Below are 57,671 nucleotides of genomic sequence, written 5' to 3'. Positions count from 1 at the left end.
CCCTCCGGCGTAGAACTCCTCGGCGGATCCGCGGCGGTTGCGGCTGACCCAGGTGGTGATGCCGAGCGTGACCGCGATGAAGGCGCTGAACAGCAGCAGCGCGAGGGTCTGGTGGTTTCCGGTCACTGCCGCGCCCCTCTGGTCATCTCCTGGGTGTCCCAGCGCAGTTCGAGGGCGGCGCGGTCCCGCCGCAGCCGGGCGTGCCGGGCATAGGCCCAGGTCAGCAGGAAGGTGGTGGCGAACTGGCCGAGTCCGGCGACCATGGCGACGTTCACGGCTCCGGCGACGGGCCGGGCCATCAGACCGGGAACGACAGTGGCGGCGACGACGTACGCCAGGTACCAGAGGAGGAAGGCGAGCGCGGCGGGGAAGACGAACCGGCGGTAGCGGCCGCGCACCTCCTGGAAGGCGGGGCTGCGCTGCACCTCCAGATAGATGTCGGCGGCGCTGGGAGCGGCCTGCTGCCGGGGAACGGTGCCCGGCGCGGCCCCGGCGGCGGCGTCGGTCGGATCGTGCTCGCCCCAGCCGGCGGCCAGCTCGTCGTACCAGGGGTCGTCGAACCGTACCGTCGCGGGGTCGTGCCCTTCCTGCTTCTCCACGGGTGAACTCTCCTTGTCAGCGAACCGTTTCGGCCGCGTGCCCAAGGATGGACAGAGCGGGAAGATCCCGGACTCTTCTCCCGCCCCTTTTCACCCCATGGTGTGAAGACGCCCCCGACGCGCGCGTGGCGTCGGGGGCGGTGGTCTTCCGGGTGGTCGTCAGGCGTCGATGCGCGAGCGGTCCAGGGTCGCCGCGGAGCTGGTGATGAACTCCTTGCGGGGCGCCACGTCGTTGCCCATGAGCAGGTCGAAGACCTGCTCGGCCGCCTCCAGGTCGCCGATGTTGATCCGGCGCAGGGTGCGGTGGCGCGGGTCCATGGTGGTCTCCGCCAGCTGGTCGGCGTCCATCTCGCCGAGGCCCTTGTAGCGCTGGATGGAGTCCTTGTAGCGGACGCCCTTGCGCTGGAACTCGAGCAGGGTCTGGCGCAGCTCGTTGTCCGAGTACGTGTAGACGTACTTGTCCTGGCCCTTCTTGGGCTGGACCAGCTCGATGCGGTGCAGCGGCGGCACCGCGGCGAAGACACGGCCCTGTTCGACCATCGGGCGCATGTAGCGCTGGAACAGGGTCAGCAGCAGCGTGCGGATGTGGGAGCCGTCGACATCGGCGTCGGTCATCATGATGACCTTCCCGTACCGTGCGGCGTCGATGTCGAAGGTGCGGCCCGAGCCCGCCCCTATGACCTGGATGATCGCTCCGCACTCGGCGTTCTTGAGCATGTCCGAGACGGAGGACTTCTGGACGTTGAGGATCTTGCCGCGGATCGGCAGCAGGGCCTGGAACTCGCTGTTGCGGGCGAGCTTGGCGGTGCCGAGCGCGGAGTCTCCCTCGACGATGAAGAGCTCACTGCGCTCGACGTCGTCGCTGCGGCAGTCGGCGAGCTTGGCGGGCAGCGAGGAGGACTCCAGGGCGGTCTTCCTGCGCTGCGCCTCCTTGTGCTGGCGGGCCGCGATGCGGGTGCGGGCGGCGGCCACCGTCTTCTCCAGGACGGCGCGGGCCTGGGCCTTGGCGTCGCGCTTGGTGGAGGTCAGGAAGGCCTTGAGCTCCTTGCCCACGACGTTGGCGACGATCCGGCGGGCCGCGGAGGTGCCGAGCACCTCCTTGGTCTGGCCCTCGAACTGCGGCTCGGCGAGGCGCACGGTGACGACGGCGGTGAGGCCTTCGAGGGCGTCGTCCTTGACGATGTCGTCCTCGGCGACGCGCAACAGCTTGGCGGAGCGCAGCACCTCGTTGACCGTCTTGGTGATCGCCTGCTCGAAGCCGGAGACGTGGGTGCCGCCCTTGGGCGTGGCGATGATGTTGACGAAGGACCGGACGGTGGTGTCGTAGCCGGTGCCCCAGCGCAGGGCGACGTCGACGCCGAGCTCGCGGGTGACCTCGGTCGGGGTCATGTGGCCGCGGTCGTCGAGGACCGGGACGGTCTCCTTGAAGGTGCCCTGGCCGGTGAGGCGGAGCACGTCGCAGACGGCCTTGTCCTGGGCGAGGAACTCGCAGAACTCGCTGATGCCGCCGTCGAAGCGGAACGTCTCCTCGCTCTTGCCGATCCCGTCCAGGTCGCGCTCGTCGCGGACGACGATGGTGAGGCCGGGGACGAGGAAGGCGGTCTGGCGGGCGCGCTGGTGCAGCGTCTCCAGGGAGAGCTTGGCGTCCTTGAGGAAGATCTGGCGGTCCGCCCAGTAGCGCACGCGGGTGCCGGTGCGGGTCTTCGGGACGCGCTTGCCCTTGAGGAGGCCGCCGGACGGGTCGAAGGGGCTGTCGGGCCCCTGCTCCGTGAACATGCCGGGGACACCGCGGCGGAAGCTGATCGCGTGCGTGGCCCCGTTGCGGTCGACCTCGACGTCGAGACGGGCGGAGAGCGCGTTCACCACGGAGGCGCCCACACCGTGCAGACCGCCGGAAGCCGCGTACGAGCCGCCGCCGAACTTTCCGCCGGCGTGCAGCTTGGTCATGACGACCTCGACGCCGGAAAGGCCGGTCTTGGGCTCGACGTCGACGGGGATGCCGCGGCCGTTGTCCCGGACCTCGACCGAGCCGTCGTCGTGGAGGATGACGTCGATGTGGTCGCAGTAGCCGCCGAGGGCCTCGTCGACGGAGTTGTCGATGATCTCCCAGAGGCAGTGCATCAGGCCACGGCTGTCCGTCGACCCGATGTACATGCCCGGTCGCTTGCGGACGGCTTCGAGCCCTTCGAGGACGAGCAGGTGCCGCGCGGTGTAGTTGGAACCGTCACGGTCTGCGGTCAGCAGCGCACTGGACGGCACGGACGTCTCGGCGGTCACGCGGTTCGCTCCTCGCTGAATTTGAAATCTGGCCCGGTGGGGTAAGGCCCGGCGTCGGTCACCGGTCAGAGGGTACCGATGCCTGGTAGAGCCGTTGTCACGCCACCCTCCTGATTCCTCATGCTAGTCCAGTGTCGTATGGATGTTCGATCCCTCGATGGGGTGACGCGAACATCACGTTCCCTTCCAGGCATGAACCATTTAGGGTTCGGGCACGTCCTCATGAACAACCGGCAACCCGCCGGAGGGACACGACCACACACAGCAATGCGAAACCCGTAGAGCGAAGCAATACGGCTCATTCGCCGCCAACCGGCAGCAGACAGCCACCTTGCGAAGAAGTTTCGAGGAAAAGCCACGAGCGGGAACGTTTTCGGCCTGGTTGGATGTTGACCCTGGTACGACAGCTCGTCGAGCTAGAGAAGAGGCGACGTGACTACTGTTCTGACCCCCGCGAGCCCCCTGACGGCCGCTGACCGCTGCGACCGCTGCGGCGCCCAGGCATACCTGCGTGTCGTTCTGACCAGCGGCGGTGACTTGCTCTTCTGCGCCCACCACGGACGCAAGTTCGAGCCGGAACTCAAGAAGATCGCCGCTGAGATACAGGACGAGACGGACCGGCTCACCGACGTGCCGGCCCGAACGATGGGTGACGAGCACTGACGCTTCGCAGCCACGACGAGCCAGGAGCCGGTTCCTGACGACCGGCCGACGGGCGGCCACTCCCGCAGCACCAGGGGGGTGGCCGCCCGTTCTCGTACCGTGACGGTCCGCTGACGGACCGTCACGGCGAGGGTGGTCGCGAGGCGGCCTCAGACGCGGCCGGGCGGCAGCACCGCCGGAACCCGGGTGTAGACCCCGGGGCTGTCGGCCTGCCCACAGCCGCTCCCCCACGACACCAGACCGATCAGCCGCCCCCCGGCCACCAGCGGCCCGCCACTGTCCCCCTGGCAGGCGTCCCGGCCGCCGTTCGGGTCTCCCGCGCAGAGCATGGTGTCACCGCGGTACGAGGCCCCTGAGCCGCCCGGATAGGCCCGCTCACAGGAGGCGTCGGGCAGTACCTGCACCCGCGCCGACCGCAGCGACGTCGCGTACGTCCCGTTGCCGGTCGTGTCGCCCCAGCCGTACACGGCAGCCGCCGTCCCCGGCGAGAGCGCCGGGTCGTCCGGGCGGGCCACCTCGATCACGTACGAGGCCGGCAGCGCCTTCTCCAGCGTGAGCACCGCCAGATCGCCCGAGTTGGTCCACGGGTCGTAGTCCGGGTTGGTCCAGGTCCCGGAGACCCGGACCTCCTGGCCGCCGTGCCCGCGCAGCGAGGTGCGTCCCGCGATCACCTTGAAGTCGGAGAGCTGCCACGGCTGGCCCCCCAGTACCTCGCGGCCCAGGCAGTGCGCCGCGGTGAGCACCTTGGTCGGAGCCACGACGACTCCTCCGCAGAACTGCCCCGCCCGCGTACCTCCGAACCGGTCACGGCTGGAGAGGGCCACGACCCACGGCGCCTCGGTGATCCGGGTCGGCTGCCCGCCGACCACGACGCTGTCGGCGGACGCTGGTACCGCGGCGGCGAGCGGTCCTGCCGCGGCCGCGATCAGGCCCAGGGCACCGGTCAATGCTCGGGCGATGGGACGACGCATGGAGCCTCCTGACTCTGCGGTGATGTCGGTTCACCCAGCGTCGTCCAGTCGCGCCGTCCGTGCACCCGCGCACACGCCGAAGGGCCCGGCTCCCCACGGGGAGTCCGGGCCCTTCGTGCGTCATGCGCGTCCCTCGTCCGGGTCTGCCGACGGGGCAGGCTCAGTCGAGGTAGTCGCGAAGCACCTGCGAGCGCGACGGGTGACGCAGCTTCGACATGGTCTTCGACTCGATCTGACGGATGCGCTCACGCGTCACGCCGTAGACCTTGCCGATCTCGTCGAGGGTCTTCGGCTGGCCGTCGGTCAGGCCGAAGCGCATGGAGACCACGCCGGCCTCACGCTCGGAGAGCGTGTCGAGCACCGAGTGCAGCTGCTCCTGCAGCAGCGTGAAGCTGACCGCGTCGGCCGGGACGACCGCCTCGGAGTCCTCGATGAGGTCACCGAACTCGCTGTCGCCGTCCTCGCCCAGCGGGGTGTGCAGCGAGATCGGCTCGCGCCCGTACTTCTGGACCTCGATGACCTTCTCCGGGGTCATGTCGAGTTCCTTGGCCAGCTCCTCCGGAGTGGGCTCGCGGCCCAGGTCCTGGAGCATCTGGCGCTGCACGCGGGCGAGCTTGTTGATGACCTCGACCATGTGCACCGGGATACGGATGGTGCGGGCCTGGTCGGCCATGGCGCGGGTGATCGCCTGACGGATCCACCAGGTGGCGTACGTGGAGAACTTGTAGCCCTTGGTGTAGTCGAACTTCTCGACGGCGCGGATCAGACCCAGGTTGCCCTCCTGGATCAGGTCCAGGAAGAGCATGCCGCGGCCGGTGTAGCGCTTGGCCAGCGAGACCACCAGACGGAGGTTGGCCTCCAGGAGGTGGTTCTTGGCGCGGCGGCCGTCCTCGGCGATGATCTCCAGCTCGCGCTTGAGCTTCGGAGCGATCTTGTCGGAGTTCGCCAGCTTGTCCTCGGCGAACAGACCGGCCTCGATGCGCTTGGCGAGTTCGACCTCCTGCTCGGCGTTGAGCAGCGGGACCTTGCCGATCTGCTTGAGGTAGTCCTTCACCGGGTCCGCGGTGGCACCGGCGACGGCGACCTGCTGCGCGGGCGCGTCGTCCTCGTCCTCGTCGGACAGGACGAAGCCCTTGCTCTCGCCCTCGGTCTCTTCCTCGTCCTTGCCGGGCGCGACGTCCTCGAGCAGATCCTCGCCCTCGAGGAGCTCGTCCTCGTCCTTCTTCGCGCTGGTCTTCTTGGCCGCCGTCTTCTTGGCGACGGTCTTCTTCGCCGTCGCCTTCTTGGCGACGGTCTTCTTGGCGGCCGCCTTCTTGGCCGGCGCCGCGGCCTCTTCGGCCGGGTCCGCGCTCTCGGCCGCCGGGGCCGCACCGGCGGCCGAGACGGTCTTCGTCACGGTCGTCCTGGCGGTGACGGTCTTGGTGGCGGTGCGCTTTGCCGGGCTCTTCGCTGCGACGCTCTTGCGGGCGCGCTTCGGCGACTCCGCTGCACTGACCATCAGCGTCACACCCTCTTCCTCGAGGATCTGATTGAGGCTGCGCAGAACATTCTTCCACTGGGTTGGCGGAATCTGGTCAGCCTCGAAGGCCCGACGCACGTCATCGCCGGCGATCTGCCCATCAGCCTTTCCCCGCTCGATGAGCGCCATCACAGACTCGGACTCGGCGATCTCCGGCGGGAGCGTACGGGATGTGCTGGCCGACACGAACAACCTCTCGGAACGATGGAAAACGGCTTCCGGCCCCGCCCTGGATCAGGCTGGAGCCGACGACCGTCGGCCGGGAATGTGCCGACGGCGCGGGCTGGACCGGGGAACTGCACAGCGCCCTGAGCGGCTGCTGTATTCCTTCCTCGGCTGTCACCTCTTAGGTCATCGCGCGGCTTCGAGGAGTGTTACGCCCAATCCGCGTGGCCCGAGTCACACCTCATTTGCGGCGAAACCGCCACGAACCATCCGGAACGCCCCACGATCCTACCGCCGGGCCCGGGCGCACCCGGGGACGATGGCCGCCCCCGGGCTCCGCTCGGGTCCGGCGGCACGCGATGCGTGCGTCACGGCGCTGCTGGCCACGGTGCGCGGATCAGTTCCCGCGGGGAGCCGGCACGACGCGCTCCACTTCGGGGTGGACGGTCAGCAGCTGGCGCATGGCCGTCTCGGCGCCGAGGGCGTCGCCGGCGGCGAGCGCGTCGACGATCCGGGCGTGGTGCGCGATGCAGGTCTCGCTCGGGCGGTCACAGCCGGTGGCGGGGGCTCCGGAGACCTGGAGGGCGGCGGCGACGATGCCGGAGAGGTGCTCGAGCATCCGGTTGCCGGCGAGCTGGATGAGGAGAGCGTGGAACTCGGCGTCGGCGCGGGAGAAGGTGATGCCGTCGCCCTGGGCGTACGCGTGGCTCATGATCTCGACCATGTCGGAGAGGCGCTGCTGGACGTCCTCCCGGCCGTGACCTGCGGCGAGGCGTGCGGCGAGGGGCTCGATGGTCCAGCGCAGCTCGTGCAGCTCGCGGCGCTGGTCGTCGCGCTGCGGGCCGAAGGCGCGCCACTCGATGATGTCGGGGTCGAGCAGGTTCCAGTCACTGACCGGCCGGACCCGGGTGCCGACGTTGGGACGGGCGCTGACGAGGCCCTTGGCCTCGAGCACGCGCAGCGACTCGCGGACCACGGTGCGCGACACCTCGAAGCGCTGGCCGATCTCCTCGGGGACGAGGGGGCGGTCGGCGCCGAGGTCGCCGGAGACGATCATCTGGCCGAGCTGCTGGACGAGCTGTCCGTGGAGCCCGCGGCCGCGGCTGCCGGCGGCCCTGCGGCCGACCCGGCCGAGGTCCTCCGTCGCGTCCCAGGCGGGCGGACCGACGCGGTCGGCTCCGGGCGCCTCCGCGTAGGGGTAGCGGTCGAGGTCGCCCGGGGCGCCGAGGCCGGACTCGACGGGGCGGGCGGGGGTCATCATGGTGTGCGCAAGGGTACTCACGCATCCTTTGTCGGCGTGGCCCCCGTGCCCCTTGAGGTCTTTGGTGAAAAGCACACGAAAGGGTGATCGGCACCCCGTGCGCAATTGACGATTTATCGGACATAAGCGGCAATTTCCAAGGGAGTTGCCGCTCAAACGGAATCTTTCGATCCGTATGTGATCACCAACGGGCGCGGCTGTGGCGGCCGGTGAGCACATAGGCGCAGAGCAGGACCGTCAACGTCAGGGCCAGGGCCACTCCCACGGGCTGCCCCACGACCCGGAGCGCCCCCATCACCCATCGGTCGGCGGCCGACGACCACTCGACGCTGGCGAACTCCCTCAGGCGGGCCGGGAGTCCGGAGACGGTACGGCGCGGCACTCCCGCGAGCACCCGCTGCAGCGGCGGGGCGAAGACCACCGGCACGGCGAGCACGGCGGCGACACCGGCGGCCGCGGCCCGGAAGACACCCGCTCCGAGCAGCCCGGCCCAGGCACAGCCGACCACCAGTCCCAACCAATTCGCGCACAGAGTGGGCCAGTTCGGCGGTACGGGGATCAAGTCTCCGCCGTAGACGAACCGCAGCGCCTCCAGGTCGGCCAGGACCACGAGCACCGCGAGGACCGCACCGACGGCCGCCGAGACCGCCAGTTTGGCGAGGAGGAGGCCGAGCCTGCGCGGGACGGTGCCGCGCCCGGTGGTGAGCGCCGGGTAGCGGTACTCCTCACCGAAGGAGAAGGCGCCGAGGAGCCCCGCCCCGAGCGCCGCGGGCGGCAGCGGGGAGATCCCCGGCCAGCCGGCCAGGAGCGCCGGCAGCGCGGTCCGCCCGCTGCGCGCGAGCAGGACGGCCAGGGTCACGGACACCAGCAGAACGCCCACGGCGACGAGCGGCGTGGACGGCACACCGAGGAGGCGGCGGATCTCGTAGCGCAGCGGGCGGAGCGGGGAGCGGCGGGGCGTCCGGTGCGAGCGGGAGGTCCGGAGCGCCGGGGCGGACTGGGCCTGCGGGGCCTTCCGGTCGGCCGGCGAGGATTCCGCGGCCGCGGTGTTCGGGGCCGGAGAGGCGGCCGAGGCAGGGGGATCCGAGGCAGGGGTTGCCGCGGTGGAGGCGTCCGCGGCGGGCGGGGCGGGTGCCGGCGGCTGCGCGGAGGGGCGGGTGTCGCCGGTCTCGTCGGCGAGTTGATGGATGAGGACGCCGTTGCGGAAGGCGCTCTCACCGACGCTCGCGCAGTCGCTGCCGTAGACGGAGAGGCGGTTGCCGCCCTCGGCCACCACCTCCACGGGGCGCCGGGCGGCCCGGGACTCCTGGGTGAGGACGGCGGCGAGCCGGGCGGCGTGCGGGGTGCGGACGGCGACCCGGGGGCGCAGCCGGGTACGGGCGAAGTCCGTCGCGTCCTGGTCTGCGGCGAGCCGCCCGCCGACGAGGGTGACGACCCGGTCCGCGTTGCGGGCGGCGTCCTTGGGGTCGGTGGTCGTGTAGAGGACGGTGCCGCCTTCGTCGGCATGGGTGCGCAGGATGTCGTACAGCCAGGCGCTCTCGCGTACGGAGAGCCCGGCGGCGGGCTCGTCCAGCAGCAGGGTGTGCGGGTCGCCCAACAGGGCCGAGGCCAGGCCCAGTCGGCGGTCCATGCCGAGCGGCAGGGTGCCGATGCGCTGGTCGTGGACGCCGGTGAGCCCCACGACCTGCAGCATGTCGTCCGCGCGGGCGCCGGGGACGCCGGCGGCCGCACAGAGCATGCGGAGCTGGCCGCGCAGGGTGCGCGAGGGGTGGCCGGGGACGTCGCCGAGCAGCACTCCGATTTCCCGGGCGGGATGGGCGACTCGGTGCAGCGGGCGGCCCCGGAAGTAGGTGATGCCACGGCCCGGTTCGAGCTGGAGCATGAGGCGCAGGGCCGTCGTCTTGCCGGCGCCGGCCGGCCCGAGCAGGGCGGTGACGGTGCCGGGACGGGCCTCGAAGGTGAGGTCCTCCACGGCGGGCGGGCGGTCCCGGCGGGGGGTGCTGGTGAGTCCGATGGCCTGGAGCATCGCTTCTCTCGCGGGGTAGGTGAGACCGCTCCGCGGCAGGGCGGCTGTTCCCAGCAAGATAACGCCACATTTCGGACTTTTGGCGCAGGGTTGGCGCCTCGGAGCGGCCCCGCGCTCGCCCCTCAGACCTCCGGGCGGAGCATCGGCGGGTTCAGCAGCGTCGCCCCACCAGCACGGAACAGCTGGGCGGGCCGGCCGCCCTGACGGGTCGTGGTGCCGCCCGCCGGAACCAGGAAGCCGGGCGTGCCGGTCACCTTGCGGTGGAAGTTGCGCGGATCGAGGGCCACGCCCCAGACCGCCTCGTAGACGCGGCGGAGCTCGCCGACCGTGAACTCCGGCGGGCAGAAGGCCGTGGCCAGGGACGAGTACTCGATCTTGGAACGGGCGCGCTCCACGCCGTCGGCGAGGATCCGCGCGTGGTCGAAGGCGAGCGGCACCGGCAACTCACCCTCCCGCTCGGCCGCGCCGTCCTGACCGATCAGCTCCTCGACCGGAGCCCAGCGGGCACTGTTGGCGTCCCCGCCCGCGCGGGGCGCGGGCAGGTCGGGGGCGAGCGCGAGATGCGCGACGCTCACCACGCGCATCCGCGGATCACGGTCCGGCGCCCCGTACGTCGCCAGCTGCTCCAGGTGGGCGCCGTTGCCCGGCACGGGCTGCGGGGTACCCGGGTCGTGAACGCACAGCCCGGTCTCCTCGACCAGCTCGCGCGCCGCGGCGGCGTCGAGATCCTCGTCGTCCCGCACGAACCCGCCCGGCAGCGCCCAGCGCCCCTGGAAGGGCGGCTCCCCCCGTTTCACGATCAGGGCGCACAGCGAGTGGCGCCGCACGGTGAGCACGACCAGATCGACGGTGACAGCGAAGGGCGGAAAGGCCGACGGGTCGTAGGGAGACATGCCCGTGATCATAGTCGTCTTCCTGACGATAAACACGTCCGCCGGAAGGATCCGCCCCCACTTCTTCGCCGCTCCGGTCACACCCCCAGCTGGAGGCCCGGGGCCGCCTCCTCGACCATGCCGAGGCCGAGCCGGCCGACACGCGCCGCGAACGGGGCACCGGCCACCACCAGGCCCGACAGACACACCTCGCCGAGCGGGGCCGAGCGCACGGGATGCAGGGCGACCGTGCGGCCGGGGGCGTCGGGACGGATCCCGAGAGCGGCGGTCAGAAGGAGCACACCCGACGCGGCGGCCACCGCGGCGGGACGGCACGCGGCCGGGTGGGGAACCGGTGGGGCGCCGGACGAACGCCGCTCCCCCGCGTACATCTCGGGCAGCCGGAACTCGAAGGCCTCCGCGGCGTCCAGGGCGCCGCGCAGCAGCGTGGCGGCCTCGCTCTCGTACCCGGCCGCGGCGAGCCCCGCGACGGCGACCGCCGTCTCGTGCGTCCGCACCGCTCCCGACCGGTGCCCGAACGGCTGGTAGCCGGGCTCCTTCTCGCCGAGCCCGCGCAGCCCCCAGCCCGAGTCGAGAGCCGGCGAGGCGAGCAGCCGCGCCAGCCGCTCCGTCCGGACCTTGTCGAGCAGCCCCGGCGCGGGACGGCCGGAAGCCGTGAGCCCCGTGTCGAGGAGATGCGCGGCCCAGCCGCCGAGCTGCGGCACCGGCCGCCCGTCGGGCAGACGCGCGAGCAGCGGCCGACCGCCTGCCGGGTCGTCGAGCCAGAACCGGTCGTGGAACCGCTCGCGCAGCGCCCGGGCCCACTCCCGCCACCCGTCCGCGCCGGGCCGCCCGCACGCGTCGAGCAGATCGGCACCGAGCACGGCCGCGCGGTGCGCGTGGGCCTGGGTCTCGGCCCGCGCGGGCCCGGCGGGCCACGGGTCGGGGACGAACCCGCTGTCGTCGACGGCGCCGCGCAGCCAGTCGAGGCAGCGCTCCGCGGCGGGCAGCAGTTCCGCCAGGTCCTGCTCCGGCAGCCCCCAGCGCCGGGCCTCGGCCAGCACGGCGGGGAAGGCGAGGGTGGCCTCGACCCCGGTGCACCGGGCCGGCAGGAGGGGGCCCGCGTCCCGGAGCGGCCCGGGGATGCGCCCGGCGCCGGGCCCCGTCCCACCGAGCTGCGTACGGGCGAGGGCCCGCAGGGTGGTCGCGGCGAGCCGGGTGCCCAGCGGCAGCACCATGCGCGCGGCCCACAGGGCCTCGGCGGTGACGGGTCCGCAGCGCCACGGGATCCCGGCCGCGAGATGCACCTCGGCGGGATGCGCGGGATCACGCTGGAGGAGCGCGCGCAGATCGGCGACGCAGGCGCGCAGCAGCGGCCCGAGGCGAGGATCGTCGCCTTCGGCGACGGCGTCGGCGAGGACGTGCCCACCGGGGCGCCCCGCGCCGGGTGGCTGCTGCCGCCCGGCGCGCTCGCAGCGGGCACGGAGAGTGAGGACGAAGGGGGCACCGGGAGCCGGTTCGGCATCCCAGCGGAGCAGTCCGGCCGCCGCCAGCGCGTCGCTGGGCGGCGGGTCGGCCGAGACGGTGACGGCGGTGCCGTCCGCGGCCGCCCAGCGGAGTCCCGTGCCATGGACGCTGGCGGAGAGCTCGGGCCCCGGCCGGCCGGCCGCCACCGCGCCCAGGTCCGCGAGATCCGTGCCCAGAGCAAGCTCCACGGGGAGCCGCACCGGCCGGAGGCCGGAGCTGCGCAGGGTGATCCGCTCGGTCCCGTCCGCGTCGCGGCTGCGCTCGACGACGAGGCCCGGGTCGGGCCCGAGGTCGCCGGGCGCGCGCAGGACGCCCAGGAAGTCGGCTCGCTCCGCGCCGGACGAGCGGCTCTGGAGCGGGACGGGTTCGCGTCCGGCGACGCGCAGGACGCAGCGGGAGAGGAGCCGGCGCCCGGCGAGGAACACTCCCTCGAGGCCGGAGCCGGTGAGCTGACCGTGCCGGGGGCTGACGGCGAGGGCGGGCAGGGCGACCCCGACGAGGGCGTCGTGCACGGCGGGCAACTCGCCGTGCCGGGCCGCCGTGGCGCCCGGTCCGTGTGGTGTCGCCCCCGGGTGGGGCGGGCGTCCGGCGGAGGATCCGGGGGCCTGGGCGGGGCTGGGGGCCATGACGGGTGCGCGGCGCTCTCTGTGCGGTCCTGACGGCCCGGCAGGGCCCGGGCGGGTCCGTGACCGGACCCGTGTGGCCGGTCCCGGCGGTCCGCCGGTCCGGCCGAGGGTCGGCGGCACGGCTCCTGCGGGACCGCCACAGAGGTGAACGCCGCTGTGGCCCGACGGGTCACGGCCCTCATGTCCCGCTCCTCCCGCCGCGCCGCCCGGTCCGCCGCACCACGGCCCGCCGGGGCGACCGGAGTTCGGCGGTCCGCGGCCCCGCCTGTCGCGCCGCCCGCCGGGCCGTCTGCCGCGCCCGCTGCCGCTGCCGGGCCCGCCCCGCCGCGGAAACCGCCGGACGCTCCCGGCCGGCGCCATCTTGGCCGGAGGGCTCGCCCTGCTCGGCAACGGCACCGGAATCGGAACCGGTGCTGGTGCCGGGGGCGGGGGCGGTGGGGGTGCCGGTGGGAGTGGGGGTGGGGGTGATAGCGCCGGAGCCGGGGGCTGAATCGGAGTCGGAGTCGGGAGCGGTGCCGAGGTGGGTCCTGGCGCCCGGGTCCCCGCCCGCGCCAAGGTCGGTGCCAATGACGGAGCCCGTGCCGAGGTCGGTGCCAGTGCCGGGGCCCGTGCCGAGGTCGAAGTCGGTGTCAGAAGCACGACCAAAGCCAAGATCATGGCCAAGATCACGGCTGAGGTCCCGACCGGGGTCCCGGCTGAGGTCCCGGCTGGGGTCCCGGCTGGGGTCCCGGCTGGGGTCAGAGCCAGGATCGAGGCCAAGCTCCGTGCCGCCCTCTCCTCGCCGCCGTTCTGCGGCGATGCGCGCGTCGCGCTCCTTGCGCAGGCACTCGCGCAGCGCTTCGGGGTCGAGGCCCTCGTTGCAGGCCTGGTGAAGCAGCCGGGCGAAGAGGTAGTCGGGGTCGGCCTCGAGAGCGAGCCCGAGGGCGACCCGGGCGGAAGGCTCGTCGCCGGTGGACCAGGCGACCCAGCCGGCCAGGGCCAGCGGGGCCGCCGCGTACTCCTGGTAGGGCGGCACGCAGCGACGGGACAGGGCGCGCCAGAGCCGTAGCGCCGGCGCGGCCTCCGGGCCCTCCATCCATTCGGCGGCCTGGTCGCGGGTGTCACGGTCCTGCAGTCCGAGGATCAGCGTGGCCGCCTCGTCGGGCGTGAGAAGTCCGTCGTCCCTGGCGTCCGACGTCGCCGTGCCCGCTGGAGGGACCGTGAGCAGATGCCCGGTGAGCCCCGGCCGAATGGCGCCCGGGCCTCCCGTGGGCCGGGGCATCGGAATCTCGGGCGAGCCGGTGAACCGCTCGATGAGGCGCCGGGCCAGGCCGAGGGTGGTCTCGCGCGTCTCCCGTCGGCCGAAGCCGCTCGCGGACCCGTCGAGGATCCTCGGCACGATGACCGTCGCGGCCTCGTTCAGCGCGGCTCGTTGCGCCGCCTCGCCCGCGGTCCCGGTCGGCTTCAGCCGCGCCTCCATGTCCTTGAGGGTGCCGCGCACCTGGATGCCCGCGTAGGCGGCGGACGCCGCCATCACCGACGTACCGGAAAGGGCCAGGGGCATACCGTCGGGCGGGCAGCACCGGGTATCCGGGCAGCAGTAGGAGAAGTAGAGGCCGTCGGAGATGCAGAGGGCTTCGAGGACCGGGATGTCGAGCTCGCCGCAGGCGGTGCGCAGGCGCTGGGCGAACGGGCGCAGCCGCTCCATCACCCGTCGGCCGGTCTCGCCGGGCCCGGGTTCCTGACAGAGGAAGACGACGATGGCGTCCGGCCGGTCGCCGCGCCGGCCGGCGCCTTCGACGAGGCACTCGGCCAAATACTCGGCGATGGCGGGCCATTCGCGCGGCGAACCGGGAATGCCGACCCTGACCCGGCCGCCGAAGCGTCCGCTCTCGCCGTGGAGCGCGACGAGGACGACGGAGTCGCTGGGGTGGAAGCCGAGCATGAACGGCAGCGCGTCGGCCAGTTCGGCCGGGCCGCGCAGAGTGATCTGCTCGGCCGCGGACGGTCCGTGGGATCCGTGGGAATCGTGGTGGTTCGTGTTCATGGTCACGACGGTCCCGCGATCGCCGCGATCGCGAAACCCCTGTGGATAACTACCGATTGAGGCGTTCATGCCAGTAGTGCGAGTTATCCACAGGGGTAGCGGATCGGTCGCGCGCTGTCGGACGATGAGGCCCTCGCGCTAGGCGTGCCCGTCACTCCACGCGCCCTGGACCCACCACTCCGCCCACCACTTCACTCATCACGTCACCCACCACTACGCGCACCCTGCGCTCGTCGCTCCGCGCGCTACCCCGCCCTCACTCCACGCGTTCCTCCGCGCGTTCTCCGCGCGTCAGCCCGCCGCCGCGAGAACCAGCGGCAGGACCGGGCCGCTGCCCGCGCGGCGCAGGAGGCGGGCGGCGACCGCGAGGGTCCAGCCGGAGTCGGTGGAGTCGTCCACCAGCAGGACCGGGCCGGGCGCGTCACGCAGGGCTGCGGCCAGCTCATCGGGGACGGCCAGGGCTCCGGAGAGTGCCCGCAGCCGCTGGGCGGAGTTGCTGCGGCGTGCCGCGTACGCGCCGTGCTCGGTGGTGTACGTCAGCGCGCCCAGGAACGGGAGGCGTCCGACGGTCGCGATGCCGTGCGCGAGCGAACCCACCAGTTGCGGCCGGGACATCGACGGCAGGGCCACCACACCCACCGGCCGGTCCTGGGCGTCTGCCGTGCCCGACGCCCAGCCGCCGGGCGACCTGGCCCAGTCGGCGAGCACCGCCACCGCCGCCCGCAGCACGTCGTCGGGTACCGGACCGTCGGCCGCGTGCTCGGCGAGCAGCGGGCGCAGCCGGTTGCCCCAGCCGATGTCGGAGAGCCGCCCCAGCGCGCGGCCGGTGGCGCACTGCTCGCCCGCCGGAATCCGGCCCTTGAGGTCCACGCCCAGGGCCGGCATGCCGGTCGGCCACATGCGGCGCGGCTCGATCTCGACTCCGGGACGGTCCAGTTCCTTCTCCGCCGCCGTCAGGGTCTCGGCGGAGACGGCGGAATCCGCCCAGGCGCCCGCGCAGTTGTCGCAGCGGCCGCAGGGCTCCGCGCCCTCGTCGTCCAGCTGCCGGCGCAGGAACTCCATCCGGCATTCGGTCGTGTCCACGTAGTCGCGCATGGCCTGCTGCTCGGCCGCCCGCTGGCGGGCCACCCAGGCGTAGCGCTCGGTGTCGTACGTCCAAGGGGCTCCGGTCGAGATCCAGCCGCCCTTCACCCGCTTCACGGCGCCGTCCACGTCCAGGACCTTCAGCATGGTCTCCAGACGGCTGCGGCGCAGGTCGACGGCCGCTTCCAGGGCCGGCACGGACAGCGGCCTGCCGGCCTCGGCGAGGGCCGCGAGGGTCTGGCGTACCTGTGCCTCGGGCGGGAAGGCGGTGTCGGCGAAGTAGCGCCAGATGGCCTCGTCCTCCTTGCCTGGCAGCAGCAGCACGTCGGCGTGGTCGACGCCGCGGCCCGCGCGGCCGACCTGCTGGTAGTACGCGATCGGGGAGGACGGCGAGCCGAGGTGCAGCACGAAGCCGAGGTCCGGCTTGTCGAAGCCCATGCCCAGAGCCGAGGTCGCGACCAGCGCCTTGACCCGGTTGCCCAGGAGATCGGCCTCGGCCTGCAGCCGGTCCGCGTTCTCCGTGCGGCCGGTGTAGGAGGCCACGGCGAAGCCGCGCTGCCGCAGGTAGGCGGTCGCCTCCTCGGCCGCCGCCACGGTCAGCGTGTAGATGATCCCGGAGCCCGGCAGCTCGTCCAGGTGCTCGGCGAGCCACGCGAGGCGGTGCGCGGCGTCCGGCAGCCTGACCACCCCGAGGCGCAGGCTCTCCCGCTCCAGCGGGCCGCGCAGCACGAGCGCCTCGCCGGCTCCGGTGCCGAGCTGCTCGGCCACGTCGGCGGTGACCCGCGCGTTCGCGGTCGCCGTCGTCGCGAGCACCGGCACTCCGGGCGCGAGGTCGGCGAGCATCGCCCTCAACCGCCGGTAGTCGGGTCGGAAGTCGTGCCCCCAGTCGGAGATGCAGTGGGCCTCGTCGACGACGAGCAGACCGGTCGTGGCCGCGAGCTTGGGCAGCAGCTGCTCGCGGAAGTCCACGGAGTTGAGCCGCTCGGGGCTGACCAGGAGAACGTCGGTCCCGCCCCGCTCGACCTCCTCGTGGATGGCGTCCCACTCCTCCGGATTGGCCGAGTTGATGGTGCGGGCCCGGATGCCTGCCCGCTCCGCGGCCTCCACCTGATTGCGCATCAGGGCGAGGAGCGGTGAGACGATCACGGTGGGGCCCGCGCCGCGGCGGCGCAGCAGCGCGGTGGCGACGAAGTACACCGCGGACTTGCCCCAGCCGGTGCGCTGCACCACGAGCGCGCGCCGCCGCTCCCGTACCAGCGCCGCGACCGCCTGCCACTGGTCCTCGCGCAGTCGCGCCGAGCCTCCCGGGTCGCCGACCAGCTCGGCGAGGACGGTGTCGGCCTCGGTGCGCAGATCGGGGTCGTTCGGGTGGTCCAGACGGTCCAGGTTCTCCATGCATCCCATGCAACCCGATGGCACCGACAGTCGGCCACTTCACCCCCTGTGACCACCTGTAACGGCGCACACGGCGCACGCCACCCGGCGTACGCCGGCGCTTCCTGTCCGTATACGGAACAGAGCGTGAACAATGGGTAACTGGGCAGGGATATGAGAGTCATACCGGTCCATTCCAGTCAGCGGCCTCAATTGCTCGTTGCCGCCCATGCACGGGCCAGGGAAGAATTGGAAATCCACCCCGCACGCCCAACGCGGTCCGTTGACCGTGCCGTGGTGCGCCCTCATCCGACCCTGCCCGCGGAGCGGGCGCGTATCCGAAGGGAGGATCGTGACCCTCGGATTCGCTCCGCCCTCGACCGCTCCGGTCAACTCGTCGTCCGGGTCGGCCAGCCGCCTCGCTCGGATGCTCGAACCTGCCGAGTGGGCCTCGGCCGGGATCCCGCTGCTGCGCAACCCCCGTGAGGTCGTCAGCGGTCTGCACTCGCGCCACCGTCCCACGCCCTCGATGGCCGTGGTCGCCGTGCTCGACCACGAGGAACGGCTCGCGGCCAGCGCCTCGTTCACCCGCCGGCCCGCCCCCGCGGACGGCTGGGAGTTCCGCAACGCGCTCCTCGCGAACCTGCGCCGGGTCATCCCGCACGACCTGCGCAGGCGCACGCCGGTGCGCACGGCCGTGCTGCTCTACTGCCGTGACGGCGACGAGCGGTGGACCGAGGAGGACGGTGCCTGGATGTGGGGACTACGGGACGCCTGCACCCTCCACGGGCTGCGCTGCGGCGCGTACATCACGCTGACCGGCGGCGGTTGGCAGGTGCTCGGCGAAGGCCGGGGCGGACGCAGCCCGAGTTCCGACTCGCGGCCCACTCCGCTGGGCGAGGACCCCACGCTCGACCGGCTGGTCCCGCGGATCGCGAGCGGCGCCCCCGAGCCACTGCGCCGGGCAGCCGCCCGGTGAACGAACGGCCGTAACGGAGGACATGACCGGAGGGCGTGACCGGGCGCCGTCCGGTCGGACACCGTCCGCTTGATGCCATCCGCTCGGACGCCGTCCGCACGGACGTCTTCTGCTCGGATGTCTCCCGCCCGGCCGCCGTCCGCTCGAACGTCACCGCTCGGATGTCACCGTTCGGACGTCTCCAGCCCCGACGCCACCCGCCCGGCCGCTGCGAGAGCGGCCGGGACCCGGACGCCTTTGTCAGGACGACAGTCATCGTCCTGACAGTTGCATTCTCGACAGCTGCCATGACGACCGACTGCCGTCACAGCCGCCTGCCGTGACGACCGGTCACGACGACGGCCGGTGGCCCGGACGGCTCAGACGCCGGCGCCGAGTGCGGCGTTGACGCGCTCGGCGTCGCCGCAGACGATCAGCAGGGCGGTCGCCCGCCGCATCGCCTCGGGCAGCCGGAGGGCGACGTCCTCGTCGGTGCCGCCGTTCACGGCGACGACCACCACGGGCCGGGCGGCGGCCCGGGAGACGGCGGCCGCGTCCGCGAAGAACACGTCCTCGCGGGCGTCCTGCTGCGCCCAGTAGGCATCCTCGCCGAAGGACAGCTCGTGCGCGGCCCACGGGTGCTGGTCGCCCGTGGTGAGCACCAGGACGTCGCCGGGTGCGCGGCCGGACTCGAGGAGCAGGTCCACCGCTTCCTCGGCCGCGTCGACGGCACCGTCGAGGGGCGCGGGGATCAGCTGGATCTGCGGCTCGGTCCGCTGGTCGGAACGATTCTCCGTACGGTCGGCGGGCACCGGTCCGGCAGCGGGCGGGCGGGGCACCGGCGGTGCGGGCCTGGCCGGACCGGGGCCGGGACGGCCAGGGCGCGGGGAGGCCGCGGAACGCGGGCCGGGTACGGGTCGGGGGGTCGGCACGGGGCGGTCTACGGCCGCGGTCGCGCGGGGACCCTGGGCGCTCTCGTGAATCTGAGGCTCCTCGGGATTGAGAGGCATGGGTGGATGTCTATCAAACGCCGTCGCACCGGGCTCCGGCGGGTGGGCGCACAAGGGCGCCCCGACTGCTGGAAGGGCTCTGCCGGAGCGGTCCGCGAGAGGGCCGCACCGGAGGGTCAGGAACCGGGATCCAGAAGCCGGAAGTCAGAAGTCGAAGCCGAGTTGACCCCCGCTTTCGAGTGCGGCGGCCTCGGCCGAGAGGCGCACCTTCTTGAGGTGCCGCCAGCGGGGCAACGCGTCGAGGTAAGCCCAGGAGAGCCGGTGGTACGAGGTGGGTCCCAGCTCTTCCAGCGCCGCCTTGTGGACCGGCGAGGGGTAGCCCGCGTTGTCGCAGAAGGCGTACGCGGCGCAGTCCTCCGTCTCGCTCCCGAGCGTGGCCATCAGCGTGTCCCGGCGGACCTTGGCGATCACGGAGGCGGCGGCGACGGCCACACAGGACTGGTCGCCCTTGATCACCGTACGGACCTGCCAGGGGCTGCCCAGGTAGTCGTGCTTGCCGTCGAGGATCACCGCGTCGGGACGGACCGGCAGGCCCTCCAGCGCGCGGATCGCGGCAAGCCGGAGTGCGGCGGTCATGCCGAGCTCGTCGATCTCGGTGGGCGAGGCGTCGCCCAGCGCGTACGCCGTGACCCACTGTTCGAGTTCGACGGCGAGTTCGTTGCGGCGCTTGGGGGTGAGCAGCTTGGAGTCGGTGAGCCCGGCGGGCGGGCGGCGCAGGCCGGTGACGGCGGCGCACACGGTGACGGGACCGGCCCACGCCCCGCGTCCGACCTCGTCGATCCCGGCAACGATCTTGGCGCCGGTGGTGGCTCGGATCGATCGCTCGACGCTGTGGGTGGGTGGTTCGTACGGCATGGCGTTGTCAGGTTACGCCGGTGGCCGCCTCTCTCGGTACCCGGATACCCCTCCACCGCCGGGACCCGGCCGGAAGACGCCCGGCCCCGGCCGGAAGGCACCCTGAAGACGTCCAGGAAAGGAACGTTCGAAAGCCGTCCGAAAGACGTCGGGGAAGACGTCGGGGAAGACGGCCGAAAGGCGTCCGGAAGACGCCCGGAACCCGACCCTTCGCGGACCGGGCCCCGCCGCCCGGCCCCCACCGCACAGCCCTGGTCTGGGGCGCACCTGCCGGATCCTGCCGACGTCGCGATGCCCGGCCTGATCCGAAAGACACGCCTAGCGCCGCAGCAGGGGCATCATCACCAGGTCGACCATCTCGGTGATCTCGGCGTCGCTCCATTCGCTGGCGCATACCTTCGACCGGTACATCATCAGCGCCGGGATCACGTCGAAGACGATCTCGTGCGCCGCGTCCTCGCGCACCTCGCCCCGCTCGATGCCTCGCTCGATCACCTCGCGCAGCAGCCGCTGCGAGGGTTCGGTCACGGAGGTCGTGATCAGTTCGTGGAACCGGTCGGCGGCCTCGTGGTCGCATTCGTGAAGCACGGCACGCAGGGCGAAGCCGGGCTTGGAGTACATGACGGCCCGCACCCGGCCGCACAGCTGGTACAGGTCCTCGCGCACACCGCCGTGGTCCGGCGCGTCGTCGAGGGCGGGGAGCCCGGCCCTGAGCGCGTCCGCGACCAGGTCCTCCTTGGACGGCCAGCGGCGGTAGACGGCGGCCTTGCCCGTCTGGGCACCGGAGGCGACGGCCTCCATCGTCAGACCGTTCCAGCCGACCGTGCTCAGCTGTTCGAGGGCAGCGTCCAGAATGGCGCGTTCCAGTACCGCGCCGCGCCGTCGCGGAGCCGCCCCCTGCGGCCGAGCGGCGGCCTCGGAGTGCGAAGTAACCATCAGAACCTCTCTGTTGGGGACGGAACGGCTCGCCCGGCAGCACTCAGTGAACGCTTGCGTTCCCTGAGGGGGAGTCACTACCGTGGGCGACAGTGAACGAGTGCGTTCACTAAATTCTTCCGTGGGGGATACATAGTGACAACATCTCCGGTGGACACCCAGACCGATCCCGGCCGCAGTCCGGCTCCCGGCTCCGCCCGGTATCCGAACCGGCCGGGGATCGCGCTCACCGTCATCGCCGCCTGTCAGCTGATGGTCGTCCTGGACGCCACCATCGTGAACATCGCGCTTCCGCACATCCAGGAGGCGCTCTCCTTCTCCACCACCGACCTGTCGTGGGTGCTCAGCGCCTACACCCTCACCTTCGGCGGTCTGCTGCTGCTCGGCGGCCGGGCCGGCGACATCCTCGGCCGCCGCCGGGTCTTCCTGACCGGCATCCTGGTCTTCACCGCCGCCTCCCTGCTCGGCGGTTTCGCCCAGGAGCCGTGGCAGCTCCTCGCCGCGCGCGCCCTGCAGGGCGTCGGCGGCGCGATCGCCTCGCCCACCTCGCTGGCCCTGATCACCACGACGTTCCCCGAAGGCCCCGAACGCAACCGGGCGTTCGGCGTCTTCGCGGCCGTGTCGGCGGGCGGCGGCGCGATCGGGCTGCTGGCCGGCGGCATGCTGACCGAGTGGCTCGACTGGCGCTGGGTGCTGTTCGTGAACGTCCCGATCGGCCTGCTCATCGCCTTCCTGACACCGCGCTTCATCAACGAGTCCGAGCGGCACCCGGGCCGCTTCGACCTGGCCGGGGCGTTCTCCTCCACCCTCGGCATGGCCGCGCTCGTCTACGGCTTCATCCGGGCCTCGGAAGCCGGCTGGAAGGACTCGCTGACCATCGGGTCGTTCGTCTCCGCGGTGGTCCTGCTCGCGGCCTTCGCGGTGGTCGAGTCGCGCGCCCGTGAACCCATCACGCCGCTGCGGATGTTCGCCGACCGCAACCGCTCCGGTACGTACGTGATCATGCTCAGCCTGGCCGCCGCCATGTTCGGCATGTTCTTCTTCATCGTCCTGTTCGTGCAGAACGTGCTCGGCTACACGCCGATCCGCGCCGGGTTCGCCTTCCTCCCGGTGACGCTCGCCATCGGTGTGGGCGCCGGTCTCGCCCAGCGGCTGCTTCCCGTGCTCGGGCCGAAGCCGTTCATGGTGACCGGTGCGGCGATCACCGGCATCGGCCTGTTCTGGCTGACCTTCATCACGCCGGACAGCTCCTACGCGAGCGGGGTCCTCGGGCCAATGGTCACCTTCGGCTTCGGCATGGGGCTCAACTTCGTGACCCTCACGCTGACCGCGGTGTCGGGCGTCGCCCAGCACGAGGCCGGTGCGGCCTCGGGCCTGCTCAACGCGACACAGCAGGTGGGCGGTTCGCTCGGCCTGTCCATCCTGGTCACGGTCTTCGGTACCGCGAGCAAGGACGAGGGCGAGCGGCAGGTGCCGGACTTCCTGGCGCACGCGACCGACGCACAGAAGGCGGAGTTCCTCAAGGAGCAGCAGCTCCCGGCACCGTGGTCGCACGAGGTGCTGACGGCAGGCATCTCGACCGCGTTCGTCGCGGCCGTCGCGATGGTGCTGATCGCGTTCGTCACTGCGGTGGCGGTGATCCGGGTGCGCAAGAGCGACCTGGAGGCCCTCAGCGGCAAGGCGGAGGCCGCCGGCCCGGTCGCATGACACCGCCGGCGTGCCCCCTCCCGCACGAGGGGGCACGCCGTCCGCACGGTACGGACCGCCTCTTCGGTACGCCTTAGGCACGTCCGCGATACGCGTACGAGCACGAGTACGCGTACGCGTACGCGTACGCGTACGCGTACGGCGCGGGCCTACGGCTGGTACGGGTCGTACGGGTCGTCGGGGTCGGCATCCGGGTCGTACTGCTCGTCCCGGGTGGGCCCGCCGCAGGAGGCCGAGCCGCTCACGGGGCGCTCGGCCAGGATGTCCCGGGCCCGGGCCTCGGAGAGGCTGGTGGCGTACCAGCTCGCGTCGCCCTCCTCGTCCAGCCGCTCGGCGATGTCCCGCAGGGCACAGTCGCGCAGGGTACCGCGAAGCCGGTCGAGGGCGGGCACGGCGTCGGTCGAGAGCCCCGAGAGATAGCGCACGTCGATCTTGCCGAGCCGTTCGTAACGGTCGACGTTCTGCTGGGCGATGACGGCGTCCGGCTGGATCATCCCGAAGGCGAGGACGAAGCCGGCGGCGCTCGCGGCCAGGGCGCGGGGCAACAGCCGGGCGCCCCAGATCCCGGACGCCATGATCAGGAGGATCGCGACGCCGAGCCAGATCTCCATCGTGGCCACCGAGATGCGCAGCCGGGTGAGCCCGTACGCGTCCACGTAGAGGTCCATCCTGCGCAGGGCGGAGGCGACCACGACAAGGGTGAGGACGCACAGGGTGCCGAGGACGGCCCGGACGAGCCGGGTGTCGCCTGCGCCGCCGCGGGGCGCCCAGCGCAGCGCCAGGCCGATCACCACGAGCGTGAGGAGGGTGGCCATGAGCAGCTGCCAGAAGCCCTGGCGGGCGTACTCGGCGTAGGTCAGACCGGTCTCGCTGAGAACCTTGTCGTAGCCGCCGAAGAGCACGGCGAGCTGGATGGCGTTGAAGGCCGCGAAGAGCAGGTTCAGGACGACGAGCGGCAGCGCCCACTCCAGCCGGCCGCGCGCCCGGCCCGGGCGGAAGGTCAGCCGGTCCCAGCGCAGCGGGGCGGCGGCGGTACGCGCGACGGCCATGGCGCCGAACAGCCCGAGCACGAAGCACAGGAACCGCCAGGGCGCCTGGTCCAGCGAGATGTCGGGCATGAGGGAGCCGAGCAGATCGGCGAAGGCCGCGTCCGCCCCGGCGAACAGCGCGCCGAAGACGACCAGCAGGCCCGCGGCGACGAGCACCGTACGCAGCACCGGACCCCAGCGGCCCTGCGAGCCGCCGGCGCGCTCGCGAACGCCGCGCCAGGTCCATGCCATGCCGGAGCCGAGGGAATCGAACAGCCCCACCGGCGCGAACAGCATGCTGGGCCAGCCCCGGCCGCCGTGCAGCGCGTAGCCGGTGAGCCCCAGCGTGGTGACGATAGCGAGGAAGGTCGGCCAGCCCGCGTCGCTGAGCACGGGCACGAGGAGCAGCGCTGCGCCACCGATCGCCCACACCAGCGTCCAGGGCCGCAGCCGACGGCCCGCCGCGCGGGCGGCGAAGGCCCCGGCGAGGGTGGCGGGCACGGCCACGAGCAGCAGGTTCGCGCCCGCGCCGCCGCTGAGCAGCAGTGAGGCCACCAGTGCGGTGGCCACGACGGCCCACAGCGTCGGGGAGGTCGGAGCGGCCGGCGCCGGGGGCTTGAGCTTGCTGGGCGCCGGCTTCCGCGGCGGGCCCCACGTCTGGTACGGCGCGTACGGCCCGGGTCGGTACGGTCCGGGCGGCGGCGCCATCCCGGCGGGCGGGCCGCCCGCGGTCGCCGCGGCCTGAGCGTGCGGCACCCCGGCGGCGGGCGGCTGCTGCCCCCACGGCGCGGCGCCGTGGCTCGGCCCGGGACCGCCCTGCGGAGCCGGACCGCCCTGCGGAGCCGCACTGCCCGGAGCCGGACCGCCCTGCGCCGCCGGACCGCCCGGAGCCAGAGCCCCCGAAGGCGCACCACCGGGAGCCGGACCGGCAGAGGCGGGACCGGCAGGGGCCGGACCGGCGGGAGCCGGACTGGCAGGGGCCGGACCTCCCGAAGGCGGACCAGCGGGAGCCGAGCTGGTGGGAGGCGGACCGGCAGAGGCCGGAGTCCCGGGTGCCGGACCGCCCGGAGCCGAATGCGCCGAAGCCGAGCTCGCCGACGCCGGACTGCTCGGTGTCGGACTGCCCGGAGCCGGACTCGCCGACGCCGGAGTCCCCGGTGTCGGGTTGCCCGGCGTCGGGCTTCCCGGCGTGGGGCTTCCTTGCGTCGGACTTCCCGGCGGTGGGCTGTCCTTGGGCGGCTCTGCGGACGGATTGTCGGTCACGGGACCCCCTCCCGGCCCGGTCACGCCCGGCCCTGCGGCTGCTCGGCGGTCCCGGTGGCTCGTCGGCGCGCTGCTTTTTGTCATGATCAGCGCTGCGAGTGGCCGACTCTAACCGCGTGGCGCCCCGCCGAACCGTCCCGGCCCCGGCTGTGGCAGGACCGTGACACTCGCGTCCCGGAACGCCCCGGTACCGCCGTCCCGCCGCCCGGGTTCACCGGACTGCGGGGCAGCGCTCGAGAGACATCCCTAGGAGTGCGCCGCCGTGGGCACCCAGTCGGGGAGTTCCTCCGTCTGCTCGAGCCAGGCGGCGGGCGGCGCGCCACCCGGACCCGCGGCGACGACTCCGCAGGCGATGGCGCACGTGGTGTCGACGTCGCCGCCGACCCCGGCCGTCGTCCAGAAGACCCGCTCGAAGTCGCCGAGCGCCCGGGCCGCGGACCACAGCGCGAACGGCACGGTGTCGTGCGCGCTGGTGCGCCGGCCGCTGCCGAGAACGGCGGCGACGGTCGCGGCGTCGCCGTAGTCGAGCATGTCGCGGGCCCGGCGGAGACCGGCCCCGACCGCGCTGCGCGGCACGAGCGCGACGACACCGTCGAGCAGCGCCTCGGGCGTGGGCGGACCGGCCGGGTCCGCGACGAGCGCGGCCGCGGCGGCGACGGCCATCGTCCCGACCACGGCCTCGCGGTGCTGATGGGTGGTGTACGCGGAGATCTCGGCCTGGTGGGTCGCCTGTTCCGGGTCGTCGGCGTACCAGGCGCCGAGCGGCGCGATCCGCATGGCGGCGCCGTTTCCCCACGAGCCCTGCCCGTTGAAGAGTCCCGCCGCGAGCTGCCGCCAGTCCCCTCCTTCGCGGATGAGCCGGAGCATCCGGTTGACGGCGGGACCGTAGCCGCGGTCGAAGTCGTGGTGCCGGGCGAAGGACTGCGCGAGCGCGTCCTGGTCGATCCGCGCGTGGTCGGCGAGCACGGCGAGGACCGAGCAGGCCATCTCCGTGTCGTCGGTCCACTGCCAGGGACCGTTCGGCGGCTCGTGCCGCTTGAGCAGGGGATAGTTGGCGGGAACGAAGTACTGGGAGCCCAGGGCGTCTCCCACGGACAGCCCGCGCAGGCTGGCCAGGGCGCGTTCGAAGCGCCGGTCGAGAGAGGAGTCAGCGGTCATCGGTCTGCCACTCTATCCGGTGGGGCCGTACGGTTCCGGGGTACGCCAGCGTTCGAAGGGCCGGTCGAGCCGGTACTTCCCGTCCTCCCCGAGCACCAGTGTCCGCGTCTCCGCGTTGCCCGGGTTGGACAGCGATTCGAACTCGGCGACCGTCCAGTGGAACCAGCGCATGCAGAACAGGCGCATGGTCAGCCCGTGGGTGACGAGCAGCACGTTGGGCGGGTGGTCGGGCGCCTCGAAGCTCCGGTAGAGGCTCTCCAGGAAGGCCCCCACCCGGTCGTACACGTCGGCGCCCGACTCGCCCTGCGCGAAGCGGTAGAAGAAGTGCCCGTAGGCGTCGCGGTACGCCTTCTGGAGGCGCACGTCCTCCCGCTCCTGCCAGTTGCCCCAGTCCTGCTCGCGCAGTCGGGGCTCCTCCCTCACGCGGACCCGGCGCGGGTCGAGCCGGAAGGCGCGCAGCGTCTCGTGGGTGCGGCGGTACGGCGACACGTAGACGCTGACCCGCTCGCCCCCGAACAGCTCCCGCAGCCCCTCCCCCGTCTCCTCCGCCTGGCGCCACCCGGTCTCGGTGAGCCGGAGCGCGTGGTCCGGCTCGCGCTCGTACACCGTGTCGTCCACATTGCCCTCGGACTCTCCGTGTCGTACGAGGACGATGCGTCGCGGTCGTGCCATGGCTCGACCCTAGACGGCGCCCCGCCGACGGGCTCAGCCGAGCAGGCGTCCGGAGTGCATCCGGCGTATGTGCCCGGTGAAGCGGCGGTGCAGCTCCCGGTCGTGGGAGACGACGACCACGGCACCCTGCCACTGCTCCAGCGCCTGCTCCAGCTCCTCGACGAGGCCCAGGGCGAGATGGTTGGCGGGTTCGTCGAGGAGGAGCAGGTCGGCCGGCCGGGCGAGCAGCCTGGCGAGCGCGAGCCGGCGGCGCTGCCCGGCGCTGAGGCTGCCGACCGGCACCGTGAGGTCGGCGGGGCGGAACAGCCCGTAAGAGAGGAGCAGTTCGGCCTGCTCGTCCTCGGCGAGGGCGAGCCCTCGCCCGAAGGCGGCGAGGACCCGCTCGGCCGGCCGGTGCGCGGGTATCTCCTGGGCCAGGAATCCGATCCGGCCCCGGCGCGTCACCTGTCCGGCGTCGGGCTCGACGAGTCCGGCCATGACCCGGAGCAGGGTGGACTTGCCGGCCCCGTTGCCACCGTGGACGAGGAGTCGCTCGCCGGCCTCGACGGTCAGTCCGTCGACGGCGAGCCGGTCGCCGACCCGTACGCCGCTCAGCTCGATCAGTCGGCCCTCCGCGCGGCCGGCGAGGGGCCGCGCGCTGAAGGCGAGAGGCCGCGGAGGCTCGGCGACCGGTTCCTCGTGGAGCCTGCGCAGCCGCTCCTGGGCGTTGCGCACTCGTCCGGAGACCGAGGACTGGACGCGGCCGCCCGCCCGGTCGTAGGCCATCTTGTTGTTGTCCTTGATGGCCCGACCGGCGGCGACGCCCTGCGCCGTGGTCCGGGTGTACTCCTCCAGGCGGGCGATCTCCGCGCACCATTCCCCGTGGGCCTGTTCCCAGCGGCGGCGGGCGGCGGCGCGCTCCGCACGGAAGCCCGCGTATCCCCCGCCGTACCGCACGACGGTGCGACGGTCGCCGTCGACCTCCAGGATCGCGGTGGCGACCCTTTCCAGGAAGACCCGGTCGTGGGAGACGGCCACGACCGTGCCGCGATGGGAGAGCAGGGCGCCCTCCAGCCAGTCGAGGGCCTGGGCGTCGAGGTGATTGGTCGGTTCGTCGAGGAAGAGCACTTCGGGCGCGGCGGCGAGCGCGCAGGCGATGCCGAGCCGGGCCTGCTCACCGCCCGACAGGCTGCCGAGCGGCCGCTCCCGTCCTATGTGGCCCAGACCGAGGCCGTGCAGGGCTTTGTCGACCCGCGCGTCGGCCTCGTAGCCCCCGCGCCTTTCGAAGGCGGTCAGCAGCTCCCCGTACTCCTCCAGGGCACTCCGGTCTCCGCTGCCGAGCTCGGCTTCCAGCGTGCGCAGTCCGCGCTCCATGGTGCGCAGCTCGACGAGCGCGGCGTCGACGGCCTCGTCGACCGTGGCGTGCGGAGGAAGCTCGGGCGTTTGGGCGAGGAGTCGCGATCCTCCGTCCGCAACGGTGACAGCCTCTCCCGTGTCGGGCGTGTCGAGTCCGGCGAGTATGCGCAGCAGGGTGGACTTGCCCGCGCCGTTCTCCCCCACGATCCCGATCCGCTCGCCGGGACGCACGGTGAGCGAGACCTGATCGAGCAGCAGTCGTTCGCCGCGAGTCACGGTCACGTCGTGAAGAGAGATCTGCGTGGGCAAGAGGCGCCTCCAACGTCACAGGGAACCAGCTAACGCAACCCATGTCGCGTTACGGGAAGTGTGGCACACTCGACCCACTAACGCAACGGGAGTAGCAATTGAACGGATCGCGCAGCGAGTCACCAGCGGAGGAGACCGCCTCCACCTCCGCATCCGCCCCTGCCCCCGGCAGCCGGCGCCCGGGAGGCCGCACCGCCCGAACCCGCGCCGCGGTCCGCGACGCCGTCCTCACCGGACTCGCCGAGCACGGCTACCCGGCCCTGACGGTCGAATACGTGGCGGAGCACTCGGGGGTCCACAAGACGACGCTCTACCGGCGCTGGGGCGGCGTGGAGGGCATGGTCGCCGACGCGCTCGCCCTCGCAGGCGAGGACGAGTGGAAGGCTCCGGACACCGGCAGCCTCGCCGGTGACCTGCAGACGCTCGCCGGCGAGGTGGCCGAGGCCTTCGCCGACCCGGCGCGGGCGGCCGCGCCGACGGCGTTCGTCGCCGCCGCGTTCCAGTCCGCGCAGGCCGCCGACTCCCTGCGGGCCTTCTACGAGGAGCGCTTCCGCCGCTGCGAGCCTGTGGTCGAAAGGGCCGTCGCCCGCGGCGAGGCACCGGCCGGCACGGACGCGGGCGCGGTGGTCCGCGCGGTCTCCGCGCCCCTCTTCCTCCGCCTCTTCGTGACCCGCGAGCCCGTGGACACCGCCGTCGCGGACCAGGCGGCACGGACGGTCCTGGCGGCTGTGCAGGCGGGCGCGTTCACCCGCGACGGCAAGCCCGGGAACGCCGTCTCAGCGGAGCGAAAGGCTTAGCAGCCGGTCAGGCACGGTCCGGCAGACCACGGCATGACCGGGCACAGCCCGGCCACGCCCCGACACGGCCGGGCACGGCACACCAACGCCACGCCCCGACACGGCCGGGCACGGCACACCAACGCCACGCCCCGCCACGGCCTCGCACGGCCCGGCCACGCCCCGACACAGCCCGGGCCCCCCACGCCACAGCACGCCTCGGGAAACGGCCGGACGGGATGGCCCAGGGGGACGGCGCGGCAGACGGCCGGGGACGGGAAGACCGACGGGGACGATCAGGAAGCCGACCGCGCGGGCAACCGAGCGGCCGGCTCTGCGTCAAGGCGGGCCGCCGGCGCGGTGCCCGGCAGCCCGGCGCATGGCCGACCGACATCGAAGGTCACACCGTCCAGGCGGTTTCGAGCTGCACCACGTCGCCGGTCATCGCCGCGACATCGGCCTCGGTCTGCGCCCGCAGGCCGAGCCGCTCGATCCGCTCGACGCGGTACTTTCCGTGCTCCGCCGCCGAGTTCCACATGGACAGGACCAGGAACTCGTGCCCGGGCGCCTCGCCGAACAGGCCGCGGAGCATGCCGGGAGACCCGGCCATCGCCGGGTTCCACACTTTCTCCTGCATCAGGGCGAAGTGCTCCACGCGCTCCTCGTGCACCCGGCAGTGCGCGACCCGGGCCACGTCCGCGTCAGCGAACCGCGGCTCGAAGCCGGTCTTCACGTCGAAGCGGTGGTCGAACAGCTTGACCTGCGCGTCCCGGTACGTGCCGACCTGAGCGGCCGCGAGCCGGTCGTGCGAACGCGCCATGAAGGAGTCGTAGAACGCACGACTCTCCCAGAACGCGAAGACATGGGCGACATCCGGCCGCCGCCGGCTCCACCCTCCGCCCTGCCCCCGGAATCCCGGCTCACCGAGCAGCCCCGCCCACTTCCGCTGCCCCCGCTCGAACCCTCGACGGTCCACCACGGTGCAGCGAATCCACTTGACCAGCACCGCGCCATGGTACGGGGCGGAGCGACGCGCCGTCAGACCTCGCCGGAGTGCACCCGCACGAGACCCGCGGCCTCCTCCTCGTCCGGTTCGATCCCGAAGACCTCGGAGAGGGTGGCGATCAACTCATCCGTACCGACGCGGCGTTCCTCCCGCGATCCGTCGACGAGCACCGAGGTCAGGCCGTCACGCACCAACGCCCAGCGCACTGCCGCCCCCGGCAGATGGGCCACCACCTGGCCGAGGAAGCGCGACCGGGGGTGGCTGGAGCTGTAGTGGTTCATGAGCTCGAAGTCCACGGGGAACAGGGTGTGCGGCGCGAACGCGTACAGGTCGGTCCACCCCTCCGGGCGAAGCGCGCGCAGCACGTGGACGCCCTCCGGCTCGACGCCGACGCCGAAGACCCAGCCGTCCTGCTCGACGCGCGCGCCGTCGGCGAGCGGCACCGGCTCCAGCGGGCCCTGCCACCCGAACCCGGCGTCCGCGAGCCACTGTTCACCATCGACGGTGACGACGAGCACCGCGTGGGTGATCGGCGTCAGCACGTCACCCCGGCTCCGGTTGCGGGCGCCGCGTCCGGCGATCTCGTAACCGATCCGCTCCAGGGCAGCGGCAAGCAGCGAGTTCTGCTCGTAGCAGTATCCGCCGCGCCGGCGGGCGACGAGCTTGGCCTGGAGGCTCTTGGGGTCGAGTCCGATCCGGCGGCCCAGCGCCACGTCGAGGTTCTCGAAGGGGATCGTCTCCACATGCGCCCGGTGTACGGCCCGCAAGGTCGCGAGATCGGGAGCGAGCTCACCCGAGTACCCGATCCGCGCCAGATATGCGTCCAGATCCAGCTCTTCCCCGCCCCACATGCGGCACTCCCCCTCGACCGATGACATGTTGATCACATGACACCATGAACAGCTCGTCAGGAACCGTACAGAGAGAGGGGATTCACGGTGAGCGGGCTCAACAAGGGGGTCGGCAAGGTCGAGGTCTCGCTCAAGTGGGACCCGAGCCCGGCCGGTGCTCCCGCGCACGACCTGGACCTCGTAGCGGCCGTCTACCTGGCGGACGCCCCGTACGGCCCTCCGGCCTATCTGGTGCACTTCGACAGCCGTTCGCCGGACGGCACGATCACCCTCCATCGCGACAGCCGTACGGGGCAGGGCCTCGGCTACGACGAGTCGATGACGCTGGAGCTGACCAGGCTGGCGCCGCGCTACGCGCGCGTGGTGGTGGGCGTGGCCATACAGCAGGGCGGTGGGCGGCTCACGTTCGGCGAGGTGGCGCGGACCGGTGTCCGGGTGCGCGAGGGCTACACCGACCTGCTCGAGGACGAGCTCGCTTCCGTGGCGGACGCGACGGCGGCGACGGTCGCGGAGTTCGTCCGCGAAGGCGCGTCGGACGCGCCCGACGGGTGGGACTTCCGCCCCTTCCTCCGCGGTTTCGACATCGATCCGAGCGCCTTCGGCACCGTGATGGGCGCGCGGCCCTCCTGAGCGTCGGGTCCTGGGAGGACGGGCCGTCGGGCGCCCTGCGGCCGGTCCTCCGTGGCACTCGCCCTCCGGCACGTCGGCCCGGCCCACGCCGGCCCGACGGCCGGGCCCGTGCCTGACCGGCCCGCCCCTCGACGCAGGCCCGTGCGTCAGTTCCCCGCCCAGCCGGGAACCGTCGGCAGGACCCGCTCGGCTACCCGCAGCAGCGCCGCGTCGTCCGGAATCCCCTGGTCCTGGCGCCAGATGACGATCTCGTAGGAACCGCCACCGTCCTTGGGGTCCTTGGCGACCACCAGATGCCGGGCGATGCCACCGGTGCCCGACTCGGCCTTGCCGCCGCCGAGCGGGATCCTGAGGGCGAGCGTGCGGTCCGAGTAGAGGAACGCCGGGCGCCCCTGGAACGTCGTGGGCTCCGAACCGCCGAGCAGCCGCCCGAGGTCGGCGACCGGCATCCGGTCGTACGAGAGCCTGAGCTGCACCGAGTACGTGGGCAGGCCTACTTCGCCCTCGGGCCGGGGAGCCCTGCCGCCGGTCGGGTCCTCGCCGTCGTTCCCCCACGCGTTCTGCGCCTGCTCCCCCGGCGTACCGAGCAGCGCCGGAAGGTCCGGCCGGTTGAGCGCCCGGCACAGCCGCGTGCCGTTGACGTATTCGGCCGGCAGCTTGCCGGTGGAGGCCCGGCACTCGGCCGGTCCGCGCGCGGCGGCGCTCTCCTGTTCGTTCTGCGCCAGGTACCAGAACCCTCCCGCCAGGACCGCACCCAGGACGAGCGCGGCCGTCACCTGCGCGCCCGCTCTCGGGCCCGCGGCCTCTGCCGACACCTGCTCCGTCATGTTTCCCCCCTGCTGAGCGCGCCGTTCGCGCGCCGCAGAGCCTAACTCGCGAGTAGGACAACGCACGGACAGGTCTTCGACGAGCCGCGCCCACGGCGGCCGGGCCACGACCCACAGCACCCCGGCCAAGCGCACGACAGAGGGTGCCGCCCCCGGAATCCGGGGACGGCACCCTCTGTCAGGTGTCACTCAGGACGGTCAGCTGCAACCGCTGGTCGAGCCGCAGCCCTCGCAGATGTAGCAGGAGCCGGCGCGCTGCATCTTCGTGCCGCACGAGAAGCAGAGCGGAGCGTCCGCGCTGATGCCGAGCTGCATCTCGACGAGCTCCGCGGAGGTGTGGGCCTGCTTGGGGGCCGGGACCTCGGCCTTCGCCGGGGCGGCGACGGCCTTCAGCTCCTGGGTGCGGGGCGCCGACTGGGCCAGGCCCTCGACGTCGACCTCGACATCGTCGACGGACTGCTCGTACGAGCCGGTCTCCAGGTGCCGCTGGCGCTCCTCTGCGGAGTGGATGCCGAGGGCGGAGCGGGTCTCGAAGGGCAGGAAGTCGAGCGCCAGGCGTCGGAAGATGTAGTCGACGATCGACTGCGCCATCCGCACGTCCGGGTCGTCCGTCATACCGGCCGGCTCGAAGCGCATGTTGGTGAACTTCGAGACGTAGGTCTCCAGCGGCACGCCGTACTGGAGGCCCACGGAAACGGCGATGGAGAAGGCGTCCATCATGCCCGCGAGGGTCGAGCCCTGCTTCGACATCTTCAGGAAGACCTCGCCGAGACCGTCGTCCGGGTAGGAGTTGGCGGTCATGTAGCCCTCGGCGCCACCGACGGTGAAGGAGGTGGTGATCCCCGGGCGGCCCTTCGGGAGGCGCTTGCGGACCGGGCGGTACTCGACGACCTTCTCGACGGCCTCGCGGATCGTCGCCTCGGTCTTCGCGGTCACCTCGGTCTTCTCGTCCTCCTTCTTCTTGGCGGAGAGCGGCTGGCCGACCTTGCAGTTGTCGCGGTAGATGGCGAGCGCCTTGACGCCCATCTTCCAGGCCTCGAAGTAGATCTCCTCGACCTCCTCGACGGTCGCCGTCTCCGGCATGTTGACCGTCTTGGACAGGGCGCCCGAGATCCAGGGCTGGATGGCGGCCATCATGCGGACGTGGCCCATCGCGGAGATGGAACGCTCGCCCATGGCGCAGTCGAAGACCTCGTAGTGCTCGGTCTTCAGGCCGGGAGCGTCGATCACGTTGCCGTGCTCGGCGATGTGGGCGACGATCGCCTCGATCTGCTCCTCCTGGTAACCCAGGCGGCGCAGAGCCTGCGGGACGGTGCCGTTGACGATCTGCATCGAGCCGCCGCCGACCAGCTTCTTGAACTTGACCAGGGCGAGGTCGGGCTCGAGGCCGGTGGTGTCGCAGGACATCGCGAGACCGATGGTGCCGGTCGGGGCGATGACCGAGGCCTGGGAGTTGCGGAAGCCGTTCTTGGCGCCGAGGCGGATCACGTCCTGCCAGGCCTCCGTGGCGGCGGCCCAGATCGGCGTGTCCAGGTCGTCCATGCGGACGGCCTTCTCGTTGGCGTCGGCGTGCTGCTTCATGACGCGCTGGTGCGGCTCGGCGTTGCGGGCGTAGCCGTCGTACGCGCCGACGACCGCGGCGAGCTCGGCGGAGCGCTTGTACGAGGTGCCGGTCATCAGGGAGGTGATGGCACCGGCCAGGGCGCGGCCGCCGTCGGAGTCGTACGCGTGGCCGGTCGCCATCAGGAGGGCGCCGAGGTTGGCGTAGCCGATGCCGAGCTGGCGGAAGGCGCGGGTGTTCTCGCCGATCTTCTGGGTGGGGAAGTCGGCGAAGCAGATGGAGATGTCCATCGCGGTGATGACGAGCTCGACGACCTTGGCGAAGCGCTCGACGTCGAAGGACTGGTTGCCCTTGCCGTCGTCCTTGAGGAACTTCATCAGGTTCAGCGAGGCGAGGTTGCAGGACGTGTTGTCCAGGTGCATGTACTCGCTGCACGGGTTCGAGCCGTTGATGCGGCCGGACTCGGGGCAGGTGTGCCAGTGGTTGATCGTGTCGTCGTACTGGATGCCCGGGTCGGCGCAGGCCCACGCGGCCTCGGCCATCTTGCGGAAGAGCGCCTTGGCGTCGACCTCCTCGATGACCTCGCCGGTCATGCGGGCACGCAGGCCGAACTTCCCGCCGGACTCGACGGCCTTCATGAACTCGTCGTTCACGCGGACGGAGTTGTTGGCGTTCTGGTACTGGACGGACGTGATGTCGTCGCCGCCCAGGTCCATGTCGAAGCCCGCGTCACGGAGGGCGCGGATCTTCTCCTCCTCCTTGACCTTGGTCTCGATGAAGTCCTCGATGTCGGGGTGGTCGACGTCGAGGATGACCATCTTGGCGGCGCGGCGGGTGGCACCGCCCGACTTGATCGTTCCTGCGGAGGCGTCGGCACCGCGCATGAAGGAGACCGGGCCGGAGGCGTTGCCGCCGGAGGAGAGCAGCTCCTTGGAGGAGCGGATGCGGGAGAGGTTCAGGCCGGCGCCGGAGCCGCCCTTGAAGATCATGCCCTCTTCCTTGTACCAGTCGAGGATCGACTCCATGGAGTCGTCGACGGCCAGGATGAAGCAGGCGGAGACCTGCTGGGGCTGCGGCGTGCCGACGTTGAACCACACCGGGGAGTTGAAGCTGAAGATCTGGTGCAGGAGGGCATAGGCCAGCTCGTGCTCGAAGATCTCGGCGTCGGCGGGCGAGGCGAAGTAGCCGTAGTCCTCGCCGGCCTTCGTGTAGGTCTTCACGATCCGGTCGATCAGCTGCTTGAGACCGGTCTCGCGCTGCGGGGTGCCGACGGCCCCGCGGAAGTACTTGCTGGTGACGATGTTGACCGCGTTCACCGACCAGAAGTCGGGGAACTCGACGCCGCGCTGCTCGAAGTTGATCGAGCCGTCGCGCCAGTTGGTCATGACGACGTCACGACGCTCCCACGTCACCTCGTCGTACGGATGCACGCCGGGGGTGGTGTGGATGCGTTCGATTCGCAGGCCCTTGCTCGCCGCCTTGGCTCCCTTGGCGCGGGAACCACGTGCCGGACCGCTCGCCGTCTCTGTCATGCCGCCTCCCATATACGGGCAAAACACCCTGGAGCGCCCGGAAAATTCCAGGGCTCCGTTTTCTGTACTGCTGTCTGTAGTGCTCTTGCCGCGAACGTCTCAGGGAGCGCTCGGGGCAGGTCTTGTGGGGCCGCGTGGCGGCCGGTCGCCGGACCTCGACGGGTCCGGCCCGCCGGTCTACTCGGCGGCGGTGGCGGGAACGGGGACCCCGGGGGTCACTCCGGTCCCGCCGTCCTCAGCGGGAGGCCGCTCGCGGAGCTCCGCGATGGCGGCCTCGAAGTCTTCGAGGCTGTCGAAGGCCTTGTAAACGGACGCGAAGCGCAGGTACGCGACGAGGTCGAGTTCCTGCAGCGGGCCGAGGATGGCCAGACCCACGTCGTGGGTGGTCAGCTCGGCGCTCCCGGTGGCGCGCACCGCCTCCTCGACCCGCTGGCCGAGCTTGGCGAGGGCGTCCTCGGTGACGGGCCTTCCCTGGCACGCCTTGCGCACGCCGGAGATGACCTTGGTACGGCTGAAGGGTTCGGTGACCCCGGACCGCTTGACCACCATGAGCGAACACGTCTCCACCGTCGTGAAACGACGGGAGCAGTCGGGGCACTGGCGGCGGCGGCGGATCGACGTCCCGTCGTCGGTCGTACGACTGTCGACGACGCGGCTGTCGGGGTGCCTGCAGAAGGGGCAGTGCATTGGTTCCGACCCTCCCTCACGGCACGACTGAATAGCCCCGCCCGGCCGGTGAGGGCCCTGCGAAGCGACCACCAGCATAGGCGATCCGAGCTGCCCCGGCCGACCGGGGACCACTACTTGTGGGTGGCTGATGCCATACAACCACTAGATCTTGGGTTGGTCGGCATTTCCGGCACCACGCGCGTGTCGCACGTACGGCGGGTCCGCGAGGCGTCCTCGACCGGCCACGAGGGTACGGGAAGGGCGCGGCGACGCGGATCCCGGGGTGGCCGGTGCAAGACTGGGAGGGCACCCTCGGCGAGCACCCGCCCGAGCGCGCTCCACGGGACGGGCTCCCGGCCCGTCTCCGCCGGACCGGTGGTGAAGGTTACCGTAATGACCGATTTGAGAAGGAACCCGGGGTCTGCGTATACACCCGCCTGCGCACCCACGTAAGGCGAACTGCGAATTTTCACTCGAACGTGTGTTTGGCGCAACCTTTCGAAAGCCACTACCGTTGTGCCAGCCAGGGAGAACATTCGAGAGGGGCCGACGACGTGACCACCACCGCAGACAGTGCCACCATCACTGCCCAGGGCCGCGCCCAGGGCCGACTCGAGCCGGTGCATGCGATGAATGACGCCGCCATGAGCGGGGAGGAGCCCGGCCGGCCCGCGCGCTCGCTCCCCGGACGACCTCCAGGCATCCGGGCCGACAGCTCCGGCCTCACCGACCGGCAGCGTCGGGTCATCGAGGTCATCCGCGACTCGGTGCAGCGCCGGGGCTACCCGCCGTCGATGCGCGAGATCGGCCAGGCCGTGGGCCTCTCCAGCACCTCCTCCGTGGCACACCAGCTCATGGCCCTCGAGCGCAAGGGCTTCCTGCGCCGCGACCCGCACCGGCCCCGGGCGTACGAGGTCCGCGGCTCGGACCAGCCCAGCACGCAGCCGACCGACACCACCGGCAAGCCCGCCGCCTCCTACGTCCCCCTGGTCGGCCGGATCGCGGCAGGTGGCCCCATCCTGGCCGAGGAGTCCGTCGAGGACGTCTTCCCGCTGCCCCGACAGCTCGTCGGTGACGGCGAGCTGTTCGTCCTCAAGGTGGTCGGCGACTCCATGATCGAGGCAGCGATCTGCGACGGCGACTGGGTCACGGTCCGCCGCCAGCCCGTCGCCGAGAACGGTGACATCGTGGCCGCCATGCTCGACGGCGAGGCCACCGTCAAGCGCTTCAAGCGCGAGGACGGGCACGTCTGGCTGCTCCCCCACAACTCGGCGTACCAGCCGATCCCCGGCGACGAGGCCACCATCCTCGGCAAGGTCGTCGCCGTGCTGCGACGGGTGTGACCCCACCTCGTCGGCCCTGAACCGGGCCCCGGGACCCACTGCGCCGGTCCCGGGGCCCTGCCGTGCGCCTGGGGCCCCGGAACCGCGCTCTCGCTATGCCTCCGCGGCCTTGGCCACCGCGTCGATGGCCGCCAGCGACTTCCGCACCTGGTTGCGATCGGTCGTGAACCAGAAGTCCGGCAGCGAGGCCTTCAGATAGCTGCCGTACCGGGCCGTCGCGAGACGCGGATCCAGCACCGCGACCACACCCCGGTCGCCCGTCGCCCGTACGAGACGGCCGGCGCCCTGCGCCATCAGCAGCGCCGCGTGGGTCGCCGCCACCGCCATGAAACCGTTGCCCCCCGCGTCCTCGACGGCCTTCTGGCGCGCGCTCATCAGCGGGTCGTCCGGGCGCGGGAACGGGATCTTGTCCATGACGACCAACTGACAGCTCGGCCCCGGGACGTCCACGCCCTGCCACAGGGACAGCGTGCCGAAGAGACAGGTCTTCGGGTCGGCGGCGAAGTTCTTGATCAGCTCGCCGAGGGTGTCCTCGCCCTGGAGCAGGATCGGCAGCTCGGGAATCCTCGTACGCAGCTCCTCGGCCGCCTGCTGGGCCGCGCGCATAGAGGAGAACAGACCGAGCGTCCGTCCGCCGGCGGCCTGCATCAGCTCCGTCAGCTCGTCGAGCATGTCCCCGCGCTCACCGTCCCGCGCGGGCCGGTTCAGGTGCTTGGCGACGTAGAGGATGCCCTGCTTCGGATAGTCGAAGGGCGAGCCGACGTCGATGCCCTTCCAGACCGGCACGTCCTCGCCCTGGGTGCCCTCGGGGGCCAGGCCCAGCGAGGCACCCACCCCGTTGAAGTCGCCGCCCAGCTTGAGGGTGGCCGAGGTCAGCACCACCGAACGGTCCGCGAACAGCTTCTCCCGCAGCAGGCCCGAGACGCTCAACGGCGCGACCCGCAGCGAGGCGCCGAAGCGGTCGTGCCGCTCGTACCAGACGACGTCGTACTCCGAGCCCTGGGTGATCCGCTCCGCGACGCCGTGAACGCTCTCCACGGAGGCGAGGGCCTGCTTGCGGACGGCATCCTCGTCCTGCACCGAGCGGTCGCGGGTGTTGCCGAGGGCCGTGATCACCGCGCGCGAGGCGTCGCGCAGCGCCATCAGCGCGTAGCCGAGGTCCTCCGGGATCTCCTCCAGGCGGCCCGGCAGCGCCAGCTCCATCAACTTCTCGAAGCCCTCGGCGGCGGTCTGCAGCTGGTCGGCGACCTTCTCGTCGACCAGCTTCGCGGAGCGGCGCACCGCCCGGTTCACCTGGCCGGGCGTGAGCTCGCCGGTGGCGACCCCGGTCACCCGGGAGACCAGCTCATGGGCCTCGTCGACGATCAGCACCTCGTGCTGCGGCAGCACCGGCGCGCCCTCGATCGCGTCGATGGCGAGCAGCGCGTGGTTGGTGACGACGACCTCGGCGAGCTTGGCGCGCTCACGGGCCGCCTCCGCGAAGCACTCCGCCCCGTACGCGCACTTGCTCGCGCCGAGGCACTCCCGCGAGGAGACCGACACCTGGCCCCACGCCCGGTCGGACACGCCCGGCGTGAGGTCGTCGCGGTCACCGGTCTCGGTCTCGTCCGACCAGTCTCGCAGCCGCAGCAGGTCCTGGCCGAGCTTGCTGGTGGGGGCGGCCGCCTCGAAGGGGTCGAAGAGGCCTTCCTCCTCGTCCTGCGGAACGCCTTCGTGGAGGCGGTGCAGGCACAGATAGTTCGACCGGCCCTTGAGCATGGCGAACTCGGGACGGCGCCGCAGCTGCGGGTGCAGCGCGTCGACCGTCCGCGGCAGGTCGCGCTCGACGAGCTGGCGCTGGAGCGCCAGCGTCGCCGTCGCGACCACCACCCGCTCGCCCTGCGCGAGGGCCGGCACGAGATAGCCGAGGGACTTACCGGTGCCGGTGCCGGCCTGGACGAGGAGGTGGGAACCGTCGTCGATGGCCTCGGCCACGGCCTCAGCCATGGTGACCTGGCCGGGGCGCTCCACACCGCCGACGGCGGTCACGGCGGCGTGGAGGAGATCGGGGAGGGATGGCTTCGTCATAGCCCTTCCACCCTACGGGGCACCACCGACAGCCGGGCCCGCCCCGGCGGTCACGCGAGCGGATTCGGGACGGTGCCGTGGACGGCGGCGTGGGGCCGCTCGGGGCGGTCACGGTAGCCGTCCAGGTGGAGGCGGTTGCGGTTGAGGCAGAGCCGCTCGATCCGGGGCACCAGGAGATCGAAGAGCTCGAACCGTTCCTTCAGCTCCGGGAAGCGGGCCTGGTGGCGCAGGATCTCCGCGCGCACCAGAGTCCAGAACTCCTCCTCCGTCACGTCGAGTTGCTCCTCGCACAGCGGCGCCAGGTAGCGGAAGACGCCCACGAATAGGCCCGAATGGATGAACTGGGTGAGGAAGTCGGGTTCCTCCGTGAGCAGCACGGCCCGGACGTCGTCCGGCATCGTGCCGTGCTCGGGAAGCGGCACGGCGCTGACGTTCACGTCGTCCACGAAGTCCTTGATCGCCAGCCGGACGGGCACGTCCTGCTCGTCGTAGACGACGATGGCGTTCTCGCCGTGCGGGGAGAACACCGTGCCGTACTGGTACAGGAAGTGCAGCAGCGGCGGCAGCAGGGCGGCGAAGAGGCGCTGGAGCCAGGACCGGGGCGCGATGCCCGAGCGCTCGACGAGCTCGGCGACGAAGGCCCGGCCCCCGGGGTCCGTGTGCAGCAGCGAGGCCAGCGTGCGGGCGCGCTCCCCCGGTGGCAGCCGCAGCGGTTCGCGCCAGATCGCGCCGAGGAGTTCCTTGTACTGGTACGGCACCTCCGGCAGCCGGTCGTAGAGCGGGTGCTCCACGGTGACGGAGGCGACCTCACCGAGGAGGATCACGCCGCATTCGTCGCGCAGGAAGGGGTCGGCGTCGCGCAGGCCGTGGACCCAGGAGGTCACGGCGGGGGCGGCGAGGGTCCGCTCGGTGGGCAGGCCGCGCCAGACGAGGGTGTTGAGGACGGAGAGCGGCAGCTTGACGGTGTGCCGGTCGGGCCGGCTGGTGTTCAGGAAGGTACGGATGGACTGCTGCGGCAGCCGGAGGTCGCCGTCGGCGGGCAGCGGAACCACGGCCCCGGAGGCGATCGCGGGAGCGAAGAGCGGGAGCAGGACCTCGTCCCACTGCCAGGGGTGGACGGGCAGCAGGAGGTAGCCGTCCGGGTCCAGGCCGCGGGCTCGCAGGGCGTGGTGGAAGGTCTCGCGGACCTCGGGGTCGAGCTCCCGGTCGTAGAGGAGGTCGGGGGTGTCGAGGCCGGGGACGCCGCGGTAGGCGGCCATGCGGCTGCTGACGGCGATCCACGGCAGCCGGGCGGGGCGGCGGGCCTCGGGCGCCCAGTGGGCCGCGTCGGGGGCGGAGAAACCGATCCGGCCCTTGTTGAGGACGAGCCAGGGGTGACCGGTCTGGTGGCCTTCGAGTTCCGCGTAGCCGAGGTCGGCGAGGCGGGCGGCGGGCAGGGCGGTGTGGTCGAGCCGGGTGTCGGCGGCGAGCGTGGTGGTGAGCTCGCGGATGAGGTGGCCGAGGGTGGCGCCGTCGAGGCCGAGGAGCCGGCGGGCGCGGACGAGGAAGTCGAGGGGGTCGGTCGCGGGCGCGCCGTCGAGGGTGAGCGAGGCGGGATCGACGCGCCAGCTGCCGTAGGCGCCGCGGCGGGCGGTGAAGGCGAGCGTGCCGCCGTCGTCGAGGGTGAGGGTGTGGCGGCCGGGGCCGTCGGCCGGCCGGGGTTCGACGATCTCCTCGTACGCGAACTCGGCGACGGCCTTGGCGAGGAGGCGGGCGCCGGCCCTGGTCCAGGCCTCCGGGTTGAGCTCCGGAGGGCTGTGCAGGGCGGGCGGTTCGGACGGTGCGGGTCGTGCGGAGTCGTGGGGTGCAGGGGACGTCGACACGAGGACTCCTCGGAGTGGGAACCGCTGTGGGTCGAGCGGTGTATGTAAGTCAGAGGGGTGTTCAGAGGACGTGACGCAGGGCCCGGTCGCGGACCATGAGCGCGGCTCGTTTGTCGGGGAGGTCGACTTCCGCGGAGAGGCGGAAGCCGGCGCCGAGGAAGGCTGCCACGGAGGGGGTGTTGCGCAGGTCGGGTTCGGCGAGGACGCGGGTGCAGCGGGGCCGGTGGTCGAGGACGAGGTCGGCGGCGGCCCGGATGAGGGTCGTGCCGACGCCGCGGCCGCGGTCGGCGACGCCGCCGATGAGGAGGTGGATGCCGGTGTCGTGCGGGCGCGCGGGGTAGTGACGGGCGAGCGGGTCGAGATCGGCGCGGTAGATCTCGAAGTAGCTCATGGGCGTGGAGTCGAGCACGCCGAGGCAGGGCACGCTGCGTCCGTCGCCGTCGAGCTGGGCGCGGAGGTGCTCGGCGGTCACGCTCGCGGGGCCCTGGAGGTCCCAGAAGGCCGCCACGGCGGGGTCGTTCATCCAGCGCGTGAGGAGTGGCAGGTCGCGGTCGAGCCGGACCGGGACGAGCCGGAAGCGGCCGACGGGGGTGACGGCCGGCTGCCAGCCGGCCAGGTCGTCGAGGAGGTCGCCCTCGTCGCTCCGGCTCCGCTCGTCCGCGGCGAGCAGAGCGACGAGTTCCTCGGACAGGTGCAGGTCGAGGGTGTCGTCGGGGCTCCGGTCGGCGCCGGGCGGGGTCTCGCTGCCGGGGCGCGCTTCGGTGGGAGGCACGAGGGCGCTCTCCTCTCGGCGGTCGGTGGTGGGCGGGACGGGGTCGGCCGGGGTGGTCCCGGGCGGCGGATCAGTGTCGGAGGGGGTTGGTGACGGTGACGTAGACGGACTGGGTGTCGACCGGGCCGACGAGCTCGTCGAGGCCGTGCAGCCGGGTGAGGAGGTTGGCCTTGCAGCGCAGGGTGGCGGCTTCCAGGAGCCGGTGCGGCAGCGGGGAGCCGAGGCTGGTCGCGCCGGTGAGGAAGCGGCGCAGGGCGGCGAGCAGGACGCGTTCGTCGGCCAGTTGCTGGGAGCCGAAGGCTCCGATGAGGCCGAGGACGTTGTTGATGCCGAGGTAGTAGGCGAAGCGCTCGTCGGTGACCTGGTCGGAGACGAAGGTGTCGCTGGTGCGGCCGATGCCAGGGAGGCGGCTCTCCAGTTCGTCGCGGCGGGACTCGCGGAAGTAGTAGCCCTGGTTGTCGCGGTAGCGGCCGCCGGCGGGCCAGCCCTCGGGGTCGAGGAGGACGAGGGTGTTCTGCTGGTGGGCCTCCAGCGCGACGCCGGCGTGGCCGTCGAGCCACAGCACCGGGCGGACCACGAGGTCGAGGTAGCGCAGGAACCACTCGGTGGCGACGGCGGTGGTGGGGCGACCGGTGCGGGCGGCGAGGCGGAGGACGAGTTCGGCCAGGCGCGAGCGCATCCGTGCGGAGCCGGGCCAGGGGCGCGGGGCGGTGAGCGCGGCCAGGCAGACGGCGTCGTCCCCGGCGGTGAAGGGGTTGTGCCGGATCATCACGTCGAGTCCGGGGACGGGCAGGCCGTCGGCGGTGTCGACGGCGAGCCAGGCCGGGTCGCGGACGATGTCGAAGCTCGGGTGGGCGGCCTGCCACTGGTCGACGAGGCCGGTGCGCAGCAGGCGGTGCACCTCGACGCCGCGGTGGAGTTCCTTGCGCAGGTTCTCGCGGCGGGAGTTGGTGATCCGGACGCCGAGGGAGAGCTTGAGCATGGCCCGGGCGCCGGGGCGGTGCACGGTGCGGACGGAGGAGGTGGGGTGCCAGCGGCCGCCGTGGGGGCCGAGGTCGTGGAGGAGACCGGCGTCGAGGAGGGCGGCGACGGCGGGGCGATGCCGGAGTTCGCGGGCCTGCCAGGGGTGGAGCGGCAGGGCGGCGGTGCCGGCGGGGAGTTCGAGGCCGTCGGCGAGGCCGGCCGTGAGCTGGGCGGCGGCGACCGGGCGGCCCTGTTCGGTCCAGGCGGAGTCGGTGGCGAGGACGGTGTGGTCGACGGCCATCCAGTGGAGCGGGAAGGAGCCGTGCAGTTCGGGCGAGTAGAGCCGGGTCTCGGCCTCGGAGAGTCCTTCGCGGCTCTTGGGCGTGGGGTGCAGCGGGTGGCCGAGGAGCAGCGACTGCTCGGCGCTGAGGAAGAGGTCGGCGTCGGGGGCCGGCCGTGGGTCGCGGCGGCGCTCGGCGATGAAGTCGGCGGTGCGGCGGGCCGAGTCGGCGACGCGGCCGACGAGTTCGGTGGCTTCGGAGCGGCCGGTCTCGCGGCTGAGCAGGGCGGCGAGGGTGACGGCATCGACGGCCGGGGCGGTGGTGGCGAGCCCTTCGAGGACGGGGGCGCCGAAGCGGTGCCAGCCGGTGGGCGACCAGTGGCGGACGGGCACGAGGAGGGCGGTGCCGCTGGCGTCCAGCGGGATGCGCAGGGTGGCGGAGGCGCCCTGCGCGGCCGGCCCGGGTGCGGGGAGGTCCTTCTCCCGTACCCAGCAGCGCAGCAGGTTCTCGACGGTGGCGCTGTCGGCGGCCCGCGCGGGGTCGGGGTCGTCCAGCGGGTCGGGGCCGGTCGCGGCGGACGGGCCGAGTGCGGCGGACGGGCCGAGTGCGGCGACCAGGCCAGGAGAATCGGCCGGGCCGGGAGAATCAGCCGGGCTGGGAGAATCGGCCGGGCCGGGAGAGTCGGCCCGGTGCGGGTCGGTGTGGGGCCCGACGGGGGCTTGGGTGGGAGGTCCGGCGTGGGCTGGTGCAGAGGGCCCGGCGTGAGTGTCGGCGTGGAGGGCGCCGTGGAAGCCGGCGAGGGGGCCGGGGTGAGGGCCGGCGTGGGGACCGCCGGAGGGGCCGGGGTACTGGCGGGGCACCGTGGGTTCGGCGGCGGTCAGGCCGTCGGCGCTGGCGATGGCGCCGGTGGCGATGGCGGCGGTCGGCGGGCCGTCGGTGGGGGCGGTGGCCGTGGCGGTTCCGGTGGTCTCGGCGGAGGCGGGGGTGGGGTTCACGGGGGCTTCCTTGGGAGGGGGGAAGGGGCCGGGCGGAGTCGGTCCGGGTTCAGCGGGGCGGCCCGGACGGGCAGGTCCTGTGGGCCCGTTCGGCCGCGGCCAGGGCGTCGGCGAAGCGGTCGAGGACGGCGGCCGCCTGCTCGTCGGTGAGGGTGAGCGGGGGAAGCAGCCGGACGACGGCGTTGTGCCGGCCACCCAGTTCGACGATGAGACCGCGATCGAGGCACTGGCGCTGGACCTCGCCCGCGAGTTCGGGGTCGGGCGGCGGGGCGAGCTCGTCCGGGCCGGTGTTCTCGGGGTCCGGGTCGACGATTTCGACGCCGAGCATCAGTCCGCGGCCGCGGACGTCGCCGATGCAGGGGTGCGCGGCGGCGAGGCCCTGGAGCTGTCCGAGCATGCGGGCGCCCAGGGTGCCGGCGCGCTCGGCGAGCCCGTTCTCCCGTACGTAGGCGAGGGTGGCGGCACCGGCGGCCATGGCGAGCTGGTTGCCGCGGAAGGTGCCGGCGTGGGCGCCGGGTTCCCAGGCGTCCAGTTCCGAACGGTAGACGACGACGGCGAGCGGGAGGGAGCCGCCGATGGCCTTGGACAGCACCATCACGTCGGGGACGATCCCGCTGTGGTCGACCGCCCAGAAGGCGCCGGTGCGGCCGACGCCGGTCTGGATCTCGTCGGCGATCAGCGGGATGGAGCGGGCCTCGGTGAGTTCCCGCATGCGGCGCAGCCAGCTGTCCGGGGCGGGGATGACGCCGCCCTCGCCCTGGACGGGTTCGAGGATCATCCCGGCGGGCGCGGGGACGCCGCTCTTGGGGTCGTCGAGCACGGTCTCGGTCCAGCGGGCGGCGAGTTCGGCGCCGCGCTCCCCTCCGACGCCGAAGGGGCAGCGGTAGTCGCGCGGGTAGGGCAGCCGGGCGACGCGGACGTCGTCGGCGCCGCCGGAGACGTCGAGGGCGCCGGCGGTCATGCCGTGGTAGGCGCCGCTGAAGGCCAGGACCCCGCGCCGGCCGGTGGCGGTGCGGACGAGTTTGAGGGCGGCCTCCACGGCGTCGGTGCCGGCGGGTCCGCAGAACTGGATGCGGGCGTCGGCGGCGAGCTTCGCGGGCAGGGTGGCGAACAGCTCGGTGACGAAGGCGTCCTTGACCGGGGTGGCGAGGTCCAGGACGTGCAGCGGGGCGCCCGAGTCGAGGACCTTGCGCACGGCCTCCAGGACGACCGGGTGGTTGTGTCCGAGCGCGAGGGTGCCCGCCCCGGAGAGGCAGTCGAGGTAACGGCGGCCGTCGGCGCCCTCGATGGTGACGCCCCTGGCCCGCACGGGGACGATCGGCAGGGAGCGCGCATAGGTGCGCGCGGCCGATTCGCGCTGCGCCTGGCGGCGCAGGATGCCCTCGTGGGCGCCCCCCTCGCCGGTCGCGCGGGCGTCCTCACGGACCCGCGCGCCCGGTGGTACGGCCGGAGCTGGTTCGGTCACGGCCACGGCTCGTCGTCCTCCCGCTGTAACGGTTGCGTTGCACATCGGTACGTTGCAGGGCCGCCCGGAAGGGCGTCCTGAAAGCTGCCGCTGTGTCCCCCGTACGTACCAACGACGGGGCCTGCCGGGGATCACGGCCGGGAGCCAAGTTCCTTGGCGTGTCCCGGATCACGGCACGGCAACGGCTGGTCGGGGGCCGGAACCGCGGACCTGCGTCGTACCGTCCCCTCCGGCACCGGCATAGTGGGGGCTTCATGTGGCGTGGGTGTCCACGTCACTGCTGTTCACTGATGCACAAGTTGACGTAGTCCCAGGGGGATCACGAGATGCGATCGATTCGTCCGCTGCTGGCCGCAGCGTCCGCCGTCGCGGCGCTGACGCTGACGGCGACTGCCTGCGGTCCGACCGAGGACAACGCGGGGGGTGACAAGCCCAGCGCCGCGACGCCGTCGACCGGCGACAAGATCACGATTCCGGACGACCTGAAGGACCGTCTGAAGGAGCACGGGATCGATGTCGACAAGTGGCGGGACGGCGAGTGGAAGAACTGGGACCGGGACAAGTGGCTGCGTGAGGCGAAGGACTTCGTCAACCCGATCATCGAGGACCTCTGGGACCCGGACCGGATGCGGGACGCCGAGCGTCCCGACAAGCCGGTCGAGGAGGAGGACATCTCGGGCGACAAGGGCGTGACCGACCCGACGCCGGCCGCGGTGCCCGCCAAGGCCGTGCAGCCGCCGTACCACTCGACCTCGCCGGCCTCCGGCAAGGTCTTCTTCGACGGTCCCGAGGGCTCGATGGTCTGCTCGGCGACGGTCGTGCAGGACCCGGCGCACCCGGGCAAGTCCAACATGGTCTGGACGGCCGGGCACTGTGTGCACGCGGGCAAGAAGGGCGGCTGGTACCGCAACATCGCCTTCGTGCCGTCGTACAACGACAAGGGCCGGCCGACCGCCGCTCTGGAGAACGCGACCCGCGAGGAGATCGCTCCGTACGGCGTGTGGTGGAGCGACTGGGCGCAGACCTCGCAGCAGTGGATCGACGAGGGCGGCCAGACCGGCGGCAAGGGTGCCCCGTACGACTTCGCGGTGCTGCACGTGACGCCGGAGAAGGGCTCCACGGGCAAGTCGCTGGAGGAGACGGTCGGTTCGGCGCTCCCGGTCGAGTTCAACGCCCCGGCGGTGCCGAAGATCGCGAGCATGACGGCGACCGGTTACCCGGCGGGCAAGCCGTTCGACGGCCAGAAGATGTTCCAGTGCTCGGACAGGCCGGGCCGTCTTTCGGTGAAGGCCGAGCAGCCGACGATGTACCGGATCGGCTGCACCATGACCGGCGGTTCGTCGGGTGGCGGCTGGGTGGCCACGGGCCAGGACGGCAAGCCGGCGCTGGTGTCGAACACCTCGATCGGCCCGGTGACGGCGGGCTGGCTGGCTGGTCCCCGGCTCGGCGCCGAGGCGAAGTCCCTCTACGAGGGCGTGAGCAAGAAGTACGCGAACCAGTAGTTCGCGAACCAGAAGTACGCGAATCGACGGATCGCCTCGGCGGTTCGGGCGGGACCCGTGCGGTCCCGCCCGAACGGGCCGTGCATACTGTGCACTTGCAAGTGACGCGTCCATGGCAATGCCACACGGGGCGGCCAGCGCAGGCCACCCGTCCGCAGGACGTGCGAACACCCCAGGGGGACACCACTTCATGCGTTCCATACGACTCCTGCCCGCCGTGTCCGGCGTGGCGGCGGCGCTCGCTCTCGCGCTGACCGCCACCGCCTGCGGCCCCACGGAGGACCAGTCGGCGGACAAGCCCGCCGGCACCACCGCCAGCGCCACCGCGAGCCCCGCCGACGGCGGCTCCGGCACCGGCGTCTCCGACCTGTCGAAGGGCTTCGCCGACAAGCTGAAGAAGCACGGCGTCGACGTCGACAAGTGGAAGAGCGGCGAGTGGAAGAACTGGGACCAGGCGACCTGGCTCCGTGAGGCCGAGGACTTCGTCAACCCGGTGATCGACGGGCTCTGGAACACCGAGCGGATGCAGTCCGCGAAGAGCCCCGACCAGACCATCGAGACGCAGGCGACCAGCGGGGGCAGCGATCCCACGCCGCGACCGGTGACCGCGCAGCGCGAGAAGACGCCGTACCACCGCAACGCGGCTCCGGTCGGCAAGATCTTCTTCGACGCGCCCGAGGGCCACATGGCCTGCTCCGGCACGATCGTGAAGGACCCCCGCCACCCCGGGAAGTCCAACCTGGTGTGGACCGCCGGGCACTGCGTGCACGCGGGCAAGCGCGGTGGCTGGTACCGCAACATCATGTTCGCGCCGGCCTTCAACGACAAGGGCAAGACGCCCGGCGCCCTGCGCAACGCGCAGCCGCACGAGGTCTACCCCTACGGCCAGTACTGGGCCGACTGGGCCGTGACCTCCGGCGAGTGGATCCAGGGCGGCGGCACCAACCAGGCCTGGCCGTACGACTACGCCGTGCTGCACGTCCAGCCGCAGAAGGGCCGCAAGTCCCTGGAGGAGACGGTGGGCGTGGCCCTGCCGGTCGACTTCTCCGCCCCGCAGCCCGCGCAGGCCGGCACCGTCGGCGCCTGGGGCTACCCGGGAGCCGCTCCGTACAACGGCGTGATCATGCACAAGTGCCTGGACCGCGCCACCCGGATGACCACGGCCCCGGCCCCCCCCGTCATGTACCGGATCGGCTGCACGATGACCGCCGGTTCGTCGGGCGGCGGCTGGTTCCGCGTGCTGCCCAACGGCAAGACGGCACTGGTGTCGAACACCTCGATCGGCCCGGCCGGCAGCAACGGCTGGCTGGCCGGACCGCAGCTGGGCAGGGGCGCGAAGGCGGCCCACGAGATGATCAGCAAGAAGTTCGCCTGACCAGGTCGTAGACACGACGAAGGCGCCGGCCGTCTCCCTCGCGGGAGGCGGCCGGCGCCCTTTCGTCGTGCGTCGTGCCGACGCGTCAGTGCGCGGCCGGAACGTACGGCGCGAGCAGCGCCGCCAGCTCCTCGTGCACCCGGGCCTTGAGCAGCGTGCCCTCCGGGGTGTGCTCCTCGGAGATCACCTCGCCCTCGGCGTGCACCCGCGAGACGAGCCCGCCCTGCGTGTACGGCACGAGGACCTCGAGCTCGACCTTCGGCCGCGGCAGCTCGGCGTCGATCAGGCCGAGCAGCTCCTCGATGCCCGCGCCCGAGCGGGCGGAGACGGCGATGGAACGCTTCTCGATCCGCAGCAGACGCTGGAGCACCAGCGGGTCCGCCGCGTCCGCCTTGTTGATCACGACGATCTCCGGCACGTCGAGCGCGCCGACGTCGCGGATCACCTCGCGCACCGCTGCCAGCTGCTCCTCCGGAGCCGGGTGCGAGCCGTCGACCACGTGCAGGATGAGATCGGAGTCGCCGACCTCCTCCATGGTGGAGCGGAACGCCTCGACCAGGTGGTGGGGCAGGTGCCGGACGAAGCCGACGGTGTCGGCCAGGGTGTAGACCCGGCCGGTGGGCGTCTCGGCCCGTCGCACGGTGGGGTCGAGGGTGGCGAACAGCGCGTTCTCCACCAGCACGCCCGCGCCGGTGAGGCGGTTGAGCAGGGACGACTTGCCGGCGTTGGTGTATCCGGCGATGGCGACCGACGGCACCTTGTTACGGCGCCGCTCCTGCCGCTTGATGTCGCGGCCGGTCTTCATTTCCGCGATCTCCCGGCGCATCTTCGCCATCTTCTCGCGGATGCGGCGCCGGTCGGTCTCGATCTTGGTCTCACCGGGACCACGGGTGGCCATGCCGCCACCGCCGCCGCCACCCATCTGACGGGACAGCGACTGACCCCAGCCACGCAGTCGCGGCAGCATGTACTGCATCTGCGCGAGGGCGACCTGCGCCTTGCCCTCTCGGGACTTGGCGTGCTGGGCGAAGATGTCGAGGATGAGGGCGGTCCGGTCGACCACCTTCACCTTGACGACGTCCTCGAGGGCGATGAGCTGGCCGGGGCTGAGCTCACCGTCGCAGACGACGGTGTCGGCACCGGTCTCGAGGACGATGTCCCGGAGCTCCTGCGCCTTGCCCGATCCGATGAACGTCGCCGGGTCCGGCTTGTCGCGGCGCTGGATCACGCCGTCGAGCACGAGGGCACCCGCCGTCTCGGCGAGGGCCGCGAGCTCCGCGAGGGAGTTCTCCGCGTCCTGCACCGTCCCCGAGGTCCACACACCGACCAGCACGACGCGCTCGAGGCGCAGCTGGCGGTACTCGACCTCGGTGACGTCCTCGAGCTCGGTGGAGAGGCCGGCGACGCGGCGGAGGGCCGCGCGCTCGGAGCGGTCGAACTGGTCGCCGTCCCGCTCTCCGTCGATCTCTTGGCTCCAGGCGACGTCCTCTTCCATCAGGGCATCGGCCCGAAGGCTCTCGGTGCGGCCGGTCTCCGCGAAGCGCTGCTTGTCCTGGGAAGAAGATGAAGAGGAGGTCATTTGATCCTTACGTCGAAGAGAAATCCGTTACGGCAGTCACAACGCGTGACACCCGGGAAGAATTCCCGCCGCCCGGCCGCGCCGCCGACCTGAAGATGGTGACACGGCCCGACCGGGCCCGTCATCCCGGTTTCCCCGTCTTCGGCGCCCGGCTGGTCCAGTCCGGGTGCCCGGGCATGGGCGGGGTCTTCGCCGCGTACAGCCAGTCGTCGAAGAAGCGGGTGAGGTCCCGCCCGGAGACCTCTGCGGCCAGGGCCGTGAAGTCGGCGGTCGTGGCGGTGCCGTCCAGGTGCTCGGACACCCAGCGGCGCTCCAGCCGGTCGAAGGCCTCGGTGCCGATCTCGTGGCGCAGTGCGTAGAGCGCCAGGGCGCTGCCGTCGTAGACGACGGGCCGGAAGAGGCTGATCTTCTCGCCGGGCTCCGGCGGCTTCGGGGCGGCGGGCGGGCCGCCGTCCTTGCGCCACTGGTCGGAGGCGGCGTACGCGGCCTTCATACGGCGCTCCAGGGTGGGCCCGCCGTGCTCCTCCGCGTACGTCGCCTCGTACCAGGTGGCGTGCCCCTCGTTGAGCCACAGGTCGGACCAGGTGCGGGGCGAGACGCTGTCGCCGAACCACTGGTGGGCGAGCTCGTGGACCATGATCGAGTCGACGTACCACTTCGGGTAGCCGGGCTCGGTGAACAGGCCGCGCTCGAAGAGCGAGAGGGTCTGGGTCTCCAGCTCGAAGCCGGTGTCGGCGTCGGCGATCAGGACGCCGTAGTTCTCGAAGGGGTACGGGCCGACCCGGCTCTCCATCCACTCCAGGTGGCCGGGCGTGCGCCGCAGCCAGGGTTCGAGCAGCTCCCGGTCGGCGGTGCGCACGACGTCGCGTACGGGCAGGTCGTGCGGGCCCTTGCGGTGCACGACGGCCGACTCGCCGATGGAGACCTGGGCCAGCTCGGTGGCCATGGGGTGGGCGGTGCGGTAGGTCCAGGTGGTGGTGCCGTCCTGCTGCCGCTGCCGGCTCTCGGAGAGTCCGTTGGCGACCGCGGTGAAGCGGTCGGGTGCCGTGATCCGGAAGGTGAAGAACGCCTTGTCGGAGGGGTGGTCGTTGGAGGGGAAGACCCGGTGGGCGGCGTCAGCCTGGTTGGCCATGGCGAGGCCGTCGCCGGTGCGGACCCAGCCGCCGGCGTCGGCGGAGCCCTTCGGGTCGCTGGTGTGGGTGACGGCGATCTCGACCGTCTCGCCCCGCCCGACCGGGCGGGCCGGGGTGATCACCAGGTCCTCGCCGCTGCTCGCCCACTCGGCCGGCTCGCCCTCGACGGTGACGGCGGAGACGGTGCCGTGGGTGAAGTCGAGGTTGATCCGCGGCAGGTCGTCGGTGGCGAGGGCCTGGATCCGGGTGACGCCGGCGAGCGGCTCGGTGTTGCGGCCGGTGTAGGTGAGGCCGATGTCGTACGTCAGCACGTCGTAGCCGGGATTGCCCAGGTGCGGGAAGAGCGGGTCGCCGATGCCGAGCGGAGCCGGGGCCGGCAGGGCGGCGGCGACGAGGCCCGCGGAGAGGGCGACGAGGACGGCGGAACGCAGGGCACGCGCGCGTGGAGACGGATTACGGGGAGCGCGCGGGGCCGGACCGCGGGAGGCGCGGCGAGCCCATGGGGCCGGGTGAGGGGAGGCACGGAGAGCCGGTTCACGGGAGGTGCGGGCGTCGGGGGCGTTGCCGGTGGCGTGCTCGGTGGCGTGTCCGGCGGCGCGGGAGGGGAGCGGCATGGGTTACCGCTACCAGGGCCCGGGCCGCTCCTTCGGGCGGCGCGCGAGCCCGCCACCCGAAGGGGTCAGACCGGGGCCCTCCCAGGGGCGCGGGACCGGCCCGGACGGCTCCTGCAAGCGCCGAGCGGCGGTCAGAGCACGGGTGATGCGGGGTGACGGGCGCGGCGCACGTCGTACACCCCGGGCACGTCCCGCATGGCCCTCATCAGGGCGGGCAGCTGTGCGGCGTCCGGGAGTTGGAGGGTGTACGTGTGGCGGACGCGCTGCTCGCTCGGGGGCTCGACGGTGGCGGAGACGACGGCGACGCCCTCGCCGGCGATGGCCTCGGTGAGGTCGGCGAGCAGCCTGGGCCGGCCGAAGGACTCGGCGACGAGGGTGACCCGGCATTCGGCGGTGTCGCCCCAGTGGACGGTGACCGGGGCCCGGCCGTGCCTCCTCATGGTGTCGGCGGAGGCGCAGCCGGTGCGGTGGACGGTGACGGAGCCGCCGCGGACGACGAAGCCGGTGATCTCGTCGGGCGGTACGGGCGTACAACAGCCGGCCGGGCGTACGGCCGGAGGAGTGGCCCCGGCCGCCGCGCCGGGGAGCTCGGCGCGCAGCCGGGTGCCGGAGCGCCGGTCGGCGGTGACGCTCGCGGGCGGGCGGGGCGCCGCGGCGGGGACCTTGGCGGTCTCGGGATGGGTCTGGAGCCAGCCGGTGATGGCGATCCGCGCGGCGGGCGTACGGGCGTGGTCGAGCCACTGCGGCGAGGGCCCGGAGGTGGCGTCCTGGGCGAGCAGCAGCTGCACGGTGTCGCCGTCGTGGAGGACGGTGCTCAGCGGTGCGAGCCGGCCGTTGACGCGGGCGCCGAGACAGCCGTGGGCGGCCTCGCCGTGGGCGGCGTAGGCGGCGTCGACGCAGGTGGCGCCGAGGGGCAGGCTGATCATGCCGGGGGCGCCGCCGTCCGCGCGGAAGACGGTGATCTCCCGGTCCTGGGCGAGGTCGGCGTGCAGCGAGGTCCAGAAGGTGTCGGGGTCGGGTGTGGACTCCTGCCAGTCCAGGAGCCGGGACAGCCAGCCGGGACGGGTGGGGTCGACGCGCTCGCCGTCCTCGGCGCCGTCGGTGCCGTCGGGGTTCCCGGCGTACGGGTTGCCGAGGGCGACCACCCCGGCCTCGGCGACCTTGTGCATCCGGTGGGTGCGGATGAGGACTTCGGCGACGGCTCCGTCGGGGGCGGCGACGGCGGTGTGCAGCGACTGGTAGAGGTTGAACTTGGGCGCGGCGATGAAGTCCTTGAACTCGGACATCACCGGCGTGAAGCAGGTGTGGAGTTCACCGAGGACGGCGTAGCAGTCGGCGTCCTCGCCGACCAGGACGAGGAGCCGCCCGAAGTCGCTGCCGCGCAGTTCGCCGCGCTTGAGGCGGACGCGGTGCACGGAGACGAAGTGCCGGGGCCGGACCAGGACTTCGGCGCCGATGCCGGCCTCGCGCAGGACGCCGGACACCTGCTCGGCGATCGCGCCGAGGGCGTCGCCCGCCCCGGAGTTGTCCGCGATGAGGGCGCGGGTGGCCTCGTACTCCTCGGGGTGGAGGATGGCGAAGACCAGGTCCTCCAGCTCGGTCTTGAGCGCCTGGACGCCGAGGCGCTCGGCGAGCGGGATGAGGACGTCACGGGTGACCTTGGCGATGCGTGCCTGTTTCTCGGGGCGCATCACGCCGAGGGTGCGCATGTTGTGCAGCCGGTCGGCGAGTTTGATCGACATGACCCGGACGTCGTTGCCGGTGGCGACGAGCATCTTGCGGAAGGTCTCGGGCTCGGCCGCGGCGCCGTAGTCGACCTTCTCCAGCTTGGTGACGCCGTCGACGAGGTACGCGACCTCGTCGCCGAACCCGTGGCGCACCTGGTCGAGCGTCACGTCGGTGTCCTCGACGGTGTCGTGGAGCAGCGCGGCGGTCAACGTGGTGGTCTCGGCGCCGAGTTCGGCGAGGATCAGGGTCACCGCGAGCGGGTGGGTGATGTACGGCTCGCCGCTCTTGCGGAACTGGCCGCGGTGGGAGGACTCGGCGAGTACGTACGCGTGGCGCAGCACGGCCAGGTCGGCGTCGGGGTGGTGGGCGCGGTGGGCCTCGGCGACGTGTCCGATGGCGTCGGGCAGCCGGTCCCGGGCGGCGGGCCCGGCGGTCGCGCCGAGCAGGGCGGCCCGCCCGAGCCTGCGCAGATCGATCCTGGGGCGGCCTCGTCTGCGGCCGGGAGCGTCCGGGCCGGCGGCCTCGGCGTCGCTCACGGGGTTGGTGGCCTCTGCGCTCATGGGCAACCTCCGGCGGCGTCGACCGGCGGAAGGCCGGGCAGGCGTGCCCGGTGGGCCGGTGCTTGATGCTACCGAGCCCACCACGTGGCGCAGTCCCCCTCTCGCCGAGCGTGAACGGGATCACCCATTCGAGGGACGAATCAGTCGTTGACGGTTTCGATTCCCTCGCGTCCGAGGCGCGCGTCGGACGGTGCGCGTCGCGCCTCGGACGGGGCGCGTGAGGTGTCGGACGGGCGGGTCAGGCGTGGACGGGCGCGTCAGTCGTCGTACAGGGCGGGTCAGGCGTGGACGGGCGCGTCAGTCGTCGTACAGGGCGGGTCAGGCGTCGAGCCAGGACGGCTCGACGGTGCCCTCGGCGACGATCACCGCGGGGCCGGTCATCTCGATCTCGCCGTCGGGGTGCTCGGTGATCACGAGGGTCCCGCCGAGGACGTCGACGGTGTACGTGACGGGCGTGCCGGTCACGGCCGGGTCGGCGCCGTCACGGCGGGCGGTGGCGACGGCGACGGCGCACGCGCCGGTGCCGCAGGAACGGGTCTCGGCGGCGCCGCGCTCGTGGACCCGCATGGCGACGTGGCGCGGACCGCGGTCGGCGACGAACTCGATGTTGACGCCGTCCGGGTAGACCGCGGCCGGCTCGTACGGCGGCTCGTCGTAGAGGTTGCCCGCGTGGTCGAGGGACTCGACGAAGGCGACCGCGTGCGGATTCCCCATGTTCACGTTGCGGGCGGGCCAGCTGCGGCCGTCGACGGTCACCGTGACGCCGGCCTCGGGCAGCACGGCCTTGCCCATGCGGACGGTGACGGAGCCGTCCTTGTCGAGGTGGACGCGCTTGATCCCGCCGCGGGTGGCGACGGCGACCTCGCCCGCGGTGACGTGTCCGGCGTGCTGGAGGTAGCGCGCGAAGACCCGGACGCCGTTGCCGCACATCTCGGCGACGGAGCCGTCCGCGTTGCGGTAGTCCATGAACCACTCGGCCTCGTCGGCCATCGGCTTCGCCTCGGGGTGGGCGGCGCTGCGCACGACGTGCAGCACGCCGTCGCCGCCGATGCCCGCCCGCCGGTCGCACAGCCGGGCGACGACCGCCGGAGGCAGGTCGACGGCGTTCTCCGGGTCCGGGACGATCACGAAGTCGTTCTCGGTGCCGTGTCCCTTGAGGAAGGCGAGGGGCGAGGTCTTCTGCGCGTTGCTCACGCGATCAACTGTACGGGGCGGGCCCGACGAGGGCGGCTGCGGTCCAGGAAGCGGTACGGGCGCGGTACGGGCGCGGCCGCCGGACCCGCGCGGGGGCGAGAGGCCCTCCAGGGCCGGGGCGCCTTCCAGGGCCGGGACACCCCTCAGGACAGAGAAGCCCTCCAGGGCCGGGGCGCCTCACAAGGCCGGAGCGCCCCTCAGGACAGAGACCCTCCAGAGCCGGGCGCCTTCCAGGGCCGGAGCGCCCTCCAGGGCAGAGAGACCCCCAGGGCCGGGACGCCTTCGAAGGACACCCCTGCGGGCCGGGCACCGCTCAGCGCAGGCGGGCGACGCGCCAGACCGCGAGGGCGACCAGGACGGCACTGAAGATCACGTACAGCGCGAGGGCGCGCCAGTTCGGGCGCTCGCCGGAGCCGCGGACGGGCAGGCCCGGCCAGGTGTAGCCGACCCGGCGGGCGGCCATCATGCCCCAGCCCGCCGCACAGCAGCTGATCAGCAGGCCCAGCATGGCGACGACGGCGCCGCCGTCGCCCGAGCCGAAGGCGAGCGGGAACGCGAACATCAGGGAGCCGACGGCGGCGAGCGCGACGATCGGGGCGAGCTGCCAGATCCTCAGACGGCGCTGCGGGCGCAGTTCCACCTCGACTTCCGCCGCGTCCACCTCGACGGCGCTGCCCTCCGCCTCGTCCGGGCCGTCCGGCGTCAGACCGGGCGCCCCACCGGGGACTTCACCCCGGACGGCGGCCTGCTGCTCGGTGTCGCGAGGGCCGGCCTCCATCGCCACGCGCCCTCCCAACTCGGACTCCACTTGGTCGATCGATGCTCGATGATGGCACGCCGCACACCCCCGGAATGACGGGCATGACGTCCCGATGCCATCACGTGATCAGGCTGTAACCGCTCGTTCGACCAACGTCAGCGCCCGCCCCGCGAGTTCCCCGCGGTCCTCGGCGGCGCCGCTGAGCCAGTGCACCCGGGGATCGCGCCGGAACCAGGAGTCCTGGCGGCGCGCGAAGCGCTTGGTGGCGCGGATCGTCTCGGCACGCGCCTCGTCCTCGGTGCACTCCCCGGCGAGCGCCGCGAGCACCTGCTGGTAGCCGAGCGCGCGGGCCGCCGTGCGCCCCTCGCGCAGGCCGCGCGCCTCCAGGGCGCGCACCTCGTCGACGAGACCGGCCTCCCACATGCGGTCCACGCGGGTGGCAATGCGCGCGTCGAGCTCGGGGCGGGCGACGTCGACGCCGATCTGCACGGTGTCGTAGACGGAGTCGTGGCCCGGGAGGTTGGCCGTGAACGGCTTGCCGGTGATCTCGATGACCTCCAGGGCGCGGACGATGCGCCGGCCGTTGCTGGGCAGGATCGCCCGGCCGGCCTCGGGGTCGGCGGCGGCGAGCCGGGCGTGCAGCACGCCCGAGCCGCGCTCCTCCAGCTCGGCCTCCAGGCGGGCCCGGAGCTCGGGGTCGGTGCCGGGGAACTCCATGACGTCCAGGGCGCCGCGTACGTACAGCCCGGATCCGCCGACCAGGATCGGGGTGCGGCCCTCGGCGAGGAGCCGGTCGATCTCGGCGCGGGCGAGGCGCTGGTACTCGGCGACGCTGGCGGCCTCGGTCACGTCCCAGATGTCGAGGAGGTGGTGCGGGACGCCGCCGCGCTCCTCCATCGTCAGTTTGGCGGTGCCGATGTCCATCCCCCGGTAGAGCTGCATCGAATCGGCGTTGACGACCTCGCCGCCGAGCTGCTGGGCGAGGAACACGCCCAGATCGGACTTTCCGGCCGCTGTGGGACCGACGACGGCGATGACCCGCGAGGCGGGAGCTGCACTTCTCACCGCCCCAGTCTCGCAAACCTCGCGGCGCGTCCCCGAATGAGCTACGTGACGGCTCCCATCCGGCTTCGTTGCCTGTTGCGGAATAAGGACCCTGAGTACGCTAGGGAGCAGATATGGGCGTTTTCGCACTGTTTCGCCGTAAGAGTAAGGAAGAGGTCGAAGAGGTCTCCGAGGCGACGGCCGTGGCGGAGGACGCGACGGAGGACGTGACGGAGGAGCCGCCCGGCGCCGGGACGCCGGAGGCGCCCGAGGCCGTGGAAGCCGTGGACGCGGCGGCTGCCGCGGACCCCGCCGAGTCCGCCGAGTCCGTCGAGTCCGTCGACATCCCGAAGCAGCAGTCG

The 57,671-nt window shown here is 72.6% G+C and carries 43 protein-coding genes (2 of these 43 running past the window's edge); 9 read left to right on the top strand and 34 right to left on the bottom strand.

Annotated elements, in window-relative coordinates; translation table 11 throughout:
* The 3 genes from ACFY8W_RS35930 to ACFY8W_RS35920 form a co-directional block, all read right to left on the bottom strand.
* Nucleotides 1-126, bottom strand: partial view of a cation acetate symporter gene (locus ACFY8W_RS35930; protein ID WP_391114883.1) — the beginning only. It extends 1,467 nt beyond the left edge of the window; the window shows 126 of its 1,593 coding nt (coding positions 1-126); the start codon lies at nucleotides 124-126; its stop codon lies beyond the left edge, outside the window.
* On the bottom strand, nucleotides 123-599 hold the full coding sequence (locus ACFY8W_RS35925) for a DUF485 domain-containing protein (protein WP_391114881.1): 477 nt from the start codon (nucleotides 597-599) through the stop codon (nucleotides 123-125). The genes ACFY8W_RS35930 and ACFY8W_RS35925 overlap by 4 nt, the downstream gene beginning before the upstream one ends.
* A 159-nt stretch (nucleotides 600-758) precedes the next feature.
* Nucleotides 759-2,876, bottom strand: a complete 2,118-nt coding sequence (locus ACFY8W_RS35920) for a DNA gyrase subunit B (protein ID WP_391114878.1) — start codon at nucleotides 2,874-2,876, stop codon at nucleotides 759-761.
* A gap of 432 nt (nucleotides 2,877-3,308) precedes the next feature.
* Between ACFY8W_RS35920 and ACFY8W_RS35915 the strand changes: the two genes are divergently transcribed.
* Nucleotides 3,309-3,539, top strand: coding sequence for a hypothetical protein (locus tag ACFY8W_RS35915; RefSeq protein ID WP_046910811.1), 231 nt, complete (start codon nucleotides 3,309-3,311; stop codon nucleotides 3,537-3,539).
* Nucleotides 3,540-3,688: 149 nt separating this feature from the next.
* Here ACFY8W_RS35915 and ACFY8W_RS35910 read toward each other — a convergent pair whose 3' ends face one another.
* The 8 genes from ACFY8W_RS35910 to ACFY8W_RS35875 form a co-directional block, all read right to left on the bottom strand.
* Nucleotides 3,689-4,510 carry a trypsin-like serine protease gene (locus ACFY8W_RS35910; protein WP_391114875.1) on the bottom strand — a complete coding sequence of 274 codons (822 nt, stop codon included), beginning with the start codon at nucleotides 4,508-4,510 and terminating at the stop codon, nucleotides 3,689-3,691.
* 160 nt (nucleotides 4,511-4,670) lie between these two features.
* Nucleotides 4,671-6,215, bottom strand: a complete 1,545-nt coding sequence (locus ACFY8W_RS35905) for an RNA polymerase sigma factor (RefSeq protein WP_391114872.1) — start codon at nucleotides 6,213-6,215, stop codon at nucleotides 4,671-4,673.
* Nucleotides 6,216-6,591: 376 nt separating this feature from the next.
* The gene (locus ACFY8W_RS35900; protein ID WP_391114870.1) at nucleotides 6,592-7,476 is read right to left on the bottom strand and encodes an FCD domain-containing protein; all 885 of its coding nucleotides are present in this window, start codon (nucleotides 7,474-7,476) and stop codon (nucleotides 6,592-6,594) included.
* A 160-nt stretch (nucleotides 7,477-7,636) separates the two neighbouring features.
* A complete protein-coding gene (locus ACFY8W_RS35895) occupies nucleotides 7,637-9,481 on the bottom strand; it encodes an ATP-binding cassette domain-containing protein (RefSeq protein ID WP_391114997.1) in 1,845 nt (614 codons plus the stop codon).
* A 122-nt stretch (nucleotides 9,482-9,603) separates the two neighbouring features.
* Nucleotides 9,604-10,374 carry an NUDIX domain-containing protein gene (locus ACFY8W_RS35890; RefSeq protein WP_391114867.1) on the bottom strand — a complete coding sequence of 257 codons (771 nt, stop codon included), beginning with the start codon at nucleotides 10,372-10,374 and terminating at the stop codon, nucleotides 9,604-9,606.
* Between the two features lie 77 nt (nucleotides 10,375-10,451).
* Nucleotides 10,452-12,506: a glycogen debranching N-terminal domain-containing protein gene (locus ACFY8W_RS35885; protein ID WP_391114865.1), complete on the bottom strand. Its 2,055-nt coding sequence runs from the start codon at nucleotides 12,504-12,506 to the stop codon at nucleotides 10,452-10,454.
* Between the two features lie 178 nt (nucleotides 12,507-12,684).
* On the bottom strand, nucleotides 12,685-14,532 hold the full coding sequence (locus tag ACFY8W_RS35880; RefSeq protein ID WP_391114862.1) for a DUF4192 family protein: 1,848 nt from the start codon (nucleotides 14,530-14,532) through the stop codon (nucleotides 12,685-12,687).
* Nucleotides 14,533-14,823: 291 nt separating this feature from the next.
* Complete coding sequence (locus tag ACFY8W_RS35875; protein WP_391114859.1) at nucleotides 14,824-17,010, bottom strand: DEAD/DEAH box helicase; 2,187 nt, start codon at nucleotides 17,008-17,010, stop codon at nucleotides 14,824-14,826.
* Between the two features lie 331 nt (nucleotides 17,011-17,341).
* Here ACFY8W_RS35875 and ACFY8W_RS35870 point away from each other — a divergent pair, with 331 nt between their 5' ends.
* Nucleotides 17,342-17,968, top strand: coding sequence for a hypothetical protein (locus ACFY8W_RS35870; protein WP_391114856.1), 627 nt, complete (start codon nucleotides 17,342-17,344; stop codon nucleotides 17,966-17,968).
* A 359-nt stretch (nucleotides 17,969-18,327) separates the two neighbouring features.
* Here the strand turns inward: ACFY8W_RS35870 and ACFY8W_RS35865 are convergent, their stop codons facing one another.
* The 3 genes from ACFY8W_RS35865 to ACFY8W_RS35855 all read right to left on the bottom strand — a co-directional run bounded on the left by ACFY8W_RS35865 (nucleotide 18,328) and on the right by ACFY8W_RS35855 (nucleotide 20,748).
* Entirely contained in the window at nucleotides 18,328-18,957 is a 630-nt protein-coding gene (locus ACFY8W_RS35865) for a hypothetical protein (RefSeq protein ID WP_391114854.1), read from the bottom strand.
* A gap of 144 nt (nucleotides 18,958-19,101) precedes the next feature.
* Entirely contained in the window at nucleotides 19,102-19,812 is a 711-nt protein-coding gene (locus ACFY8W_RS35860; protein ID WP_391114852.1) for a ribonuclease HII, read from the bottom strand.
* 318 nt (nucleotides 19,813-20,130) lie between these two features.
* Nucleotides 20,131-20,748 (bottom strand): TetR/AcrR family transcriptional regulator C-terminal ligand-binding domain-containing protein, encoded by a 618-nt coding sequence (locus ACFY8W_RS35855; RefSeq protein ID WP_391114849.1) that lies wholly within the window; start codon nucleotides 20,746-20,748, stop codon nucleotides 20,131-20,133.
* A gap of 135 nt (nucleotides 20,749-20,883) precedes the next feature.
* Here ACFY8W_RS35855 and ACFY8W_RS35850 point away from each other — a divergent pair, with 135 nt between their 5' ends.
* A complete protein-coding gene (locus tag ACFY8W_RS35850; RefSeq protein ID WP_391114847.1) occupies nucleotides 20,884-22,455 on the top strand; it encodes a DHA2 family efflux MFS transporter permease subunit in 1,572 nt (523 codons plus the stop codon).
* A 149-nt stretch (nucleotides 22,456-22,604) separates the two neighbouring features.
* Here the strand turns inward: ACFY8W_RS35850 and ACFY8W_RS35845 are convergent, their stop codons facing one another.
* The 4 genes from ACFY8W_RS35845 to abc-f form a co-directional block, all read right to left on the bottom strand.
* Nucleotides 22,605-24,053, bottom strand: a complete 1,449-nt coding sequence (locus ACFY8W_RS35845; RefSeq protein WP_391114844.1) for a DUF4153 domain-containing protein — start codon at nucleotides 24,051-24,053, stop codon at nucleotides 22,605-22,607.
* Nucleotides 24,054-24,992: 939 nt separating this feature from the next.
* Nucleotides 24,993-25,904, bottom strand: a complete 912-nt coding sequence (locus tag ACFY8W_RS35840) for an ADP-ribosylglycohydrolase family protein (RefSeq protein WP_391114841.1) — start codon at nucleotides 25,902-25,904, stop codon at nucleotides 24,993-24,995.
* A 12-nt stretch (nucleotides 25,905-25,916) separates the two neighbouring features.
* Entirely contained in the window at nucleotides 25,917-26,576 is a 660-nt protein-coding gene (locus tag ACFY8W_RS35835) for a histidine phosphatase family protein (RefSeq protein ID WP_391114839.1), read from the bottom strand.
* 33 nt (nucleotides 26,577-26,609) lie between these two features.
* Nucleotides 26,610-28,220, bottom strand: coding sequence for a ribosomal protection-like ABC-F family protein (abc-f, locus tag ACFY8W_RS35830; protein ID WP_391114837.1), 1,611 nt, complete (start codon nucleotides 28,218-28,220; stop codon nucleotides 26,610-26,612).
* 98 nt (nucleotides 28,221-28,318) lie between these two features.
* Here abc-f and ACFY8W_RS35825 point away from each other — a divergent pair, with 98 nt between their 5' ends.
* On the top strand, nucleotides 28,319-29,017 hold the full coding sequence (locus ACFY8W_RS35825; RefSeq protein WP_391114834.1) for a TetR/AcrR family transcriptional regulator C-terminal ligand-binding domain-containing protein: 699 nt from the start codon (nucleotides 28,319-28,321) through the stop codon (nucleotides 29,015-29,017).
* 379 nt (nucleotides 29,018-29,396) lie between these two features.
* Here the strand turns inward: ACFY8W_RS35825 and ACFY8W_RS35820 are convergent, their stop codons facing one another.
* Together ACFY8W_RS35820 and ACFY8W_RS35815 are read right to left on the bottom strand one after the other, a co-directional pair.
* Nucleotides 29,397-30,002, bottom strand: coding sequence for a DUF4937 domain-containing protein (locus tag ACFY8W_RS35820; protein ID WP_391114831.1), 606 nt, complete (start codon nucleotides 30,000-30,002; stop codon nucleotides 29,397-29,399).
* A gap of 32 nt (nucleotides 30,003-30,034) precedes the next feature.
* Nucleotides 30,035-30,853 carry an arylamine N-acetyltransferase gene (locus tag ACFY8W_RS35815; protein WP_391114828.1) on the bottom strand — a complete coding sequence of 273 codons (819 nt, stop codon included), beginning with the start codon at nucleotides 30,851-30,853 and terminating at the stop codon, nucleotides 30,035-30,037.
* Between the two features lie 87 nt (nucleotides 30,854-30,940).
* Between ACFY8W_RS35815 and ACFY8W_RS35810 the strand changes: the two genes are divergently transcribed.
* Entirely contained in the window at nucleotides 30,941-31,483 is a 543-nt protein-coding gene (locus ACFY8W_RS35810; protein WP_391114825.1) for a TerD family protein, read from the top strand.
* A 146-nt stretch (nucleotides 31,484-31,629) separates the two neighbouring features.
* On the opposite strand, the gene ACFY8W_RS35805 is transcribed toward ACFY8W_RS35810, so the two are convergent.
* The 3 genes from ACFY8W_RS35805 to nrdR form a co-directional block, all read right to left on the bottom strand.
* Nucleotides 31,630-32,310, bottom strand: coding sequence for a DUF6215 domain-containing protein (locus ACFY8W_RS35805; RefSeq protein ID WP_391114822.1), 681 nt, complete (start codon nucleotides 32,308-32,310; stop codon nucleotides 31,630-31,632).
* Between the two features lie 198 nt (nucleotides 32,311-32,508).
* Entirely contained in the window at nucleotides 32,509-35,403 is a 2,895-nt protein-coding gene (locus tag ACFY8W_RS35800) for a vitamin B12-dependent ribonucleotide reductase (RefSeq protein WP_391114819.1), read from the bottom strand.
* Nucleotides 35,404-35,580: 177 nt separating this feature from the next.
* A complete protein-coding gene (gene nrdR, locus ACFY8W_RS35795) occupies nucleotides 35,581-36,090 on the bottom strand; it encodes a transcriptional regulator NrdR (RefSeq protein WP_391114817.1) in 510 nt (169 codons plus the stop codon).
* Nucleotides 36,091-36,626: 536 nt separating this feature from the next.
* Here nrdR and lexA point away from each other — a divergent pair.
* On the top strand, nucleotides 36,627-37,415 hold the full coding sequence (lexA, locus tag ACFY8W_RS35790; protein ID WP_384415233.1) for a transcriptional repressor LexA: 789 nt from the start codon (nucleotides 36,627-36,629) through the stop codon (nucleotides 37,413-37,415).
* A gap of 93 nt (nucleotides 37,416-37,508) precedes the next feature.
* Here lexA and ACFY8W_RS35785 read toward each other — a convergent pair whose 3' ends face one another.
* From ACFY8W_RS35785 to ACFY8W_RS35765, 5 genes are all read right to left on the bottom strand, one after another.
* Nucleotides 37,509-39,482: a helicase C-terminal domain-containing protein gene (locus ACFY8W_RS35785; protein WP_391114814.1), complete on the bottom strand. Its 1,974-nt coding sequence runs from the start codon at nucleotides 39,480-39,482 to the stop codon at nucleotides 37,509-37,511.
* 50 nt (nucleotides 39,483-39,532) lie between these two features.
* Entirely contained in the window at nucleotides 39,533-41,344 is a 1,812-nt protein-coding gene (locus ACFY8W_RS35780; RefSeq protein ID WP_391114811.1) for an IucA/IucC family protein, read from the bottom strand.
* 61 nt (nucleotides 41,345-41,405) lie between these two features.
* Nucleotides 41,406-42,116, bottom strand: a complete 711-nt coding sequence (locus ACFY8W_RS35775) for a GNAT family N-acetyltransferase (RefSeq protein WP_391114809.1) — start codon at nucleotides 42,114-42,116, stop codon at nucleotides 41,406-41,408.
* Nucleotides 42,117-42,186: 70 nt separating this feature from the next.
* Nucleotides 42,187-44,355, bottom strand: a complete 2,169-nt coding sequence (locus ACFY8W_RS35770; protein ID WP_391114806.1) for an IucA/IucC family protein — start codon at nucleotides 44,353-44,355, stop codon at nucleotides 42,187-42,189.
* A 49-nt stretch (nucleotides 44,356-44,404) separates the two neighbouring features.
* Nucleotides 44,405-45,826, bottom strand: a complete 1,422-nt coding sequence (locus ACFY8W_RS35765) for a diaminobutyrate--2-oxoglutarate transaminase family protein (protein WP_391114803.1) — start codon at nucleotides 45,824-45,826, stop codon at nucleotides 44,405-44,407.
* Nucleotides 45,827-46,146: 320 nt separating this feature from the next.
* On the opposite strand from ACFY8W_RS35765, the gene ACFY8W_RS35760 reads away from it, so the two are divergent.
* The gene (locus ACFY8W_RS35760) at nucleotides 46,147-47,322 is read left to right on the top strand and encodes a trypsin-like serine peptidase (RefSeq protein ID WP_391114800.1); all 1,176 of its coding nucleotides are present in this window, start codon (nucleotides 46,147-46,149) and stop codon (nucleotides 47,320-47,322) included.
* A 190-nt stretch (nucleotides 47,323-47,512) separates the two neighbouring features.
* Nucleotides 47,513-48,697, top strand: coding sequence for a trypsin-like serine peptidase (locus ACFY8W_RS35755; RefSeq protein WP_391114798.1), 1,185 nt, complete (start codon nucleotides 47,513-47,515; stop codon nucleotides 48,695-48,697).
* 85 nt (nucleotides 48,698-48,782) lie between these two features.
* Here ACFY8W_RS35755 and hflX read toward each other — a convergent pair whose 3' ends face one another.
* The 6 genes from hflX to miaA all read right to left on the bottom strand — a co-directional run bounded on the left by hflX (nucleotide 48,783) and on the right by miaA (nucleotide 57,330).
* The gene (gene hflX / locus ACFY8W_RS35750; protein WP_391114796.1) at nucleotides 48,783-50,276 is read right to left on the bottom strand and encodes a GTPase HflX; all 1,494 of its coding nucleotides are present in this window, start codon (nucleotides 50,274-50,276) and stop codon (nucleotides 48,783-48,785) included.
* Between the two features lie 121 nt (nucleotides 50,277-50,397).
* Nucleotides 50,398-52,023: a M1 family aminopeptidase gene (locus ACFY8W_RS35745; RefSeq protein ID WP_391114794.1), complete on the bottom strand. Its 1,626-nt coding sequence runs from the start codon at nucleotides 52,021-52,023 to the stop codon at nucleotides 50,398-50,400.
* 131 nt (nucleotides 52,024-52,154) lie between these two features.
* Nucleotides 52,155-54,311, bottom strand: a complete 2,157-nt coding sequence (locus tag ACFY8W_RS35740) for an HD domain-containing protein (protein WP_391114791.1) — start codon at nucleotides 54,309-54,311, stop codon at nucleotides 52,155-52,157.
* Between the two features lie 318 nt (nucleotides 54,312-54,629).
* Nucleotides 54,630-55,505 carry a diaminopimelate epimerase gene (gene dapF / locus ACFY8W_RS35735; protein WP_391114788.1) on the bottom strand — a complete coding sequence of 292 codons (876 nt, stop codon included), beginning with the start codon at nucleotides 55,503-55,505 and terminating at the stop codon, nucleotides 54,630-54,632.
* Between the two features lie 313 nt (nucleotides 55,506-55,818).
* The gene (locus ACFY8W_RS35730; protein ID WP_391114994.1) at nucleotides 55,819-56,283 is read right to left on the bottom strand and encodes a hypothetical protein; all 465 of its coding nucleotides are present in this window, start codon (nucleotides 56,281-56,283) and stop codon (nucleotides 55,819-55,821) included.
* A gap of 108 nt (nucleotides 56,284-56,391) precedes the next feature.
* Nucleotides 56,392-57,330, bottom strand: coding sequence for a tRNA (adenosine(37)-N6)-dimethylallyltransferase MiaA (gene miaA, locus ACFY8W_RS35725; protein WP_391114785.1), 939 nt, complete (start codon nucleotides 57,328-57,330; stop codon nucleotides 56,392-56,394).
* 113 nt (nucleotides 57,331-57,443) lie between these two features.
* Here miaA and ACFY8W_RS35720 point away from each other — a divergent pair, with 113 nt between their 5' ends.
* Nucleotides 57,444-57,671: the 5' portion of a hypothetical protein gene (locus tag ACFY8W_RS35720; protein ID WP_391114783.1), read on the top strand. It continues 60 nt past the right edge of the window; the window shows 228 of its 288 coding nt (coding positions 1-228); its start codon is at nucleotides 57,444-57,446; its stop codon lies beyond the right edge, outside the window.

The sequence above is a fragment of the Streptomyces sp. NPDC012637 genome, from assembly GCF_042954805.1.
Lineage (GTDB): Bacteria > Actinomycetota > Actinomycetes > Streptomycetales > Streptomycetaceae > Streptomyces.
The sequence above is the reverse complement of the archived record's forward strand: the minus strand, read 5'-3'. Positions and strand labels throughout refer to the sequence as shown.

Bases quoted from the DNA above. Each gene is read 5' to 3' on its own strand.
- ACFY8W_RS35910 (WP_391114875.1), bottom strand. From the start codon at position 4,510: ATGCGTCGTCCCATCGCCCGAGCATTGACCGGTGCCCTGGGCCTGATC.
- ACFY8W_RS35895 (WP_391114997.1), bottom strand. From the start codon at position 9,481: ATGCTCCAGGCCATCGGACTCACCAGCACCCCCCGCCGGGACCGCCCG.
- ACFY8W_RS35890 (WP_391114867.1), bottom strand. From the start codon at position 10,374: ATGTCTCCCTACGACCCGTCGGCCTTTCCGCCCTTCGCTGTCACCGTC.
- ACFY8W_RS35885 (WP_391114865.1), bottom strand. From the start codon at position 12,506: ATGGCCCCCAGCCCCGCCCAGGCCCCCGGATCCTCCGCCGGACGCCCG.
- ACFY8W_RS35880 (WP_391114862.1), bottom strand. From the start codon at position 14,532: ATGAACACGAACCACCACGATTCCCACGGATCCCACGGACCGTCCGCG.
- ACFY8W_RS35875 (WP_391114859.1), bottom strand. From the start codon at position 17,010: ATGGAGAACCTGGACCGTCTGGACCACCCGAACGACCCCGATCTGCGC.
- ACFY8W_RS35865 (WP_391114854.1), bottom strand. From the start codon at position 18,957: ATGCCTCTCAATCCCGAGGAGCCTCAGATTCACGAGAGCGCCCAGGGT.
- ACFY8W_RS35860 (WP_391114852.1), bottom strand. From the start codon at position 19,812: ATGCCGTACGAACCACCCACCCACAGCGTCGAGCGATCGATCCGAGCC.
- ACFY8W_RS35855 (WP_391114849.1), bottom strand. From the start codon at position 20,748: ATGGTTACTTCGCACTCCGAGGCCGCCGCTCGGCCGCAGGGGGCGGCT.
- ACFY8W_RS35840 (WP_391114841.1), bottom strand. From the start codon at position 25,904: ATGACCGCTGACTCCTCTCTCGACCGGCGCTTCGAACGCGCCCTGGCC.
- ACFY8W_RS35835 (WP_391114839.1), bottom strand. From the start codon at position 26,576: ATGGCACGACCGCGACGCATCGTCCTCGTACGACACGGAGAGTCCGAG.
- ACFY8W_RS35815 (WP_391114828.1), bottom strand. From the start codon at position 30,853: ATGTGGGGCGGGGAAGAGCTGGATCTGGACGCATATCTGGCGCGGATC.
- ACFY8W_RS35805 (WP_391114822.1), bottom strand. From the start codon at position 32,310: ATGACGGAGCAGGTGTCGGCAGAGGCCGCGGGCCCGAGAGCGGGCGCG.
- ACFY8W_RS35800 (WP_391114819.1), bottom strand. From the start codon at position 35,403: ATGACAGAGACGGCGAGCGGTCCGGCACGTGGTTCCCGCGCCAAGGGA.
- nrdR (WP_391114817.1), bottom strand. From the start codon at position 36,090: ATGCACTGCCCCTTCTGCAGGCACCCCGACAGCCGCGTCGTCGACAGT.
- ACFY8W_RS35785 (WP_391114814.1), bottom strand. From the start codon at position 39,482: ATGACGAAGCCATCCCTCCCCGATCTCCTCCACGCCGCCGTGACCGCC.
- ACFY8W_RS35760 (WP_391114800.1), top strand. From the start codon at position 46,147: ATGCGATCGATTCGTCCGCTGCTGGCCGCAGCGTCCGCCGTCGCGGCG.
- ACFY8W_RS35755 (WP_391114798.1), top strand. From the start codon at position 47,513: ATGCGTTCCATACGACTCCTGCCCGCCGTGTCCGGCGTGGCGGCGGCG.
- hflX (WP_391114796.1), bottom strand. From the start codon at position 50,276: ATGACCTCCTCTTCATCTTCTTCCCAGGACAAGCAGCGCTTCGCGGAG.
- ACFY8W_RS35745 (WP_391114794.1), bottom strand. From the start codon at position 52,023: ATGCCGCTCCCCTCCCGCGCCGCCGGACACGCCACCGAGCACGCCACC.
- ACFY8W_RS35740 (WP_391114791.1), bottom strand. From the start codon at position 54,311: ATGAGCGCAGAGGCCACCAACCCCGTGAGCGACGCCGAGGCCGCCGGC.
- ACFY8W_RS35730 (WP_391114994.1), bottom strand. From the start codon at position 56,283: ATGGAGGCCGGCCCTCGCGACACCGAGCAGCAGGCCGCCGTCCGGGGT.